The following is a 57,671-nucleotide window of genomic DNA, read 5'->3' as shown; positions in this document are numbered from 1 at the left end:
AGCCTTATCCTTAAGCTCGATCAGAGCTGCAGCTTTTGCGGTTTCAATCGCCGTCTTCTGGGCATTATCAATGTCTGACTGCGAGACAACCGTAACCTTCTTACTGACGCCACCAGATGTTGTACCGGTGGCTGTGAATTTGCCACTTAAAGCCGTGATAGCGAATGATGCTGCTGAGAAATTATAACCATCTCCGTTTTCGGCCGCCGTCACACCCACAGTTGTAGTATCTGAGTTACATACGGTACCACCGCCCGAAAAGCTTCCTTCGGAAATCGTCACAGCAGTATTGGTAACAAATGTCTTTCCACTTGTGGTGAGCTTGCTCCCTGCGGGCAATGAATGTGGGTCGCTATCTTCGCAATTCTTGAGCGTCAGTGTGCCTGTTGCCTTGGTACCCTTATCAATCTGCCCGGTCGCTGAATAGCTTTGAGACAAATCTTTCGGCAGCTCCAACACTTTAGCCTGCACAGTTGTCGCACCAGAGGCAGTGGCCGAGAGTGTGAACTTGGTATCCACAGACTGCTTATCGGCATTCGCCTGCACCTTGACAGTCGCAGTCTGCAAGAAAGCAGTCGATAACCAGCCAAGTAATATAAGCGCAACTACCGCACAGCCGATCCAGATAGCGAGCTGAAAACGATTGTAGTCCGGGATCTTTCCGCCACGCTGCTTCTTGGCAGACTTTTTCTTACTTGTTTCATTATCAAAATGATGCACTGGCGGGCCGTCATCGCCGTCGGATTCCTTAGGAGAATTATCATCAGCAAGTGGCGAGCGAGTTGGCTCTGGCTCACCGGTAATCACATGTGCTGCAGAATGTACATTCTTAGCGATCGCGATTTCGAGCTTCCCGGCTAGTGCCATTGCCGCACGATCGGTAGTCACTAAAACGAGTTCTTTTTTCTTCGATTGGGCAGCCTTCTTGAGAAGTCTGAGATTGACGACCGACTGCAGGAGCGCTGAGCGTCCAGGCACCACAATGCGTACCGTATCGCCCTCGGCCGCCTTGAGCTTCTCGACGGCTTCCGTGACCTCGGCATCATGTTCGAGATAAATAATGTCTTTTTCGTGTTCTGCCATACGTATGAAAAATTCTACTTCGAATCTTCTTATGGCATTATAGCGTGATTGATATGCGAGATGCTAGTGATTGGTAGCTTGGGCTTCGAGTGAAGCTATTTGTTGCGCAAGTCGTTGGCGTGCAAAATTCACAGCCGGCGTTTGATCAGCCGCAACCTCCGATAATGCTTCTAGTTGACTCAACACCGCACGCAAGACTGGAATATCTTCCATCACAAAGCGTGATTCACCATAGCCATCTATCTCCTGGACTCGCAAATCGAAGCCCTCAGAATTAGGATCAAAGCCTCGTGGCCGCTCACCTGCCTTCAATTGAATAACATCGATGTCGCGTTGCACGCCCTCTTCTGGGAGCCTAATCTTCCACAATCGATTACCATCATTGGCTGGTAGCTGTTCAACGGTCGGAGGGCCTGCATGTAACTCTTCAGGGCGTGTACGAATTTCAACCACCGGAAGACCGTACTGCTGCGCAAAGGCCCTGAGCTCACTATTAGCTTCAGCTCGTCCAAGGTCTTCACCAGTCTCTCGCTGCCGAATAAAAACACCCAAAAGTTTGCCACTGGCGACGTTTATATGGTTGTAAGCTAGAGGGTCTGTAGCAACCAACAATTCATCGCCCGTATACTCTATCGACTGACGCGTCAGATCATTCGAGCCAAAGTCATGTGGCTGTGCCGCGACAACATCATGCGGATCCTCTGGTGGTTCGAGAATAAAACCATTTCTTCCTTCAAACGTTACTGTATGATCTTGGTCAATTAAACTTGTGTTCACGGGTCGATCACTACCTCGGAATTCCGTACCACCATTGTACAAAAAGGTACCAAGTTCAGTTGGGTTCGCCTGCACTGCAGCAGTAATAAGAAATCGAAACTTTTCGCCCGGCTTTAATACGCCGGCTTCTGGCTTCGTAGTACCTTCGACTACCCGCAACCGATCTCCTGCCTGCTCAGACTCAGTCACCTCACCCTGTTGTTGCGCATCCCTAATAGCTCTTAGCTCCTCACGTAATTGTTGAGCATGAGCATCTTCTGTGGGCGCTTCAGATTCATTTGCGCTATCTCGTTTAACTGGCTCTCGAGAGTCATTCATGCCAAAAGAACTACTTCCGCTTGGGTTTGTATGCTTTGAGTGCATCGGTTGCAGCAGCCTGCTGAGCCGACTGCTTACTATTGCCTTGCCCCTCACCACACAACCGCTCGCCAACATACACGCCGATCGTGAAGATCTTCTCGTGATCAGGGCCCTCTTCACGAATCATCTCATAGTGTGGCGTGATGCCTTCCTTCTCTTGAGTCAATTCCTGGAAACGACTCTTCGCATCGATCCAGCTGCCTTCTTTCAGGATCCCGTCTAATGCCGAAATGATGTGATCACTAATAAATTTGGTAGCCGCATCGTACCCTTTATCAAGATACAGAGCACCAATAATCGCCTCTACCATGTTTGCCAGGAGTGCTTCGCGCGTGCGGCCACCCGATTTGGCTTCACCACGACTCATCATGAGGAACTGACCTAGCTGTAGGCGCTCGGCGACATCAGCTAGCGATTCAGTCTTTACGAGTGCACTTCGCCAAGCAGTCATTTCACCTTCTGGGTTGGGAAAATTGCGATACAGATAGTCCGTCACCACCAGCTCGAGTACGGCGTCACCCAGAAACTCGAGTCGCTCGTTGTGCGCAATGTCGTGCTTCTTATGCTCATTCAGATAGCTGCGGTGTGTAAACGCTTCACGATAGAGATCAACATTATCAAATTCTACCTGCAGTATTTTTTGGATTTCGTCTTGCCCGCGCAAGGTAATACTCATACGATCGCCATCTCCTTCAAGATATTCATAGAGCGTTCGAGTAGCTCCTTCAAGCTCTTATACTCTAACACTTGCGCAGCATTTTCGGTAGAAAACCACCGCGCATCGACAATCCCTTCACTCTCCTCGACGACAATCGGCTCATCGGGATCAACGGCTTCAATCAAGAAATGAAACGCCGTCATAAAGATCAAACGACCCTCGAAGCGATAGAAGAAATGTACTTTATCAAGCTTGTCGATAATGCGAGTATTTTTCAGCCCAGTCTCTTCTCCAATCTCACGTAAGGCTGTCTGCTCCAGAGTCTCTCCAGATTCGACGTGCCCCTTTGGCACACTCCAGCGCCCCTTGAGGTCTTCGATGAGCAAGAATTCGAGACCAGTTGGCATCATGCGGTACACCAAACCGCCAGCCGAGTATTCTCGGACAGCCTTGTTATTACGACGACGATTATTGTTGCGTCGCTGCGGATTATGATTAGTCTTGGTCGACTGGTGCGGATGGCTGGTCTGACGTACCTGCTGATTCGAGCTGGTCTTCGCCGGTGCCTGCACTGTCTGACTGGCCATCGTCGGTTGATTCCGGCGACGAGTCTGGTGACTTCTCGCTGCCGGTCGCCCGTTGTGCTTGCGACGTCGGCGTGGCGCTGTGCGATTTGGCCCGGTCTGTGCCGCTACTGCGCTCTCGCTGGACTTTGTGGTCTTCGCTTGGGTCATAGAATTCACTCTGCCTATAGATTGTCCCCAGGACTCCGTTGATGAACTTCGACGAATTTTCACCACCAAAACTCTTGGCCAGCTCCACCGCTTCGTTAATTACAACCTTTGGTGGAACCTCTCGCTTGATCATGAGCTCGTAGATCGCGAGACGGAGAATCGTGAGATCCATCTTAGCTATCTGATCGATTGGCCACTCAGGAGCAGCGGGTTCGATCATCTTGTCAGCTTCATCGATGTTTGCCATCGTGCCTTCGACAAGGTCGCGTACGAAGTCAGTCTCCTGCATCGTGTCTTGGTAGACAGTCAGATTGCGTTCGAGAATCTCCTTGATGTCGGTCGTAAGACCTTCAACATCAGCATGGGTACGAAATTCGTACTCATACAGACTCTGGAGGGCAATGATGCGGGCGAGGTGACGGTTTGAGGACATTGATTTTTAATGTGAACTTACTTTATATTCTAACGCTTTGAACCGATTCTGGCGAGTCCTTCTTTGGCCGCGCGCCACAAACGACGTGGTACGACGAGACCTGACTCTGGTTCGGTCATCAGTTGAGCTGGAGTCGCTGCGTGGTGGCTACGACGCTGCCCCTTGGTTGCTTTGCTGGTGCGTTTCTTTGGTACAGCCATTGGTCTGGCTCCTTATTTTGCTTAATGGTATTTACCACGTGTCCCGCTTCAAATGTGTGTCGCTACAGAGTGCGATAAAGACTGCGGCGCATAGAGTATGGTGTTGCCGCGAGCTAATGCGAGACGCATGTTCGAGGGCTAGTATAGCAGGTATTTGCCCATTAAACAAGCCCATAGATATTGACTTTGCATGTATTTTTCAGTAGAATCACGAGCGCAATATCCGCACCTACTTCAGGAAGGAGTCTCCGTGCAAATGACTGCAGCACTTTCGTGCATCCTGACAATCCTGAGGCGTAATCGCCTCGCTGGTGTTGCGGATCTGATCGAACAGCGCTCCAAGATCAAGAGCCCCTCCGCGATCAGCCCAGTCTATCTGGCCGTCCTCGATGAGCACATGAAGCTCCTCGGTTATGAGTTCGATTTCAGCTAGCGATCCTGCATCGGCTCATCCCGCCCACCCTTCATAGGATGGGTATTTTTATTTAGCAAATGAATGAAGCCCCCACGATTGCTCGTGGGGGCTTGTTCGTTACTGCGTGGCGGTGGGTTTGGCGCCCTGCGTCCCGCACTTGGCGGGGATCTGCAAGACGTCACCCTTCTTGAAGGGGGCGGTACGGCCCGTCCTCTTCTCGATAAGACGTCCCCACTCGGCCTGCGATCCCTTGGACCAGTAACTGGACCGGACCTCGGCGGGCAGGGTGTCATCGACGACGAAGCGCACGATACGAGCATCGTGCGTTAGCTTCAGCTCATATGAGCACGCGTAGGTGCTCTCGAGCTTCTCGGCCGGAATCGTGCCGGAAGTACAGCCCGCGACAAAGAGCCCGGCGGCGATGATGGACAGGAGCAACTTGTTACGCATTTTTCCTCCAAGGAGAAGTCAGGTGTGCGTCAACCTGTTGGGGCATTTCCCCACCACAATCCACAAAAATAATTATGAACTCTGGTGGGGCCACCACGATCTATAGACCGTGGTGGCGAGTGTGGAGCCGGGGGGAATCGAACCCCCGTCCGCGAAAGCAGCATAACGCTTGCTACGACCATTCCTATATTTCAGCTTTCGGCTGCTGGGGCGATAGGTCGCCAGACCGAATCGTCTTTCCGAATCGTCAACCAGTCTTTGCTAGTAGTCAGCAGTCTTTCCTACTGTCACTTCCACTTCTGTTGCCAGGCTTGTGGTAGTTTGACCCCGTCCTTCTCACTTGCGTGAGTGACAATAAACGTGCTTATCAGGCGGCGTTTATTTTGGTGCCCTGTTTTACGTCTCTGAGCAAGACGGGTCGCAAACATTATCTGTTCATCCGTGTCGAAACCAATCGGCCCCTGGGGTTTGTCCCGAAGGACGTTTTCGGGTTCGTTCTCAACAACGGGAGCTGGTGGCTCCTTTCTGCTGAGACTGCCCTCTCGTCGGGAAAAGGTGTTGATAGCACCTCCACCCGAGTCCCTTCCGCCAAGCATGGAAGATGACACGCATATACTACGACGGACGTCACTCCGCTTTCGCATATGACTTACAGCCACCTCCCCTCCTCGCCTTCGCGGGAGGGGGAAGTCTTGACGATCCGCCTCACGACGAATCTTTACTCCCAGGGCAGGAGTATCGAGCTCAGCTGCGGCTGCCCCCGACAGGGGGTGCCCACAGTTGACGAGTAGTTGGTTGATGGTTATCCTCCCTTCTCAACCAACGTTCCCTCCATCAAACTGGGCTTACGGGATTGCAAGCGTATCAGTTCAACTTCACAGGGGTTCGCATGAGTACCACCTCATGCTGTCTGGGTATTCGCCCAGCTTACCAAGATACTGTTTTTGTATACCTACAATACTCTGATAAGCTGAGTGAATTACCGAGTGGTTTCGCAATGAATTGATTAACAAGGTTCAGGATTTTATGCAAAATCCCAGCCACAAGGCTTGAAACCAATTCAAGCGCTCTGGTTGGGACCTCACGAGCCCCAAAGGAGCCCGTGAGGGTATTCGGCTGCACGACATCTCCGTAGCAAAGAAGTGTCGGCTTCGAGGAGCTCTGGAGGCCTCGGCCTCTCCTCAGGGTGCCTTAAACCCATGCCATTTTCCGACCTTTCGGTAGCTACGCGGTGGCCATGCCCCTGGGATGGGGTTTAGGCAGGGGTGATTTTGGTTGACGCACGAGTTCGCCACCCTGGGATTCACCTTTCCCTCTGCCTTATCCGCGACTCAGTCACGGCTCGTGGGCGAACTTACTGGTCAGCGTGAAAGAACCTGTGGGCTTCCGGCCCACAGACCCGAGGGCACTGATCAGCATTTAAGGATGAACTTTCCCTCGATGCCTTTTTTATTCCGACGTCTCTCGACGTTACCCGAAGTGACGTGAACTCTTCGGTGGCTGCTGGCTTCCTCGCGGAAGGCAGCCCGGCGCATCTCTCACTAACAGCCAAGGCAATTAACTCGCATGCACGTCATTTCGCATGCGACACCTCAACTGCTAGATTTTACCCATCCAGTGGTCTTGTGGAGCTTTTGATACTCCCAGCGCGGGGCCATATTCCTCGAATGAAGACCGCGCGCTGGAAGCACAAGGCTCCCATACTTCAAGATACAAATCTTTTCATCGATCACGCATCACAAGCACTCACTCATACGCTCTAAGATGTATTAAATTACCAGCGTGGGAGCGCTTGTGATGATCTGGATCGATAATCAAAGTGACAGTTTCGTCCTTTTGGACTCATCAGCGAGGACACACATCCTCGGACTGCTCCCCTGGAGCAGCTTATAGCTGCCCCAATGGGGGTTGTGAGCTGCGCCAAGCGCTTAGAGCCACCTCTCACTGGCTCGATTTTTTCGACTTTCTTGTCGGAGTTTGGTGACGACCGGTTCTCTCCAGCCCCCAGGTACTTCCCCTGGGAATTACGGGCTTTTGTACGAGCGCCATACTCGAGTGGTGTGATTTGGCTTCTTTTTTATCGCCGCCTCACTTCTGTTGCCACGCTCCACTAGAGCGCCGCGGGTCGCTACTCGCGATCCCACAGATCCCAGTCCCCCGGATGGGTCTGGTTGAGCTCGGTACTCATCTCGATGTAGGTCCGATCGGTCACGATCAGCACTTCACCGGTCGAGCAAATCTCAACCAACCAATCCGAACGCTCAAGAACCGGAGTCCGCGGCGTAGAAGGACGGGGTGCGCCGCAACGGCGCGTGAATCCCTTGGCCATTTTCACCCCCTTTCGGGTTAATCGGGGGCCTGGCCGGCCCGGAATGCGTACTACAGATAACCGGGTGTTGGCCCTACTGGCTCCGGGTCAGCACTCAAATCGGCACAGGCGTGCCCATCTTCGTGGCCGGCGAGGAAGCCAAGCTTGATGCCAAGCTCGAACATCGCGCGGGCGATGCGATTGGTATCCGCTTCGCCGTCGAGCATTTCGATCAGCGCGAGGAAGCCAACCGGGCTCATTTCGTCGATGATGACCTCGATCCGCTCTTCGAGCGGCAGGTCAATGAAATTGATGGTGGAGTTGAATTCAGTGTAGGTGCTCATGAGAGAAGCTTGGGTATTTGCGGTGAGATAACGTGAGACGAGGTTTATTCTGTGATTGAGGTCTCGTTATCGGGTCGAAATCACTCAAGGCTCTCTGCTGAGCACCATAAAGGATCTAGTGAATAATAGGTACTTTTTGTTACAAAGTATCAACATATTTTGTAACTTCATGCACTATATCAAAGAATGTATTTATTGTCAATGCTTTTTATCGTTTTTTGTGATTTTATTAAGATATTATGCATTTTTACTGATATGTATGTGAAATATTTTGACATTTTTAAGTGACTTGTGCCTGATGTAAGCTTAGAGCATAGAGTATTTTTTGTCAGAAAAAGAAAACGCCCGCACAAGGGGCGGGTGATGAGCTCGAGCTCATCTTGAGAAAGAATGAGTGAGTGAGCGAGGAGAGTTTTGTTGGGCGACCTGGTCACGTTCTGTTGGGCCAGGTCGCCCAACGGTGTTGGTTTCAGATCTTTAGCTCAGCGACCAAGTCGTCGAGCTAAAGATCTAATCTGACAACCGCGTGGTCGTCAGCTGGACGCCGGCGCCTTCTTGGCGATGTCGGCGTTCCGCGGGCCATCAGACTACATGCCCCATTTTTGCCCCTTTCGGGATTGCCCTGCTTCAAGCAAGCTCGCGGAGGACTTCTCCTCAAGCTTCACGGCCCCGCAGGAAGGTGCCGTAGTGATCGATCGGATCTCATGCTTGCCTCCCTGGGTTGGTGATGACGAACAGATTATACTTGACATTATATATTTTGTCAAGTTTTAGTAATAATTACTTCTCTTTTGTAGTGCTAGACTGCTTTGACCATGCGAGTTCAAATAGCTGTCGAATAACCGCCACTATCTCTTTGCTCTCAATAATTACACCAACCGAATCTGTACCCTTATAGCTCAGGATAGTCATTCGATCATCATATATATTCACATCACCAAGCGCCTTATTTTCCAGACGACGAGTCTTGCGCCCTGATGTAGGGTCCGAGAGCAACTCTACAGAGCCTGAATAAAATGCCTTACTCGTAATTCCCTTTTTCGCACGTCGCTTCGGACTAGCCGTTAATATATCTGGAAATACCTTCATGACTTCATCTATGTCCATAATGCCATAGACTACCTCATGCTTCTTTGACTTGCGACTTAGGTATGCGCTAACAGCCTGCATTGCCTCAGGTCCTCTGAAAAACCGCACAACTGGGGCATCGTCCGCCTCTACGCGGCTTATATCATTAAGATCCGTCATCGTCCTCTTCAAGCTCTCTTTGCGCCCAGCTATTTCCTTCTCGATCGAATTCAGATAGCGCTCGATTGCCTCCGGTGACTCAGCGACAAAGACAGTTTTCTTACCTTCTACAGAAGTAGAAACCAGTCCCATAGCAGCCAGCTCGTCGAGTATGACGTAGGTCGTCGCACGGTTTACTTCTGCCTGCTCAGCGATACGCTGAACGGAAGCCGGCCCCAAAAAGAGGGCTGCCACGTACACCTTGGCCTGTTTTTCAGTTAGGCCGACGGCTTCGAGTTTTTTCGCGAGATTGGCGATTTGCATAATCGAAATATACCACTGTTGTCAATATTTGTCAACTTTTTTACTACTTCCCATCAGCCTATGCTCAGCTCAGCAGTTCATGCTAGGATATATCTAATGCATTTCGAGCTCGCCCCCCTCGTCCAAAGCGTCGGCTACATCGGTATTTTCTTGATCGTCTTCGCCGAATCCGGCCTACTGATTGGCTTCATGCTCCCTGGCGACAGTATGCTCTTCACGGCAGGTATCTTTGCCTCGCAGGGATATTTCAATGTATGGCTTCTATGTGCACTGACCTTCATCGCCGCAGTACTCGGTGATAATGTCGGTTATGCCTTCGGTAAGCGTGTCGGGCCACGGATTTTTAAGAAAAAAGACTCACTCTTCTTTCACCAAAAATACATCGACAAATCTCAAGCCTTCTTCGAGAAGCATGGCGGCAAGACTCTCATCCTGGCTCGCTTTACCCCTGTCGTGCGTACCTTCGCGCCCATTCTCGCCGGCGTCGGGCGAATGGAATACCGACGATTCTTCTTCTACAACGTCATCGGTGCGGTCTTATGGGCGATTGGGCTCACGCTAATGGGATATTTCCTAGGCTCACTTATGCCAGACCCCGAGAGGTACATCATCCCTGGCATTATCGTCATAGTAGCCATATCGGTACTCCCATCACTCTGGCATATCATCCGCGATCGCAAGAATATGGCTCTAGAAAAAGCAGATACTCCATCGCAAGCCGAAATCCAAGAAGAAACTCGAGAGCTCAAAGAAGCCCTCAAGAAATAATCTTTTAGCTCTTCACTACGAAGTTTACTAGCCGATCAGGCACGACTATCACCTTGATGATTTGAGCATCCTTAGTCCAGCCTTGCTTCGCATTCTCTTCGCGTGCAGTTTCTTCGATAGCTCCTGGTACGCGTCCCGGAGTAGTCATAAATTCACCGCGTAATTTGCCATTTACTTGCACTGCGATTGTGACAACATCTTCAATCAGTAATGCTGGGTCATATACTGGCCAGACTTCAAGATGCACACTCTCTTCCTGATCATTGTCATGCCAGAGCTCTTCCGCCAAATGTGGTGCAAGCGGCGCAAGCAAGCGAATAGTTGTTAGGACAACGGTCTGCCAGGTAGTAGCACTCACCGATCCGTCGCGCTTGATGGTGATGAGCGCATTCATATGCTCCATCAATGCTGCGATGGCTGTATTAAATCGCGTAGCCGCAATATCGTCACCAACTTTCTTGACGAACCTATGGAGTTGCACTGTGAGTGCCGTGTCGACCACGTCATCAACTGTCTGCTCGAGGTAGCCAGGAGACAGCGCGTCATAGGTCTTCTGCATGAAGCGATAGGTTCCTTCGAAGCGACGTGCATCCCATGGACCACCATCCTGCCACGGCCCCATAAACATGAGATACAAACGTAGCGCATCGGAGCCATACTGCTCGAGATAGACCAGCGGGTCGATCACATTTCCTTTGGACTTACTCATCTTGTTGCCATCCGGACCTAGGATCATGCCCTGATTAATAAGCTGCTTAAACGGCTCTTTGAAATCAATCAGCTTCTGCTCGTGCAAGAACTTCGTAATAAAACGCGCATACAGGAGATGAAGAATGGCGTGTTCTACCCCGCCCGTATACAGATCGACCGGTAGCCATTGCTTGACTGCCGCCGGGTCAAACGGGCCATCGACGTACTGTGTATTTGGGTAGCGTAAGAAGTACCATGACGAATCCACGAATGTATCCATGGTATCGGTCTCGCGGCGAGCCTCAGTATGATGACACTGCGGACAAGAAGTCTTCACAAAATCTGGATGCGTCTGCAATGGTGAGCGACCGGTGTTATCAAACTTCACTCCCAGCGGCAGCTCGACCGGCAGCTCCTCTTCTGGAACCGGCACCGCTCCACAGGTTGGACAGTGTATGATCGGGATCGGCGCGCCCCAATAGCGTTGACGCGAAATCAACCAATCGCGTAGACGGTAGTTCATCGTCTCATGGCCATCCCCACGCTGCTGCAACCACGCCGTAATCTCTTGTTTAGCCTTCGCAGTCTCCAGACCATCAAACTGACCCGAATTGCACACCACTCCATCGTCAGTAAAGACTTTATCGCGCAAGAATGCATCAAATACATACTTATGCAGCTCGTCCTGCAGAACTGATTCTGCCTCAACTGCCTTCACCCACTCGACCGAGAATTTACCTTTTTCGTCAGCCTCGAGCTGCGGCTCGATCCGTTCATCGCTCAGAAGTTCAAAGTGCACACCCACACATTCGATCTGACGTGCGACATTCTTAGAATGCGCGAAATAATGGTGATGAATGCGCTCGGTCTGCCGAATGTATTTAATATCCGAGTAGCCGGTTTCTTCGATGACTTCACGAGTCGCCGTTGCCACCACATCCTCATCCGCTTCTCGCCCGCCACCGATTAGCAATCGCCCACCTTGCGCGCCCCAATTGATCATAAGTACTTCATCCGACCGAGGATTGTGTACCAGAGCTACAATACTCATGCGATGCTCCGGGTCGACCTGCGGCTCACCGGTCACTGGCTCAATGACCTTTTTGATCGGTAGATTGTACTTCTTCGCGAAAGCATAGTCACGATCATCATGAGCTGGGACCGCCATGATGGCTCCCGTGCCATACCCCATCAATACATAATCCGCGATCCAAACCGGGATCTCCTCACCATTGGCTGGATTTATGACGTGGCTGCCGGTAAACACGCCGGTTTTTTCTTTTGCTTCCATGCGATCAACGTCCGTGCGTGAGCCAGTCCACTCGATATATTGATCGACTTCAGCTTTGTGCTTGTCAGTGGTCAGTGTCGATACCAGCGGATGCTCTGGAGCAATCACCATGAAGGTCGCGCCAAAGATCGTATCGGGTCGCGTCGTAAAGACTTCGATCTCAATCGGAACTTGTTTAGCATAAAATTCATTTTCAGCAAGCATCTTCCATGGGTCACCAAAGCTGGTTTTTGCATATTTCTCTGCTAAAGAATTAATTTCTGAAGCCGTCTCCGCCGTGAGAACGATACGATCTACTTTTCCATCGATATTTTTAAACAAAAATACAGTCTCGTGATCGATATATTCATTCCAAAAGCCTGGGGTGAGCTTATCTGAAATAAGCTTTTCATAAGCTTTTAGTGAAGCCTGAGGAATAAGTATTTTTCGTGCAGTATCGGTTTTTTCTTTTATGACAATATCGAGATTTGAAAGATCAGCGTCAGAGATATTATTTGCACCCATCAAATAGCTATGTGCCTTACCCGCATAAACTGGCTTATCTTCATACACCTTAAACCGTACCTTCGCACCCTTACTGCGACCGATCCAGTTACGTTGCTGCTGCACGACGCGATCTGGCCAATCGAGGGTATCGAGATCATCAAGTAGCGCATCGGCATAATCAGTAATCGTAAAATACCACTGCTTGAGATTCTTGCGCTCAATTGTTGTCCCACAACGCTCACACTCTCCGTGCACCACTTGTTCGTTCGCGAGCACCGTCTTATCCTTCGGGCACCAGTTCACAATCCCATCACGCTGGACAGCCTTACCAGCCTTGAAGAGTTGCAAGAAGAGCCACTGCGTCCACTTGTAATACTCTGGCTTCGACGTATCGACCACGCGAGACAGGTCATACATCCCGCCCATACGCTGGTATTGCTTATAAAAATTGGCTGTGTTTTGGTCGGTCCACTCATCAGCCGGGATGTCGTTTTTAATTGCAGCGTTCTCGGCTGGCAAGCCAAAGGCATCATAACCAAGCGGCTGCAAGACATCCTTACCCTGCATGCGCGCCAAGCGCCCAAGGGTGTCGGCGGGAGCGAAGTTGTACCAGTGCCCAACATGCAGATTACCTGATGGGTAAGGAAACATCACGAGGTTATAAAACTTATTCTTTGGCTGTGCCGGCGTCTTGTAGAGCTCGGCCTCGTGCCAAATCTCCTGCCACTTCGACTCTACCTCTGTCGGCTTGTATATGCGTCGCTTGTCGGGTGTACTCATAGCGCGAATTATACCTGATTATCAGGAGTGATGCGAGTGCCCTATCAAGACACTGCTTCATTGTAAAATGGCTTTCGAGCGATCACATCCCTACTGGTGAATAGTTTGGGTTTCTGCAAATATGAAATGCCGAATAATTTGTACCTGGGTATTCGTGAATATAATGCAATTTGCCCTGCTCTTGGAATCTATCTAATGTACTTTGGAGAATTTCGTGAACCAAGGGGTTAAAGTATTTATCATCCGATAGAAATTCAGGAGCATGCAAAATATGACCCGTATTTGCAAATGCTTTTTCATATTTATCTTTATCCGCAGGTCTGTGGTTGACGGGGGTTTCTCCTAAATAATACCCTGTAGCGTCAATATCAAACGCCACTCCACGACTATGTGGATTACCCATAATCGCCAGTTTTCCTGTCTGCACGAGGGTTTTCTGGTAAGCAACGGTTGTGACTAAATTCGTGACTGCTAGTCGAGAATCGCTGTTAACACCCGCATCAAATGACTGACGACGCCACGAATTAGCTATTTCATTGAGTAAATTCAGAGTATGTGTCTCAAGAAAAGGTGGGTACGAATGACGCAATGTCGGGTTCCTAAATCGCAATATGGGTAAGTAAGCTTCATGTGGCCCAACATATAAAAGCTTTCCTTTGACCACCGCATCATCAACTGCATCGGCATCATTAAAAGGCTCTACATGCTGCCACCAATCACGCTCTATCGCAGTCTGATTCTTTATTATTGCTAAATAATCTACGTCTGCTTTATGACCCAATGAGGCGATGTCTGCTTGGATATCTTGATCTGAATAATCCGTCATTATATTCCAAAGCTCTTTTTCTTGCGAACCTTCCAGCTTTTGCCTTGACGCACCAACTCTTTAGCTGGATGTAACTCTGGAGACAAGAGAATACGGCTCGTCTCTTCGGTGAACACTCCGTTCTGACTCCCTTTCACTAGCACGATATCTCCCGCCTTTACATGATTCTTTAGATAATGACCGGCCTCATAGGGTGTGCGAAATTGCTTGACTTGGGTCTTCGCCAAGCCAGCTTCGATAGCAGCTGGTGCGAGGAGATTCATGGCGTCCTTACCGACAGTTATCAGCATGTCGACGCGCTTCTCAGCCGCGTACACGCCAACTTCACGATGTAGCTCAGAGGCAAACTCGCCAAGCTCATTCATGCTTCCAAGCACCGCTATGCGGCGACCATCACGAGGCGTCGTAAGCTCTATCAGTGTATCGAGCGCCGCCTTCACTGCTACCGGGCTCGAATTATAACTATCATCCAGTACTCGTGAATCATTTACGCCCGCCAGTAAGCGCATGCGCCCAACCACAGGCTGGACCTTAGTAAGCCCCTTACAGATCTGGTCAAATGCTACCCCGAGCTCATGCGCCACCGCTGCAGCAGCCAAGATATATGACAAGCTATGTCGAGCCACAAACTGTGTCTTGATCACCTGGCGATCCTTACCTATCCGCAACTCAGCTTGCAGCAGTCCAGTGCGACCCCGCTTCACATCGTGCAGTCGAATCGTACCGTGATCCACACCATACCCAACTGCACCCTTCTTGCGCTCCATCACTTCGCGTACCAGCTCTATGTCGGCATTGTAATAACAGCGCTCAGCCCGGGAAGCAAGCCAGGCCGCATCGTCACGAAGGTGCTCAATTGAGTCAAATCGCTCCATGTGGGCGGCTGAGGCGCCCGTGAAGATTGATATCTGTGGCTTGAGGCGCGCCAACCACGGGGTCATCATCGCGCGTTCGTCTTCAGCCACTTCAACGATCACCGTGTCATACGGATAGACGCGGTTCATTTCAGTAATGCGTTGGATAATTCGTCGCCAAGCTAATGGATCAGTCAGTCGTGACGGGGTCTTGAGCCCATACAGCGCAAGCGGCATCCCGATCTCGGTATTATAGCTGTCTTCTGAGTAGCACACCTTACGACCAGCTGCCTCGAGGACCTGGCCAATCGCAACCTTTGAGCCGGTTTTGCCAACCGTACCAGTCACCGTGATGACCGTCAGGTCATGCTGATTGATGAGTTGATCGACTTTTCGCTCGAGCTGTCGAACCAGGAATCTCTGAGCAATTCTTTTGATATGACGAGACATTAATGTAATTCTATCACTTCCGGACGGTTTCGTGCGCGCTCGATGAGATGATGTACGAGCTCAGAAAAGCCCATGCCATACGCTGCTGCGGCCTGCGGCACGAGCGATGTCTCTGTCATGCCTGGCAGTGTATTGAGCTCCAGGAGCCACAATTTATTTCGAGTGAGTATGAAGTCACTGCGGCTATAATCTCGACACTTGAGCGCTCGATGCACCGCCAAGGCTACGCGCTGGATGACAGCAATAAGCGAGGGGTGCAGCGGTGCTGGGGTAATCTCCTCGCTGGCACCAACAGTGTATTTCGCTGTGTAGTCAAAGAAGTGGCTCGAGCGCGGTCGAATCAGCGTTGGCGGCAGCGCTACTAATCCTTCGTCCGTCTCCAATACCCCACACGTCACTTCCTCACCACGCACAAATTTCTGAATAATGAACCGGTCGAACTCGACACTCACCTGCTCAAGTGCGTCAGCCAGCTGAGCCGGAGTGTGAACGAGGTATACACCAACAGAGCTTCCAGCCGCAACCGGCTTCACGACCACATCGGCACCGAGTGCTGTCACAATCTGTCGCATGCGCTTGAATCTGTTTGCCACCCACTCTGCCCGACTCATCACCACGTAGTCAGGGATCGAGAATCCTTGCCGACGCAGCGTCGCGTACGATGCCGCCTTATCAAAGGCCAGTGCACTACTGCGTGGACCACTCCCCTGATACGGTATCGTCGCCCGATCAAGTAAGCGTTGGATTGTCCCATCCTCGCCAAACTCACCATGCATCGCGATGAAAGCCGCGTCCACCTCGTACGGCAGCAGTACCTGAATCTGTGTCTGCCCCCATACCTGCTGCGGTGTGTCGGCTTCGAGCCCAAGTTCCGAGCTATATACCCGCCATTCACCTTGATGAGTAATGAGTATCGGTCGCACATCATAGCGATGTTCGTCGATGGCGGCAAGGATGTTGCGAGCGCTGGAGCGGGACACATCGTGTTCTCGTGACGGACCCCCTATCAGCACGGCGATGCGCGGCTTAGTCATAGAGTTATTATACGGCACAAGTGTAGGGTCATAAAAAAGCAATCGCGCCCAAGACTAATCTCGGGCGCGTAGGCTGGCACCAAGAACTCTTGTTAAGGCCCAGTTTGCCAGCCAAGTTTACCACGGCTTCACTCTTTGTAGCTTCCCCCTTGGTAAACGATTTAGATCGACCAACTTCACTGTTAAATAAGCCAACGATTGGTCGACCGGGGTGCAATGTTGATCTTGGTGATTCTGGACCTTGCACCACGATTCTGGGCCCCACTTCACGCATTTGTAACATGATCGCTCGAGACCCAAGGTAGTGCTAGCGCTTCATTTGAAGATGCGACCGGTTGCACTACCGGCGATTTTAGCTCGCAACTCCCCTCTTTGGAACACTACAACTTACGAGTCAAGTTCGAGCGACCACAAGATCCCGACGCGATTTAGGTCTGCACTGTGGATTGTATACAAGCCTACTATTGCAGACCAAGGAGCACAAGCCCAGCTAAGTAGTCGCACATTTACTCCCTAAGATTTCGACCGTTCACAAATGCGGCTTGCAATACCATTTCTTGAGAAGTCGGCGCGACATCGACCGTGATTAATGGCTTCCTATTTGTCGCGCTAGATTTTGGTCGGTCATGTGTGGGATTAGAGACCAGCGTGATTGACCGACCGGTGACTCATAGACGGACCTGAAAATCTGGATCTTTGAGTCACAAGAACATATATAGGTGCGAATGGTGCGACCGACAGCAGTATGGATCCTAGAGAGCATATCGATTGCTGCCGATCGCGAGAGCTACATAGTACAACATTTCAGTTATTTAGTAAATATTTAGCGCCCCGAGAAGATTTTCTCAGGGCGCAGGCGATCCATCGACACAGGGCATTTTGTAACCGCTGCTTCTGTCAACTGGATCGCATCCGTCTCCTGCTAAGCGTGACTGTTTGTAAGAACGCTCCTTCGCAGAGACATGATTTTGGCCGGCCACCGGAAGTATTTGTAACCATGGCTGTAGACCGACCAGCGGGACAATGCCTCTCTCAGAGAGTACTTCTTGTCGCGCGATTTTGACCCACAGTTGCCCTCTTGGAGACTCCTTGTGCTGTGGGCCAGGGTTCGAAGGGCAATCATGCTACTGACAACGCGTAGAATTGCCATCCTCAAACCCAAGAAGATATGGAGCATATACCAGATTTGAGATTCTTCTCCTTGCCCCACAGTGCCGAGCACTTGCGATGCTGATGAGATCTCGTTTTGCTCGGCAGACGCCAACTGAACTCGCTTTTGACCTCAGATCATCTGGCGCGAGGGTGGCTACAGCCACTACAGCCAATTGTCGCAGGGGCCAATTGGCTGTAGTCGATCAAGGTACGAAAATGTGGTGAGGCAACCTCTCGCTTTGCGACGCTTACTTATGCCCCACCAATGCGATATATTTAAGCATTATCTTCATAAAAAGTAAACACCCCCGAGACCGAAGCCTCGGGGGTGTGGTGCTGCAGTCCGTCGTTTGATGACATCACTCCTTGCAGCACGAAGGTGTAGCAGGGTTAAGATCCAGATTTGTAATATTCCCGTTTAACCCTGCCACAGATCTATCAGATGCCCGAGTCGTCTCCAGACTCATCCTCGAGCTCGTCGTCCGGCGTCTCGCCCTTGCGAGCGGCCACCAATGCATTGAGCTGCTCAAGCCCACCTTCGTCGTTGATGCGACTGGTGTGCTGCGCGAAGAAGGCCGGCCACTCACTTGCCTGATACCACGCGACGGGGTCATCCCCACGAGCCACAGCCCACCAGAGGGCATGCACGTACTCGAGTAGAGCCGAGCCGACACGTCTCTGGGCGCGACGGTTCAGATGGCCTGCCGTGAAGCGGCGCACCTTTTTGTCGCGACCCTGCGCATCCTGTCGGACGACGACCTCAATCTCGGGATGAGTCAAGAATTCGTCGAGCTTGAAGGAACGGTAGACATCGCGCCAGACATGATCGTAGCGCGTGACCTGATCGGTCGACCACAGCCACACCGGTCGATGCAGCTTGTCGGACCAATTCGCCACCTCTCCCCTGCGACGACGCGGGATGCCGCCTTCACGTCCCTGCGTGTAACGAGCGTAGGCTCGCAGCTGCTGGGGAGTAGAGAAGCGACGGATGTCGAGGATCTCACCGATGATGCCGCCGCCAAGCGCCGGGCCGAGACCCTTGACCTGGGGCAACACTGGATGGTTGCGCAAGAGGTCGTAGATCACGATGCGACCCAGACACTTGACGATCTGGGCTTCCAGGGCCTTCTCGTCGGCCTTGGCGCCCGAGATCATGCCGGGATTCGACAGGATCTTACGCGCCTTGCTGGCCTGATACGCGATACCAAGAGCCAGCTCGAGGTCACGCTCGGCTGCCATGTACTGAAGCTGGGCGCGCTTGCGATGGTCCTGAACGGCCAGGCGTGCGCGCGCGAACTCACGCGCGTAGAAGATGTCGAAGTCCAACTCGCCCATCTCGTAGAAAACCTCGGGAGCCTGCATGAAGCAGTCAACCAGCATCTCGGTACGGGTCTGAACATCGGCACCGACCGCTGCATCCCCCATGTGCTCGTTGAGCGCGTGGAAGGGCACTCGATAGGTGGGGTGGGCACACTCCTGCCGCAAGCGGATCAGGAAGTACTGCCCCGGGCCACCGAGGTAGCCGAGGATGGTCGGCGATTCAAGGCTGTTGATGAAATCGATAGCCTCAGTGAGTTGCTTGGCTTTGAACTCATGGAGTTCGACGCCGCGTGGGCGCTGAACTCCAATCGTGACAGATCGTTTGATGGAAGGTTCGACCGCTACCAGCATAGGAGTCCTTTCGTTTGCTGGGACAGGTTCGAGCTATTCTACAACTATTTTATTATTTCGTCAATACTTATGAAGCGTAGAGATAGGTAACGTATATTCTGCACAAACCTACCCACCCCGAGTAACTATCAGGGGATCCTACAAATAAGCTACATGCCCCATGCGGCGATGTTGCAGAAATTCTAATGGAGCCGCCGCGATACGAAGGATGAACTATCGGGCGATCTTGGAATACCTACAGACATAATTAAGGCCCGGCCTGGATTTCTCCAGACCGGGCCATCGCATGCAGGGCCAGCTCTTCCGCAGTTGAGCGACGATTGCCCGGGGCAATGTGTGGGTCGCGATACCCTGGTACTTGAGCTGGATCTCCCTACATACTAGAAGGTTACGTACTTCCTTCGCCTGTGGATCACCCTGGTTGCTGGTGATGAACGACGATTACGACAGTATTAGATAACCGACATAACTGTATAACGGGAAGGCCATATCGTTCGCCTGGCTCCAGGCTCAGAGTGCGATCTTGACGCCATCACACTCGGAAACGCCACACTCGCTTCAACGTCCAGTTGCGCACTGGAAGGGTAACCAACCCCGCGGGAAGTGTCGCGTAACTTCCTCCAATTGGCCTCAGGCTTGGTACCAACCTCTAGCCCTGACGCCACCGATTTCTTTGACCCTCGGTGGAAAAGTCTGCAATCAATTATATAGTATCCAGCGTCTTGGACAAGCGTAAGTACATACAAGAGCTTGCGTCCGTGAGCAGAATCTGTGAAGACGAAAACAGACCTTCAGCAATGAAGGCCTGTTTGTGATTCATGATTTCAGATACTGGTGGAGCATATCGGATTCGAACCGATGACCTCTTCCATGCCATGGAAGCGCGCTACCAACTGCGCCAATGCCCCACAAGAACCAGATAATTCTGCCTGATTATCGAGAATTTTTCAAGTTATCGCACTGCCGACAGTACGACATGCTTCTGGGAGTGCTTGAGCGTCTTGCACGAGCCAAACAGCTGCTCGAGCGAACGCTTGACCCACGGCTTGAGGCGGGCTTCGACGACTATCACGAGCTCCCCACTCTCTCGAAGATGGTCGTAGCTCTCACGAATCATCGCTTCGACCACTTCACGCCCGCGGTGCGTCGGTGGATGTGAGACGATCAGATCAAACGCCTTTTGCTCCTCGAGGTCTTCGAAGCCAGTACTCGTGATCAAGCGTATGTTCGTGAGTCTATTTGACTCAATATTTGCTTGAGTGGCCTTAATTGCACTCATATCACTGTCCAGCATAGTTATCTCCGCACGTGCATCGCGGGCAGCCAGCCAGAGACCCATCGCACCCCAGCCACAACCCCAATCGAGTACCCGTTGATACTTTTTGTCAACAATTGACTCAAGAAGAAGTTGCGTACCCTTATCCAAGCCTTTTGGCGAGAATAAGTCCGGACGAGTCGAGAAAGCAACTCGAGTTCCACCTACATCAAAGTGCTGATCTACCATTCGAGCTCCTTCCCACCAATCATGAGGTGGGTTTTCTCGGATTCAATACCATGCTGCGCCAACTTCTTGTAGACTCCAGCGCGATGTAAGATGCGATGCAAGCGATCGACGGCTGCTTGATTATCGAAATTTGTACGAGCCGCCCAACGCTCAGCCGCCTTACCCTTGATAACAACGGTATCCTCGCCGTCACGATCCAAGTACCAGTCTGCGACGTCGTCCATTGTGATCTCAGCGACTTCAGTCTCATCATCTGCCTCAAGCCCTGGCGCAGCCACAACGACCTGCACTAAGCGCGCCATGAGGATATCAAGCCCGTCATGCTCGCGAGATGACATCACGATAATCTCTTCCGACTTCACACCAGCGGCATTCGCGAGCTTCTTGGTTTGCGAAGTAATTTTTGCTACATCTACGAGTGCCGCCTTGGTCAACGCCACAACCTGCGGACGCGCAGCCAATGCCTCACTATACGTACGTAGCTCGTTGAGGATCACCTCGTACGTCTGAGCTGGGTCTTCGCTAGCTGCGTCGATCATGATAAGCAACACACGCGTACGCTCGATGTGTTTCAAAAACGTATCGCCTAGCCCCTTACCGTCACTCGCGCCTTCGATCAGACCTGGGATGTCGGCTACGACAAATTCATGCTCATGGTAGCGTGCCGCGCCGAGCTGAGGTGCAAGAGTCGTAAATGGATAGTCTGCAATTTTTGGTTTCGCACTCGATATGACAGAAAGTAGCGTTGATTTACCAGCATTTGGCAGTCCAACCAAGCCGACATCTGCAAGCAGCTTCAGCTCGAGAGTCAAATCATATGCTTCGCCCAGCTCACCAAGCTCTGCAAATCGAGGCGCCTGATGCACGCTAGTCGCGAAGTGGGTATTTCCGAGTCCACCACGACCACCGCGAGCGATAATAGCCTCCTGGCCGTCTATAGCGAGATCAGCCACGATGCGGTCATCGATACGCACCAGCGTGCCAGGCGGCACAATAAGTATAAGATCGGCGCCGTTCTTGCCATGACGCTTATTGCCACCGCCAGCACCACCATCTTCGGCCATCCACTGATTGGTCGTGCGATATTTTGCCAAGGTACTCGAATTATGCTCCGCGCGCACCACAACATTGCCTCCGCGACCTCCGTCACCACCATCAGGTCCGCCCTTCGGTTGGTGCCGGCTACGCAGGAAGCTGGCTCGCCCATCGCCACCCTTACCGGCCGCGATGTGAATTGTCACTTCATCGACAAACATATTTTGACATTTTACCCGAAAAATGGTATTTTGGCAATTAATTCTTGCACCTGTGACGTAAGGAAGTTATGAAACTCCCCCTACAAATTTGCTTATTCCTGGTAGCTACCCTGTTTGCCTACGGCACAACAAGAGATCGTCTGTGAACTATCCTATGCCACCCGAACCAGAAAAACCAACCCAAGAATCGGTTGCCGTATGGAGGAAAGAACTGCACGCCATGCGGTGGAAGATGCTGCGCAATGCGCTTATCTGGATACTACCCACTACGGCGGGTCTCTGGCTCATTGCGTGCGGTGTACTTGGCATGATCTGCCGCTCATCGCAGACTTGCACTTCTCGACGTAACATGTACCGCCCCATGTAGCACTCGCTATATGGAGCTTTTTTATTCAGATTCTTCGGTGGCGTCTACGCTATCGGCTGCTTTATCGTGCACTTTACGTGAGCGACGAGCCTTGTTTGCCTGTACCAGAGCCGAGATGGCGAGAATGATCCCCAGACTAATAGTCGTCGCCACAATCACTTCGATAGCTGTGAGGCCGATCTTGGCCGGCACGTACGGGTTGCACGTTACCGAATTACCGGCAGTACCATCTGGCATACAACCCATAAAATAGATGTCCTGCGCTGGTCGTAGCCAGGCAAACCACAGTACGAAGTAGATAACAAGCTCAAAGCCAACCAAAAACACTGTTACGAAGAGGCGATAGATGAATTTCTTCATTTGCCGTAATCATAGCAGCGTTTTAGTATTTTGCAAGCTTAAGGCTTACTGTCTTCAGGACTAGTAGATGTATTTGAAGTGACTTGCGTCGGTCGTGCGATAACTCACACGCCCCCAGCCGCCACCATTCCCCCAGAAGTTCATCTCTGAGACGGTGACTGTGCCATTACCGACACTCTCGACGAAAGCAACGTGATTGCCTCGCTCCCAAGCAACTGCTCCTGGGCGTGGAGTCGTACCCACTGAATACCCTGCGGCAATCGCGTTGTAATACCAGGAGCTAGCATTACCCCAGTTTGACGGTACTGCCCGACGACCGGCAACGTACCATGTGCAATATCCGTATGAGTACCCGTTAGCACCGCCCTTAAAGCTTGCTAGTGTACGCGTCGGGGTCTTAGCAGCAATGCGACTAACAACGCTTGGTTGCGGCGCGGGCTTGACTCCATCTGGAATAATCACTTTTTGACCAGCGGCCAGTGGCTTACCCTCGAGTTGATTGTATACATCGATCAGATTGGCGCTTGCCCGATATGTCTGCGCGAGAGTATCGAGTGATTCATCTCCCTTAGCGGTGTAAAGGATCCCATTGACCGGGAGGATGATGATTTCCTGACCTGGCTTGAGGGTCGCATCTTCGGTCAGATTGTTTGCCCAGAGAATTGTATCTGAAGCCACGCCAAATTGGCTGGCAATCGAGCTAATAGTATCGCCTGACTTGATCGCGTAATTTGTAAGGCCACGCTTGGTTGCGGCTGAGGCTGCGATTGGCGCGATCTTGGTTAGGAAGCCGTCACCAGTCGTTACCAACTGAATCTTACTCGCAGCATCATCAGCGGCAGCCTTAATATCCGGTGCAATCACGAGCTGCATCTGGTCAGCCAAGATAGCACCTGAAGCCAACACGGTCTGCCGATCTGTATCCTGATTACCAAGCTTCGAACTCGAAATCTTCAAGCTATCTGCCTGGATCTTACCTGCCGTCGCGATAATCATGATGACCGCAAGCAGCAGCACGTGAGACGCATAACGCCACACTCCGCCATCTTGTATTGATTGTGTAACCGTCGCTGGCAAGCGTTTCACTGCTGCGAGCGTAGAGTCGCCATTCCCCTTTTGGCTGTTCGGTTGCGTTTTTGTATGAGAAGAAGTCGGTGCTACCCCCGAAGCAGTCGCGAGACGCTTTGCTCCAAGTGGGAGGCTCTGGCTTATTCTACTAATACGCTTTCCCTTTTGCGCCAGCTATTGATTGAAACGGGATGAAGTGGTGTTACCCACCTCGCGCCAATCCGCTGTATGTTGCGCATGAGTTACTGTGCGTTCTTTCGTCTTCTCGAAGCTTATGTGGCATCGAGAACATAAGACACATCGACCTTTATTACTTATATGAAAATTGAGCGAAAAAGTTGTGTCCTTTATCTGAAAGTGCAACAGGAGTTTTCTTGAAGAGACTGGTGATAGATAGAGAATTCGCTAGCTGTAAAAGGCTATTTACTGAGTCGTAAAGACGCCCTCCTCACAAGTTTTCAAAAAAGCTACGGGGGCTATACTAACAAACCACCCATAGTGTGTCAAACCTTGACATGAGCACTATCCGTAGGGCTCGCTCAGGGGGAGTGGATAACTTTTGTATTCGCTTCTCGAAGCAACACATAAAGTTGTGGACAAATAAAAAGCGCCCTCCCACTTCTGGAAGGACGAGCTCACTGATTACTAGTGCCTAGAAATAGATGTTTACGTTCTCGATATCAGTCTTGCTTGGCGGCCAAATGACCACCATCACCAGGCTCACCCTTGCAAAAGCCAAGAACATTAGTAGGGTCGAAGCTCCAAATACTGCGAGTAGATCCCATGCCTGCACTATATACGTGGAGATACACCCAATACAACCGACGAGGAATAGTGCCAGCGTGATCCTACTCATCGCACGAGCTGATTTTGCCGTACTGCCAAAATTCAGCACTGAGAAACTGTGTATCAAGACCGCCGTCACGCTTGGCCCCATCAACATCAGTAAAAACAAAGTGAGCGGATGCAGCATCTTTCCTCCGAGGTACGAGAGATACGATAACTATAAACTAAAATATATAAAACTTCAATGATATCTAGATCGAGAGCGTGCGACTAAGGCGCTGCAGCAATTGCTCTCCCTTGGGCTCGGCACCTACAATGTCGAGGGCGAGATTGGCTAGCCCCATCGAAGTAATATCTTGCGGGCTTTTAAGTTTTCCCGTGTGGTCGATCACACGATTCACATCAGCCGGTGCAACAAAATCAATCTTTGGCTTGCGCGCAAATGGCAGCTCTTTGTACCAATCAGACAGCAGAGCTTCTTTGATCTCTGGCAGAGCTGAGCCGCCGCCGCAGAGCAGAATGCGATTGGGCAAATGATCGAGCTCATCAAACTCCGACAGTCCAAGCTCAACCCCAGATATCCAGACCTCGACGTCTTTTGCCAGCGCCTCACTAATCTCCTTCTCTTGTTCTTTCTCGAGCTCACCGGCTGAGTGGGTGAGTTTGAGCGCTTCGGCCTTCTCGAAGCCTACACCGAGTGTCGTCGCAATCCGCTTTGTGAAGCTCCGACCGCCTATCGCAAACATACGTGTGCCGACGACACCACCATTATTTACGACCGCGATGTCACTTGTGCCACCGCCGATATCGATAAATATTGCGCTAAACTCAGTAGAATCATCTGCACCAACACTCTTGGCAACCGCAAATGGCTCAGCTGCAATATTAATGAGATTCAGATCCAGATCGCGCGCCACAGTTTGCAAGGCTCCGAGGTGCACCATTGGCGCGAAGGCCGTGAAGACCGAGATCGTCACGTCTTTGCCTTGGAAGCCGATCGGATTCGTGATACGATACCCATCGATCATTACATCCACAACAGCAGCGTTAACTAATTTGACCTGCACGTCTTTAGCACCTGTCTCCCACTCCAGCTGCGAACGAGCCTTCTCAAAAGCTGCACGCTGCACGCGCTCGATGATATCCCGAAGCTCCACCATATCGATCTGGATTTCGGGCTTCGAGCGTCGATAGCTTACGCTGGTCGTCATGCCCTTCACGAGCTCGCCAGCGATCCCAATAACAGTATTGCGCGCCACGACGCCCGATGCGCGCTCAGCGATGCGCAGCGCAGCGTCACAGTTCTCCACCACGCCCGCGATATCAGTCACCGCGCCAGATGCCATGTCGGTTAGGCGCTGACGTTGTCGAGCAGCGCCAATAATCTCGACTTGATCACCCTTCACTTCACCAATCAGCACCTTTACATACTCGGTCCCAATATCGAGACTGACGATGTATGGGTCATCGCTGCGGTTCTTGAGCTTCTTGAGCTTCGAGCTACCACGCTTCAGGTTGAGTTTGTTAAATTTTGGAAGTTTGAGTGCCATATATATGCCCATTCTAGCAGATTCGAGCTAGCTTCGCTTATGCTTGCTTCAGATAGCAAATTATTATATTGTTTCGGGTAAGAGTTTGCTTAGAATACGCACAAACTCCCGTTCACCCGCACCTACTACTTCCCCCTGGAGGGACAATTGACTGAACGACCCGGCCTCATCGGCGTCCCTACGCCCGCCCCTTCTGCCCACAACGCTGATTGGAGTCCCTGGAAGCCCCAGGACAAGCTCTACGTCAAGCCGTTCAAGCTGGCCTTCTGGCTGCTGGCACTGCCGTTCGGCCTCCTGCTCGTCCCGACGCGCAACTTCGCCGAGAAGCGCCCACGCCTCAATTGGCTCGCTTGGCTGTGCAACAACACGCCCAACGGCATGTGCATCTTACGCGGTGCGGTTTCAGCCCCCGTCGTCGTCATCACGGCAATGCATCTGTGGAATCAAGATCCGCAGGCCACGACATGGTTCGTGATCATCATGGCGCTCTTCGCGCTGGATGGCATCGATGGGCCTCTGGCACGCACGCTCGATCACGTGACGGAGTTTGGTAAGAAAGCTGACCCGGTGGTAGACAAGGTACTGATGGCAGCGCTCGCGCTGGTAGCCCCGTTCATCATCTGGCATCTGCTGAACCCCGCCATGGCCATCGCCAGCGGCGCCATGATCATCTTCTTGCTCACTACCGAGGTGCGTGTCGCCCAGGCGAGCATCGAGAACGAGAGCATCGCCAAGACAATCGGCCGAGAGATCAACGGAGCCTTCATGTCTGGCAAGATCAAGTTCAATCTGGAAGCCGTCGGCTTCCTGGTGATCTACGGCTACTTCCGCTGGGCACCGAGTGATCCGACCGGTCTCGTAATTGGCCTGGTAGCTCTCGCCATGGCCCACTCGTTTGCGAAGAGCAGCCTGGCTGACCACCGGCAAGAGCTCGCCGAGACCAAGCGTGCCCGCGACAAGCGCCTTCATGCGCCTGTATCTGCAATCAAGTCCGCCCAAGGAGGAATCAACCCATGAATCGAACCATCAAACGACTCATCATCACCGACGCCATCTAGGGTGTCGGCACACTTGCTGCACTCGTCGTCGGCGCCGCTATCGTCGGTGCTGCCGAAGAAGAGGCAATGCGCACCAAGCTTTACATCTGACGATCAGATGACTTCACTCGCCCCTCACACCAGAGAGGGGCGAGATTTTTATTGAATATTGAGTCAAATTATAGTAAAGTTTCAGCTATGCACATGTCCACTCAACCAAAAGAGAGAGTCATGAAGCACCTACCATTGCCCTACCCACCTGCCCCTGTCTTCGCCATCGTCGGCCCATCCGGCAGTGGCAAGTCAACCACGATTCAGAACCTCCTACTCCTGAAGCTCTACCTAGCGTACGGACAGAGCCTCACCTCGCGTAGTGAACGCCCTACCGACATCCAGGGGAAGTACATCTATGACCAGACCCTGTCACAGATCTGTGATGCTGTGGCCTCCGGTGAAGTGCTCGAATGGGCATCGTTTGCCGGCAAGGCATATGCGACCTGCAAGCCTGATCCGGCCAAGCCGACCATCATCGATCTCGAGATCCAGGGTGCAGCTCAGCTCATGGCCTTCCACCCCGAGTACCCGATCACGTTCATCGGCATCTTGCCCTGGCCAGACTTCCCGGGCACCGACCGCATGAGCTCGTCGACTAGGGTTGATCTATTCGAGCGCAATGCTGCGCTTCGCTCCATGCGCTTCCGAGAGATCCTCCAATCTCGACTCGAACACCGTGGCGACCTGACATCCGCCGAGATCGAAGCACGCATCGCCGCGGGTATGCTCGAGATCGCAACTATCTCAAACCTCTGGCCGAACCTCCCAAATGCGCACATTGTGCGTAGTGTACAGGGCAGGCAAGAGGATACGGTGGCTGCGATCGCAAAGATCATCGACGCCGAGCATGCACGCTGGCTCGAGGCATGCCAGGCAATAGTCTCCAGCCCACAAGCCAAGCGGCCGAAGAAGAAGTCAAAGCGACCCGCAACACTCAAGCTAGCTCCGCACACCTAGCGACCCATCCCCATCCCCTCAATAAGAGCTGATGGGGATTTTTCTTATCCTTGAAACTCTCCCAATGATATGTAACACTAAGCCCATCACCGCACCTACCAAGGAGTCCCGATGAGCCTGTTGGATGAGTCAGGAGCATATGATAACCTCTATCAGCGCTTCCCAGAAGCCAAGCGTCAACTCTTCGAAGCTCTCGAGATTTGGCGCGATCAGACAGGTCACCCTGTCAAGATCTACAAGCACAACCTCGACCATAATACCTTTAACCAGTCGATCATCGAGATCGATGGCATCCTCCTGCGCTATAGATGGAGTTCGCAGGGCAACCTACATGCCTGGTACGTCCTTTATGTCGATAGTGCACCTGGAGAAAGAGGTGCAACAGTCCGACCGTACCAGGTTAGTTGCGGACATGATCAATACGGGATTGATGCCGAGAGTCTCAAGATGCGGCTCAAACAAGTCACAAAGAAGTATGGGATTACCGCCCTCGACCCCATGGTAATCAAAGTGCTACTCAAGCTTTGATGCATCTATCTAAAAGCGTTATAAGCCCTACTGCCGGTAGGGCTTTTTACTAAGATTATTCCTGAACGGCGTACACTAAAGTACGCTCAGCAAATGTAAAATCTCGCTGGTTGAAATCACCACTGCATGTGATCAGATTTAACCCCTGTCGCTTCGGGTCAACCGAGAGCAGCAAGGATACCATATCCACTTGCGCATTCGGTAGCTTTTCGACCTTCACCACGTTATAGCTCACGACCTTGCCGTCCCCACGAATGACTTGAATCTTATGCCCTGGCGCTAGCACGCCGATTTTTGTAAATACCCCTTCCTTCGTAAGCCCAGTCGAATGACCGTCGATCAATACCGCGCCAGCTCCGACACCAGGCTTTGCGCTAGCAGAATACCAGCCAGTATCAAAGATATTTTTTGGCGCATCGAGTGCCCCAGAACCATTCAGGCCTACTTGTAATACGCGCGCCTTCACGCCAAGCGTAGGAATCTGCAGATAACGTGGCCCATCAGGAGCGGTTATATGGGCAGTGTACATGGCTTCGGACGGGGGTGTTTCCTCAGGCAAATAAGCCGAGGCTGCACTCGGCTGCACCTTATCCTGATCGGCACGAGCCACTGTTTCACTTAATACCGACTTATTCCATAACATTCCCTCCACTACGAAGCCAAGACCGACGAGATTAACAATGATTGCTAGAGCAAAGAATACAACAGCCCCACGACGCCTAGATGCGCGCATAGGTTTTTGGCGCGTGGCTTTCTGGGAGCCTTTTCGCTCCTGACGCTGTGGCATAAAAGCCAGGCTTGGCGGCAAAGTATCAGTCGGATCGCGCAGCTCATCGATTAGCCCTCGAATGTCTGCCGCCACCGACTTCTCGACGCGCACCGGAACAATCGCCTCGGTCGCCTCTTGTCCAACGTTTTGGGTGTCGGCCCTATTGGAAGGAGAAACTACAAAACGTTCATAATATGCGTTGATTCCATTCAGACGCGAATACACATAACTACGCTCTTCGATCGTCCAGAACTCTTCAGGTCGCTGAGTACTATGTCGCCCCATGCATAGTCCAAGCGTCTATGTTCGACGACTAAATCTAACTGCGCCGATAATCACCAAGACAATCGTAGCCAATCCCATAGCTAACTTCAGCGCAAAAATATTTATTAGTTTTGCGAACCCTGCCTGCGGCAATGCCGGAACTGTAATGGCTGTGATCGTCACGTCATTCCCATCACCACCCACATAGCTAATACGAAAGACTACGTTTCCAACCTGAAATGTTGCACCTTCGGCAAGATTAGAGAATGTGCCTTCGACTGCATTTGCAGTCTTATTATCGATGATAGTAAAGGTATCGCCTTGCTTAGGCACGTAGTTATCTAACAAAGTCACAGTCAATGTACCGCCATCCACATTGACAACCCCCGTGCCAGATAAGGATAGCTGATCGTATCCCGTACAAGGTGTAGTACCCGCTAACTCCGCCTGATATTCACCATTAATGTCAAGGTTCCCGCCCGTAGAGATACACCCTGGAGAGGTGCCTGGTGCGATCACGCCGCCCGCCCCAATGTAAATTGAACCTACAGCCGAACCCGAGCCCTTAAGTATGCCATTGGCGCCGACCGATATTCCGCCATAGTTTCCATTCACTAAGATCCCGGTTTGATAATTTCGTATACTAATGAATGTCGACGGTAAATCTTGATCATACGTGGTGGAAGTTGGCGATGCGGTATAAGTTCCGTTTGGAGTAAGGGATCCATTCGCTGACGAACTGATGATTAGCGTGATGTAATCTCCGGGTAACACATCGATATTATGACTCCCGGTGATGGCACCGGTCACTCGCACGATGCCATCAGAATTAATTGCCGTATCTGCACCAAGCGTGATGGTGCCTGATAGAGCTATATCACTATCAGTACAATATTCGTAGCCACAAACCGCAACGATTGACAATTGAGCAAGATCATTACTACTCAAGCCGTTAAGCGTAAATGGTTCAGTTATAGTGACGTTTTTGTCTTCTTCTGCCAAAACAATAGACAGTGCTGCTCCATCTTCGACAATTGTACCGCCTGCATCAGTACCAAGCCCACTCTTGTCACGCACATACACTACTCCAGCGCCAATGGTTAGGTTACCGGTAAATATGTTCACCCCTTCCAATTCAAGATAGCCAGTACCAGCTTTTGTAAGATTCCCGCCACCACTAACGATTGAAGATAAGTTCAAGTCACTCCAGACCCCCACAGTAATTGTCTGGTCACCCGTAAACACTATTGGTGCAGTGATCTTATTAACGGCGCTGCCATTTGAGGTGATGCCCCCGGTCAATGTGAAGCTATTACCTGAAAGAACGTAATTCGTGCCAGTAGTGTCGCCAGAGAACGTGACCGATACAAATGATTTATCTGTCAGATCATTATTGGGTGAATGTGAACCAGTTGCAGAAGTTGGAAAAACCAACTCATCACTACCGTCTAGAGCAGGGGCGATATCCCAATTTTCTGCAGTTGAAAAATTAGTGTTTGAGCCCACACCAGTCCAGGTGCTGGTCGCTGCACGCGCCGACCGCACCCCAAGCACCGCCCCAATTATTAGTGCTATGGCAACCATACTCGCAAACCGGGCGACAAATCTCATGTCTTACGCGCCTCATTATTGTTATGCTTAGTATATAGTACTCAATACATAAATAACAATGATTTTACACACTGTCCTGTTGCTCAATGCACGACCCCCAAGAGAGGGCGTGATACTCATCGGTCGAGTACACGCTGATTCCTCCTTCGTGCCATAGACCGAAAGAGGCTATGCCGAGTTCTAGTGCAAGCTTAGAACACTGCGTACAGTATGGCTGACCCGAGAAAAGCATCTTGCCTTCTTCGTCTACACTCACGAAGTATAAACTTGCTCCCTCAAGCTCGGCTGGATGATGGCGCAATGCATCAAACATCGCTCGCTGCTCAGCATGAACACAGCAGGTTTTATCAGTCGGATACTTAGCGTACTTATCAACCGGCTCGTCGCACCGACGATGCGTTTCAATATCGAGAGGCGGCGAATTGTACCCTCGACCAATCACCTTATTATTCTTCACGATCACTGACCCACATCTGCGCCGCCTGCAGCTGGCTTGCCTGGCATCCTTTATCGCTTCACGAAACCAGTGCTCATGATCGGTCATGTACGTTATTCGAGAACAGCTTTAATGCGACGCACGCCCGCCGAGGAGCTTTCTTCTTTCACGATTCGAAAGGCGCCGAGCTCGCCCGTCCGTGGCACATGTGGTCCACCGCAGATTTCGCGAGAGTACCAATCCCCGTCATTATCGCCAACCGTATACACCTTTACGACATCTGGATATTTCTCACCAAACGCGCCAAGGGCACCAGCTTCAAAAGCCGCATCCTTCTGCATCTCTACGAAGCTCACTGGCAAATCTCGAGCAATCACGTCATTGACAATCTTCTCGACTTCGGCGATTTGCTCGGGCGTCATTTTATCCTGGTGCGAGAAGTCGAAGCGCAAGCGCTCAGGCGTGATATTACTCCCCCGCTGCATCACATGATCCCCAAGTACATTGCGCAAAGCACGATACATCAGGTGAGTCGCTGTGTGATACTGGATAACCTTAACCGAATGATCTGCAAGCCCACCCTTGAATTGACCCGCTGTAGCGGTACGCGAACGCTCTTTTTGCTCATCAAGCAAGCGGTCATATTCTTCGCGCCAATTTTCATCCACTGACACACCTTCTTGTTCGGCTTCCTCGAGACTCATCTCGGCCGGGAAACCATAGGTGTCAGACAGCTGGAAGATGAGCTTACCAGTCAGTGAGGTACGCTTGCCGGTAGGTCGAGGTGGGCGTTGAGAGAAATCAAGCTCGCTCGTGCGCTTCCCAAACTCACGCAGTCCTCGATCAAGCGTTTTGCGAAATTGTTCTTCTTCAGCGCACAATACCTCGAGGACTTCACTGGCTTGCTCGACAATCTCAGGATAAGCTTCCTTATATATATCTACGACTGTAGGCACGATTGCCGCCATGAGACCAGACTCAACTCCAAGCTCTAGGCCACGTCGAATCGCACGACGAGTCAACCTGCGCAGTACATAGCCCTGCGCAGTATTACTGGGTCGAATGCCATCCACTGCCATAAATGTCGCTCCGCGTACGTGGTCGGCAATCACGCGCATCGCCGTTTCATTACCATCATACGGGAGGCTTGAAATAGCCATGAGCCGCTCGACAATCGGCCACAGCAAACTTGTGCGATAGACGTCGGGGCAATCATTGACCGCTGCCGCGAGGCGCTCAAGCCCACCACCAAAGTCGATATTCTGATGACGGAGCGGCTCAAACCCATCCTCGGTCTTGATGTACTGCATGAAGACATTATTGCCGATCTCCAAGAAGCGCGGAGAATCACTCGCCGGATGCGGTTGACCGAAGCTCACATCGTGATATTCTTCGCCAAAATCATAGAATACTTCACTGTCAGGACCACCCGGCTCACCGATGGGCATGTTTGCTGGTACACCAGCTCGACTCCACCAATTTTCCTTCGCGTCATAGTAGAATATGCGCCCGCCCTGCATACCGTCTCGATTTCCATCCTCGCACGAGCCAATCGACACAATCTTAGCTTCGACGCCAGCTGCTTCAAATAGCTCTTGCCAGATCTTCGCTGCATCCTCATCTCGCGGAATGCCCAACCTCTCGTCACCAATGAAAGCGGTTACGTATAGCCTATTCGGATCAAGTCCCAGCTCGCCAGTCAAGAATTCCCAAAACCAACGAATTTGCTCTTTTTTGAAATAATCACCGAGTGACCAATTGCCAAGCATCTCAAAGAATGTCGTATGACTCGTATCGCCCACTTCGTCTATGTCTTGTACGCGGATACAGGTCTGCGAATCAACCAAGCGGGTCCCTTCAGGATGTGGTTCGCCGAGTAAGTACGGCACCATTGGCTGCATGCCCGAACCAGTGAAGAGCGTCGTCGGGTCGCCATCTGGCACTATGCTGGCACGCGGAATCACTACGTGCCTTTGAGCACGCATAAAGTCTAGATATTTATTACGGATATCATCTGCATTCATATCTGGAGATTATACAATTATATCGACAATTTGGCGAGAGCAGATATTGTAGCGACTATTGTACTTCCAGTTTCAGAGTAGTCAGGATGTCCTGAAGCTTCTTGTACATAGCAGTCGCCTCATCACCATATTTGCCGTCTTTTTCGATCGCTGCTGTGGCAGTCTCTATCTCTTTAGCCACGCTTGCTTGATCATTCGCAGCCTTCAAGGCAAGTGAATCCTGCAAAGCGATATCGGCAAAAACTAAGACCTTACGATCAGCGCCAGTAACATCCTTCACTTTTGTCAGCATCACGGCATACATATGCGGTCGATAGCCGGTATTCTGGAGTATCTGGCCAATTGCTGTATAGCCAGTCCAGCCATCGCGAGAAATCAGATCAGGCTTCACCCAATTACCTGTACCAGCATTGGTCGTAAACGGGAACAACACCTTATTTGTATTGCTCGGCAGGTATTTATTGATATCAGTATCTTTTGCCGCCAATAAGACTTCAAGATTCGTGAGTAGCGTTTGTTTCTGGTTAGCTTTATGCGGGCCGCCAAAGATACTATAAGTAATCTTGCCGCTACTGTCTGCAATATCATCAGCCTTTAGCCAGTCATGCAGCTCCATTGCAGTAATCGAACCGACCTTAACCCCTGTTGGTTTCTCCTGATAGCCATCGGCGATATGAAGCGACCATAGTGCCCGCCCGCCAGTTCCGGCATCAATTTGCCGCGGACTAATCTCTGACTGGACTCGATACGAGGTGGGCACCGAGATAGTTGAGATAAGGTTCTTTTTTTGTTTCGCGTCTTGAGACTGCGAGAATACTTGCGTGATTTGCATGTTATCAGACACTGTTTGTGGAGAACTAGTGGGAGTGGGGCTAGGTGAGGCAGGCGTTGATGCAATTTGTCGCTGCTTATACCAGAGATACCCAAACGTCCCGGTTGAAGCCAGGAGCAAAAGGATGAGAAGGACCACAAAAATGCGCCCTCTCCGTCGCGGCGGCGTGTTCGAAGGCGGCATCGGCGATGGAGTCGGTTGTCGATCCGTAACGTATTTCTTATTCTTTGGACTCATAGTATGTGGCGCAGTATGTGAACTCGGCATATAAACTTGCGGGGCTGGCGTGCTAAGAGTTGGTCGTTCGTCGGGCTGCATATAAAGTTCCCTATTGTGTCGCGAGACTCGTTAATAGCTCACTGACAATCGCTTTATCGGATGTCTCAACAGATTGAACTGTCTTGTCGCTCGAGCATGTCGCCTGAGGAGCGCTATACACATAGTACGTCTCCCCGAGCTTAAACGAAGTCTTATCGTCTACCTTGAAGTCACTAAACTTACCGCTCCCCATGCCCGATGGCACAGTGTCAGTCGATTTATATGAAGTAATCGAGCCAAGCGCCTTATCACTCGCGAGACAAGCCGGAGCTGCGCCATTCTTGAGCACCTTTCGCTCCGCTGCTATCAAAGTAGTGGTAGAAAACGACAGTACGCTGCGCACTGTGCCGCCCGACTCCTGCACCTCGCTATACGCATACGTGACTTTATTCGTGTTGCTCGTCAGCTTATATGTGAGGCCGACCTCTGGAATTGATCGCTTTCCAACGCTGTCACCAACGATTGCGGGCGTCATGGGTGACTCATCGGTAGTCGTATCCTTAGTCTGTAGAGCCTCTTTGTCTGCATTGGCTTGCTTGAGATCAGCATTCAATTTCGTCACTCGAACGTTGCTCGCGTAAGCTATGTATCCCAGGCCAAGGCTTGCGAGTAGCAATAGCACGATGACAATAATCAAACCCTTATTGCTACCACCGCGAGCTTTTGCGCTATGATTTGGTATATCTTCTGGATGGGCCATACTACCTCCAGCATGAAGACTATCAGTTACTGGCGCAACATGCGAGGCGCGTACTGCGAGCGACCCATCGTCATGCTTGGGCTGAGGCTTTGGTGATGGGGTTTGCTTCGGCTTACCATTGACCATCACCTTGATACCCTCCTGCTTTTCGGCCTCAGCAGCTCCAAGCTTGTCGGGCAAATCGGCGACCGTCTTTTTTTCAGACTTCTTATCTATGGCGAAATCATTGTCTTCGGCTGGCGCACCCTTTGACTTAGGCATGTACGTCATCGAACTTGAGGACAGATCAGGAGTAGACCCGGACGGTCTTTTTTGTAGCTCATCCATTTTAAGGGGTATCGATCCTATTTACCTCCCTATTTTAGCATAAACAGGATGAAGGGTGAGCCTTGATAGGAATACTTTTTGCTATATTATGACGCCACCACCCAGTACTCGCTCGCCGTCATACAGCACTGCGTGCTGACCAGGTGCCACGCCGCGATGCGCCCCACCTTTGAGATGGATCCGCCAATTCACACCCTTAGTCTCAACGCGACACGGCAGTAATTCTCCCAGATGCCGACTGCGCACTTGATATGCTCGATCTTCACGCACCTCATCCCACCACACGGCATCCGAGATATCATAATGATCACGCCGCAGCTTCGTCGGGTCGGTCGTCACGACGACACGGCGAGAAGACAAATCCTTCGACAACACATAATAAGGCTTACCGCCGCCAATGCCGAGGCCGTGGCGCTGACCAATTGTGTAGAGTTCCACCCCATCATGCTGCCCAAGCACGACTCCCGACTCATCGACCACTTCACCGCCATGTAATTCGCCAAATTCTGAGAGAAAGTCCTTCAATGGAATCTTCCCTACAAAACAAAGTCCCATGCTATCTGGACGCGCGGCAGTCGGAAGACCGGTGTGCTGCGCCAACTCACGAACAGCTAGCTTGCGTAATTCACCTATAGGAAAGAGGGTGTGCTTGGCTGTATCGTGCGGCATGCGATACAAAAAATACGTCTGGTCCTTGCGCGCATCGACAGCCTGTACAAGCCGCCCCGCAGCTAAGCGTGCGTAGTGACCCGTCGCTACTAGGTCAGCTCCATCGGCTCGGCACAGATCATAGAATATACGAAACTTAATATCTTGATTGCATAACACATCTGGATTTGGAGTTTGTCCAGCCCGGTATGCAGCTACCATTTCATCAACAACCAGCTGTTTGTACTCCGACTGTAGATCAAATATCATCAGCTCGATATCGAGATGGGCAGCAACGCTTTTAGCACTTCGCAGATCAGCTTCCCAAGGGCACTCATTGCCTGCAATATCTTGTGTCCAATTCTTCATATAGACACCCACAACATGGTAACCAGCGCGCTGCAAGAGCAGCGCTGCCACACTCGAATCAACGCCACCGGAAAGACCGACGTACACTGTTGCTTGACTAACGATGCTGGTATCTGTATGCATATAGATTGATAATATAAAAAATCCGTTGCCCCATACTTGGAACAACGGCGTGCTGGTCCCGGGACTCTCGCCCCGGGACCAGCCATCTCAGTCCGCACCTACAGCTGAGATTGTGGCTGACACGAAGTCAGCGCGATCGCCGGATGACCCAGAACAGGCCGATGAAGGTCTGTGCACCTGTTTCTAGGCCACCCGAAGCGAGACAGCTCATTGAAGTCCACCCCGGCGTGTGGGCGAGCGTTGTCAAGCTTTGCACTCCGACATGCGGAATGCGCGATGTGGCGGGACGGCTCGGGCACTCCCCGAACTCCGAACCGTCCCGCAGGGTTTGAGCCCTAGGTCAATCACCTTCTCCCTGACAGGCGACCCCCCTCATGACTCAAACGACCAATTACATAGGTGCAATGTGTATGCTGACTAATGATAGAGATTTATCACGTATATGTCAAGGCCCTACTGGTACTGGTTTGTGGTAGATATGTAGAGCACTTTAGCCAACTCACTGGCAGTAATATACACCCCAAATGGCGTTGCCCACCAGGCCGCCTTACTCCAACGATTGTCGAAGGAAGATTGATTGATAATCTTAAACTCATCACCATATAAATAACGAAATGTCATGTTAGCCCGTCGCTGATGATATGGTGAGGTAACTAATATTATTGAACGTGCGTCACTCGCCTCTAGCATGCGTTTTGTATTTACCGCATTTTCGTATGTAGTACGAGCATCTTCATCACTGAGAATTGCCTCATCCGGCACGCCAGCTCGGAGTGCCTGCAAGCGCATTTCGTGCGCATTGCTTGGACCGCTATCAAGTGCCGCCCCCGAAAACACAAGCGTTGGTGCCCAGCCTTGCTTGTAGAGTTCAATGCCGCGTTCTGCTCGAGTACGCGTCTGTCCGCCCGATATTACGACAATTGCATCCGCCTTTGTAAGCTGATCCTGAGGTGATAGATAAAATGCCGATCCGAAGATCGCAAGCAATGACACGCCTACAAGTAAAGCTAGGCCAAAGATAAGACGTCGCAGACGATAGCGCCAGGAATACTTACGATGATTACGCTCGGAGCTCACACCAGCCCTTTCGTGGATGTAATACGGCCGGGGCTACCACACCGACCAAGAATAGTGCAAAGATAACGGCAAACCCACACAAGATCGACGGGATTGCTCGCAGTGTTGTCGGATCCAAGAGATTTACAACCAGGGTCGGGATAATAAACGCCGACATGCCAACACCGATCCCCATCAACCCTCGGGCTTTTGCTGCTGATAACCTTGTATGCATGCGGCGGTTAATCTGCACGAGTATGAGTGCCAGTGCACCGAAGTAGAAAATAGCATAGAGCGTACCAAGCACTGGTGCGAGGTGGTAGATGGAATAATTCCCGCCACACCATACAAACTGCACGCTTGACGGATCTATAAGAAACCAAGCTATGAACCCTGCCGCCAACCCCCACAGTACTTGTTCAAGCCGCAGGCCAAGTTGATCGTGAGAAATTGCATTCACGAGACTTGCGCCTAGCGGAATGAGAAGAGCCGTAGCTACGAACCCTATACGAGCCCACGCCTGATCTCCAGCTTGTGCGCAAACCCGATATTCGGCTATTTGAAAAATAGCCAAAAAAACGAGCAGCGCGACCATAACCGCAGAGCGACGATCAAACTTGTAGCGCAGTATTACCCAAACTGCCGCCACCAATTCAAAGCTGAAGGTCAAGAACATAACCAGCGGCGAGAAGCACGCCAGCGCAGTTCGACTACGATGTTGCATATGCTTATTGTACGACTTTTTTGATAGCTTTGGCGAGCGCCGAAACAGCTGCCTCGGTTGTATCTCGCCCTAGTGTGATGCGTAGCGAACTCTGAGCTCGAGCTTCATCATAACCGAGACCGAGCAAAACCTGACTAGGCTCGCGAGATGACTCTGCACAAGCTGCGCCTGTTGCGACCGCAAAGCCGAGTGCGTCGAGGCGCAATACAAGATCTTCGCCATCTTGATCTGCAATGCTTACATTCAGCGTATTCGCCAGCTGGTTGCGATCACCGTTGCGACGAATGCCATTCATGACACGTAGTTTACTCCACAACTCATCACGTAAGGGTTCAAGCCGTTTGAGCTCGTCCTTGCGCATACGTTCGGCCTTCGTTAGCGCCGCCGCGAACCCTACAATAGCAGGTACATTTTCTGTCCCAGCTCGCAGGCCCCGCTCCTGCCCCCCACCGATAGTGTGGGGAGTAAGTGGTGTGCCGCTACGTACATACAGCGCAGCCGCGCCGTGTGGGCCATAGACCTTTGGCGAGCTCAATGTCATGAGGTCAACACCCAGCCGATCAACCCCGAGTGTCAGTAATCCAGCTGCTGCAGAGGCATCGGTATGCAAGATCAGCGGGGTCGTGATTCCGCGCGCAACACGTGTCTCGCGCAGCTTACGCACAAGCTTGGCGATCTCGCCGACTGGCTGAATTATCCCAACTTCACTGGTCACATACCCGATCGTGATCAATATTGTTTTGTCGGTTATCATCTTTTCTAGAGCGGCCACATCACACAAACCATGTTCGGTCAGCGGCAAGTCCTTACAGGCAAAGCCACTAGCGCGAACCACATCGGTCACTCGACGCACAGCCGCATGTTCGGTTGGCGCTACGAGCACTTCGGCTTGCTCTTCTCCACTGGCCGTAACCACACCAAAAATCGCCAGATTATCAGCTTCTGTAGCGGTACTCGTAAACACAATCTCGGTTTCGCGAGCGTTCAAAACCCGCGCGATATCCTTGCGTGCTCGGTCGAGCAATGACCGCGCGGCGCGCCCAACGGCGTGCAAACTAGCTGGGTTCCCAACCAATACTTCTGCCTCATGCATGGCACGTGCCGCATCAGGGTCGAGCGGGGTTGCTGCAGCATAATCAAAATAATAGCGAGCCATGTTATTAGTCGCCTATACCAAATAGTTCATGCGCATTTGCGGTTGTGAGACGCGCAATCTCAGCGACGTCGACCCCATGTAATGAACTAAGGAACTCGGCCACCGCCGGAAGATAAGCCGGTTCATTACGTTTACCACGATATGGAGCAGGCGCAAGAAACGGACAGTCCGTCTCGAGCAAGAGTCGCTCCATCGGTATGGCACGAGCTGCTATCAATTGAGCCTCATCTCTGGTAAATGTCATGATACCGTTAAGCCCAAAGTACATCTCCCCAGGATGAGCTAATGCACGTTGCACTTCTTCAGAATGGCCAGTAAAACTATGTATCACGCCACGCAACTTGGGATAATCATCCAGTACCCGAAAGAAATCATCCCACGCGTCACGCACATGGAAGACAACTGGCAGATTATGCTCCAGCGCTATTTCGACCTGCGAGCGCAACATATGCTCTTGCGGATCAATGGCCACTGAATTCTTAAAATAGTCCAGACCACACTCTCCGATCGCAATTACATCTTCGGCCATATCATGGATAAGGTCGAGCGCTTGATCACCGAGTCCAGCATCATGCGGGTGAATGCCGGCTGTGGCGTGCAAACGCACACCCGTACGTACGGCTGCCCATTGCTTGTCATTCGCTAATCGCAGAGCTGCGCGACTATCCTCAGGGGTCACACCGACGTTTATAATGTCTGTTACGCCTGATTCCTGCGCCCGCTCCAAGACATCTGCCATGTCTTCAAAGCCAACAGCGACACCTGTCGTGCCTTTGCGCGTCCGAAACTGTAAGTGGGCATGCGTATCGATAATCATTGCCATTTGACCTCATGAATACTTTCTCCATCCCGATAATCGGTCAATCGCGCCCACTTCGGGCGGACCACCACGTAGCGCTGATCTGGATTATGAGCAAACTTTGCTGAGAAAGGGTTACGCGCAATGTGCGTGGCTTTGATACGCTCTATTTCATCCACGCTAGCAATGCTGGCCTGTCCCTCGATCTGCACGCCTAGCTTAGGAGTCGCAAAAACCAGTGCTATACTTGGGTTTTTCTGCAGGTTTTGCATCTTTCGCGTATCTACTCCACTGCCAAAGTAAATCTCATTGCGGCTCAAATCAAAAGAGAACCCAACAGTTGCCGCCTGCGGTCGATCTCCCGCAATAGTTGCGACCGTCATGTGACTAAACTGATCGAGCAATCCAAAAATATCGTCGGTATTCACTACTTATTCCTCGATGCGCGGGAAGAGAATACCGATATCAGTATGCACTTCGCCATCTGCGAATATCTGGGCGACTTTTTCGGCCGTCTGCGGCAGTATTGGCGCGATTGCCTGGCCGAGATCAACTATTTGCGCCACCAGAGGGGCCAAGAATTGTACTGCGCTATCTTTATCAGTCTTAACCAATTCCCACGGCTTGTTTTGCTCGATCTGCGCATTCAATGTATCTAGTCGTTTCTGAAGGTCGGCACAAACGTTAGTAAAATCAGCCTCCGCGATAGATGAAGTATCGAAATGCTCGTCTATCTTCATATGATCGTATTTCCTATCATTGTAGTTCTTCAGCATACTCGCAACTCGTTGTACAAGGTTACCGAGACCATTTGCTAACTCACTCGCATAGACTGACTTAAAGCGCTCGGTCGAAAAATTCCCATCCGCCCCAAACGGAATCTCGCTCAAGAGATAGTAGCGCAGAGCATCATTGCCATATTGTTCTGCAAGCCCCACCGGGTCGATCGAATTCCCGAGGCTCTTCGAGATCTTCTCACCATCGATAGTCCAAAACCCGGATGCGATCACTCGCTTCGGCAGACCAACGCCCGCCGAGATCAACAATGCCGGCCAAATGATGCAGTGAAACTTGATAATATCCTTACCAACGATATGGGTGACATTGCTCCACCAATCTTCATAACCAGCCCCCGGGTACCCTGCTACCGTGAGGTAATTGATGAGTGCCTCCACCCAGACATAGATGCGCTGTGACTCATCGAATGGCAGGGTCAAGCCGATCTCTTGATTGGCGCGCGAGATAGAGATCGGCTCTAACCCACGCTCAATGAAGGCCAGCACTTCGTTGCGTCGTGATTCTGGCTGAATCTCAAATTCACCAGATCGAATCAGCTCCGTGAGCTTGTCAGCATACTTCGGCAAGTCGAAGAAGTAATTATCTTCCTTGACATTTTCGACTTCTTTTTTATGGATCGGACACTTGTCATCAACGAGCTCTTCGGACCTATAGAATGCCTCACAACGGAAGCAATATGGCCCCTCATAGATATCCTTCGTCACATCCCCTGCGGCATGTATTTTGTTGACCAAATCATCAACTGCCTGCTTGTGGCGAGGCTCACTGGTACGAATAAAATCATCATAGCTAATCTTGAGTGAATCCCATGTCTGCCTCCACTCAGCTGCGAGCTTATCAGTGTAGGTCGGTATATCGAGCCCGGCCTCTCGTGCAGCCTCGATAGTCTTCTTGGAATTTTCATCAGTCCCGGTAGAAAAACGCACATTTTCGGGCCCGATCTTGTTGCGCCAATAGCGCGCCAGTGTATCTGCAGCGATCGTCGAATAAGCATGCCCAATATGTGGCCGATCATTGATGTAGTAGATCGGCGTCGTGATAAGTATTTTCTTAGGATTTGTTTGCCTGGTCATGATTTTCTCTCGGTATACTGCTTCTCGGCCTCAAGGGTTTCGGGATTATGTTGAGCAGCTAGTGCTCGCTCCATTGTCTCACGTGCGAGTAGGTTAGCTCCGTTAGACAATTGTGTCCATCCATTCTCACGGAATTTCTTACGTCGATGGATGCTCAATTGTACCAAAATCAGGAGTATTATGCCAGCAATTACACACCATGCAAGTATTGCTGGCCACCACACGACAGTGCTTGTGGCCGCTCCATAGACGATGTCGCCGGTCTCGGTGTTTTGCACAAAGACGACTTGGATTGGACTCGAGAAACCCCTGCCAAATACAAACAATTCTGTATCTTGTTTCTGTAAAGGTGCCATCTTGCCGATCGCTACTCGTCTCGACCGACCGTCAGATTGTTTCAGCAGTACAGCGTAATTGTCACCGACAATATTTCCGGGTGCCGTAGTCGAGTATTTCACAAAGCTTATACCAGGCAAAACGACATATGTCGTCGCTGTCACCGAACCCTTCTCCTGCGCAACATTAATTGATGAGTCATAGGTAATAGTGGTCTGCTCATACTGATAATTCATATCGTTGCCATCTTGCATAACGGCCGCCGGCAGTGCATCCTGGCGACCCCAAATAGCAAACGTAAAGTGATCAAGATCGCTCTTACCGAAAATGTCGTACTTCTCCGCCCAAGTTGGATCGAGATTGATCCACCCAATCCCCGGTATATACGCCTCAACCCAACTGTGCAAGGAGTCTGCAACCGACTTTGATTGCTTCAGTGCGCCGGCATAGGCATAGCCGACCGGCATGCGTGCTGGAATCCCCTGACTACGCAGAAGCGCGATCATCAGGTCTGAGTACTCGAGGCACACCGCATTTCCCGGATTGCGAAGTGCGCGATAACTGCCCTGGCGGATATTGTATTTGATCTTTTCGTTATTATACGTCAAGGTATCGGCTGTAAGCTTGTGCAGTGCTCGCACGATCTCGACAACATTCGTCTTGCCAGCTACCGCCGTCTGGGCTCTAGTCTGTAAATCAATATCGTCGATCTGCCAAAACTTCGTCGAGCCAGTATAATCACGCAATAATTCGGCTGGGATGTCGGCCTTCACACCCCCTTTAGTCAAATCATAGGCTCGATACGTAACTTGCGCCGATATATCCGTGTGCACGGTGACTGTACCGCGAGCTGACACTTTGTAGTCTGCAAGGATATTCCCATCGGCATCAACACGTGTTGCGCTTGGCTGCGGATCAAGTCTATTGACGACTATCTTTTGCGTAGATGTATTCGGCGGGAGAGTGACGGTATAGGTTTGCTCGCGGTTCGTATTATTCTTAAGCGGGTAGGCAAAGTCCGCCTTATAGACGGTCATATCACCAAATATTAAGGTAAACGATCGATTCAATAGCTCGTTGGCATTCACAAAACGATACCGCACTTTGTCGCCATCACTTCCATCGATCTGCGGGGTTGGACCGGTCGAAATAAGCGTACCGAAGCTAGCTGGCACAGAAACCGTGACATTATAGTTTTCATTCTTGCCGATCTCAGCCAAGCTCGGCACATAGAAGGTCCGACTCGCCCCCTTGATATCCACCAGGCTAGAAGTCGTGTAAGACACCGAGAATGACTGAGTGGAGCCGCGCCCACTCGGCCAATCGGCAAATCGCAGATTGATTTCTTTGTATGGATAGCTATATCCGAGTGAGGTATTGGTCTTGTCGGTACTCGAAAATGGCAGCGCCGTACCGTCAGCATATCGCACCCCGAGTGCAGCCACGTCATTGGTTGGGGTATTTATCTGAAGTGACGCGAGCACGCGATTATCGGTGTTATTGGTGATGTTGTAGGTGGAAGTAACTCGTGTAGTACCGTCATCGTTTACTGAGTAGTTCATATCGATGGTATAGCTAAATTCACCTTCAGCCTGGGCTGGCTTGAGCTGCTGCCAAGCAAAACCTGCGAGCGCAACCCACAGAAAGATTGCGGTCAAGACCCGAAAGGAACGTGGTGAAAAGCGCATATGTTTCCATGATAGCATAAGCTGTATCTGGAAATTCGATTATAAAAACGACCAAGGCATGTTGTTTTGGTCGATATATTGGTTGCACCTATGAATGCGGGATGGCTGAGGTGGTACTATGTCAAGATTGCTCCCCTGCAAATGCGCCCGAACGTAGGCCTCCTGCTGCTTGGTCGACAACCCCCTAAAATGCTGCCTTCCTCCCACAATACTCGCTCAAGTTGCAAGACGTAACCCTGATGCGGGTCTGATCATTCGCCGCAACGGTTGCAGATCTGCACCCGCGTAAACCAAGCTGAATCCGATAACCACTGACGAAAATGTAGTCGACACAAAAGCGGCTTCTGTCGCTTATCGGGTTCTTGATTCATGATCCCCCTTGGGAGTGGCTCTGAGGCGAATATGTACTAGCTCGCTACTTGCAAAAGGCGCTGCCAATCATCAAGTGCGAGCTCTTGAGCACGTACTGTATCAGCTAGACCGGCTTTCTTCAAGAGTTCGAGCGCCTCAGTAGGCGATATATGCAACCCTGCCGCGAGTGTATTTTTAAGCTGTTTACGCTTCTGCGAGAAGCCGATTTTTACCAAGCGCATGTAAGACTTCTCGTCCACATCGAGTGTTAAGCCACCTTTTCGATCGGAGACATCGACGTGCACGACTGCCGAATCGACTTTTGGCGCTGGATAAAATGCGTCAGCCGGCACGATGCGCACGATCCGTGCCTTACCGTGTAACTGTGTCGCGACCGAGAGAATGCTCATATTTCCTGGTCGTGCGCACATCCGCTCAGCCACCTCACGCTGCACCAAGAGTGTCACAGATTTTGGCGCGGGTAGGGAAGTGAGCAATTTCCGAATCAAGATACCTGAAATCGAGTAGGGGATATTAGCAACAACTTTGTAGGGGAGTGCGGTCCCCCGCCGGGGGAGAGGACTAGCCATGACATCCCCTCGTATTATTTCTACATTTGGAACGCACTGAGATTCGATGAGGTTGGCCAGCTGATCATCAAGCTCGTATGCTTGCACCTGCCCTGCTCGCTGCGCCAAGGCACTCGTCAGTACTCCTGGCCCCGGCCCTACTTCAATGATGGTGTCACCCCTGCCCACATCAGCCGCCTCAAGCATGTCTTCGACGACCGTCTCATCGAGAAGAAAATGCTGACCTTTCGACTTGTCCGGTCGAATATTATACGTTGTCAGTAACTGTTTGAGATGTTGCGCCAACATAATTATGAAGAATTAGCGAATAAACCTACCGCATACCGGCCATGGCTGTGCGCCGCGCTTCATGTAGCCCCGTAACGCAACTGCATCTTGTTCTTCCGGGCTTGCCTGGCTTGGCTTGATCGCAGGGTTCCCCCCATATGCTTTCCAAAAATCAAGATTCATTTGATAGGCCCCATAGTATCCATTTCCGGTGTCAGTATTATATCGCCCACCAGCCTCACAAAAGCGCAACTGAGCCCATTGTTCAGCAGTCGGCATCCCAGAACGAGGACGCGACCCACGAACTTCAACGCGGTCAATTGCAGCCGTAATGACGATCGAGTCTAGAACCGTGCGCTTGGTCTCCACGCCATTATTCTTTTCGATCAAATACGTGACCTGCTTGCGCCCAGCTACACCTTCACGCTGCACACTGACCTGTCCGGCATCCTTATTTGCATCATAGATCACCTGTGTTGTCGGGCTAACATCTTCGATAGTGGTCAGGGTCTCTTGGCTGATTTTTGCAAGTACAATACGCATACCGCGCACGATCGGAGCTTGCGGGTCTATTCCCTGCAAGTCACCTGGCTCATATTCAATCCCCTTGTCGGCCAGTAAGTCGCTAACTGTCTTGCTATTCGTTCGAACATTTACCACCTGCCCATTGACGATCAACTGTACCGGCAATGCGCGATCGATTGTCACTTTGTAACCCAGTGAGCGTGAGTCCTTAAAGTCCTGCACCTGTGAAAGCTCAGCCTTATCCTCCGGGTATAATGTAACGCCTGCCGCTGCAGCAATCTTGCGTGCTGAGCGATAGCCAGTCACGATCTGGATCATACGCCCGCCATCTTCGACCACTGCCGGCAATGCACGATAGACATTGATGTTGTAGTTCGGTTGATCAACCACCGTCTCGGCACCTGGCTCGACGATATCACCAGCCTTGAGATCTACGCCATTTTCCTGCAGAATATCTTTGACTGTCGCAGCACTCGACACCACAGCACGTCGTTTGCCATCGACATAGAGCTGCACGACGCGCTTTTCATCTGCAAATACACGAAAGCTGTGGCGTGTCTGAGATGTCAACGCAAACGCCAGGGCAATAATCGTAATCGTCGCTGCAATACCAGCCATCCCACGCTCCACACCAGCTTCATCGAGTATATGTGGAGTCCGTTTCAGGAGATGAGTCAAGGTGTGTTTCACCCGATCATACACGTGCTGATGTGGAGAAATTTGCGATACAGTAAAACTATGACCAGCAGTCAACGCCTGGCCTTCCAGTTCCCCCTCCCTGAATGCGTGTTTCCGTCGCCCAATCAACCTATTGATCGTACGCCAGACGGATCGGACGCGTTCGGAATTACGAATAATCACCTCGTTCATTAATGGAATTACTGGACTTGGTAGGTATTATTTTGGCACCACCGTAGACAGGCTTGCCAAAAACTTTTGTCTTACCTACTAGTATACTCGAATTATTGCCACAACAAACGCCTTTAAAATCGAGTCGGGCAATATTCTACGCTTTCAAACCGCTCACGTCAAGATTGCCACAAGTACAAAGTAGACATTCATTTTGCTTTATGGTATTGTATATTTCGAATAAAAGTAAGCCCGTCGGGCTATGAAACACGCCCCGGGCTTTTATTGTGCTCAAAAAACAGTAACATGCCTGACCCATAATCTCATTATCAAAAACAAGGAAATATATGAAACACGACGCCCCTCACATTCGCAACATCGCCATCGTCGCTCACGTCGACCACGGCAAAACAACCCTCGTCGACGGACTCTTGAAGCAATCACGCGTTTTTCGTGATAACCAAGCCGAAATGAGCCAGACGACCATCCTTGACTCGGGCGATCTCGAGCGCGAACGAGGCATCACGATTACCGCCAAGGCAACCGCTGTCGAGTACACCAAAGCTGGCGAAGATTATAAAATCAACATCATCGACACGCCAGGTCACGCTGACTTCTCTGGCGAAGTCGAACGTACACTCTCGATGGCTGACGGCATCATTCTTGTCGTCGATGCTCAAGAAGGCCCTATGCCACAGACTAAGTTTGTATTGACGCGCGCACTCAAACTCGGTCTCAAGCCAGTAGTTGTAATTAATAAGGTCGACAAAGATGGCTCACGCGTACAAGAAGTCGAAGACGAAGTCGGTCATCTTTTCCTAGACCTTGCGATTAGCGACGATCAGCTCGAATACCGGACATATTACGCCATTGGCCGTGAAGGGAAGGCTTGGGATGCGATTCCGGCAAACCCTGCCAGCGCCGAAGGTGACTTCACGCCGATCTTTGAAGCTATCATCGATCATATACCAGCCCCACGGGTCGAGGCAGACAGGCCATTTCAAATGCTCGTTACCTCACTCGCTTGGGATTCATACCAAGGTAAGTACGCTATCGGCCGCATCCGGCGTGGCCACATAAACGTTGGTGATGCCATCACGCGCATCACGACCCAAGGCAAAGAGCTCAAGGCAAAAGTTGATAAAATTTTCGTTTCCGAAGGTCTCGGCAAGGCTGAAATCACAGAAGCCGACGCCGGCGAAATCGTTCATATCACCGGAGTAACTGACGCACAGATCGGTGAGACCCTGGCTGACGCCGACTCTCCTGAAGCCCTACCTGTGATGGAGATCGAGGCTCCTACCCTACAAATCACAATCGGCCCAAATTCTTCCCCATTCGCCGGACAAGAGGGTAAGTACACTACGTCTCGTCAAATCGCTGCCCGGCTCGAGAAAGAACTCGAGACTAATGTCAGCCTGCGCGTAGAAGCAAAAGACACCACCTTCCTCGTCTCCGGTCGTGGTGAGCTCCACCTTTCAGTCCTCATCGAAACGTTGCGTCGTGAAGGTTTCGAACTCGAAGTCGGCCGCCCGACCGTCGTCTACAAAGAAGAAGACGACCAGAAGCTAGAACCAGTCGAAGAGCTCATGATCGAGGTCTCCGATGAGTTTACCGGCGCGATTACCGGCGAGCTCGGTCAGCGCCGCGCCACACTCATAAGTATGGAGCCAACTAGCAAAGGCGTCACCGAGTTAGTCTTTAACCTCCCAACCCGCGCCCTACTGGGCTTACGTAACATTTTGCTCACCGCCACCAAGGGCACCGTCATTATGAATAGCCTCTTGATCGGCTACGAACCAGTAGGCGCACCACTTCAAAAGCTCCGTAATGGCGTCCTTATTTCTGCCGAAACCGGCACTGCGATCACCTACTCACTCAAGACTGTTGAGGAGCGTGGTACTGCGTTTATTGGACCAGGCACCAAAGTCTACGAGGGCATGGTCATCGGCCTGAATCGTCGCAGTGACGACATGGAGATCAATGTTTGTAAGGAAAAGAAGCTGACAAATGTCCGCGCTTCCAGTACCGACATGACCACCCAGCTCACCCCATTCACTGAGCTTTCGCTTGAAGAAGCGCTAGACTTTATCGAAAATGACGAGCTGCTAGAAGTTACGCCAGAATCAATCCGCATTCGCAAGCGTGGCCTCAAGGCACACGAACGCAAAAAGCTCGCGAAGCAATAAAAAGCCCACCCCCAAGACGGGGATGAGTATATATCAGTCGTCGCTAGTCGACAACCACAAGCCGTGAGCAGAGATTTGTATATTATATCACCATATTGGATATTTTGCAATATTCATATTTTATCTGATAGGTTTGCCTCTATCACTACTCGCCCATCTGCAGACCCGCCAAGTGAGCAAGTATACAGGGTCAATTTTGCCTCCTCAGACGGTGCTTCAATCCCAATGGCATTCGGCAGCACGGTATAGGTCTTGCTAATCTTATATGTATACCATTCGTCATCCCAAAAGACGCGTATTGTATCGCCAATTCGTAGTTTATCAACGTTATAAAACGGGGAGTTGATTATTGTCTGAACTGGCGTCACTCCGATCTTGAATCGATGCGCAGAGAGAATAAAGTTGCCGCCCTTTTCGGGGTTGCCACGTTCTGGCCACCGATGCCATACTCCTTTATCAAGCGAGTCTTCTCCCCCCTCATACAACGGCACTTCCAAGCCGATTCTTTCGATTTGTATTCTATCTCGATTATCAGACTGGTCATCTGATTTATCCAGATCGATAGACGTATTCGTTATTATATCGAGCAACGGGTTCGCTGGAGCGGTCGTCAAGAGCAGCATATATCCACCAATCATAGCAAAGAGAAGCGCGGAGAATGGCAAAAAAACGGTCACAGCCGATGCATGACTCCTCGGCTTCCGGCTATGTAATCTCGGCTCCATCATTGTCTATGTTTTATCCTAGCTCAGAGCGGAACACAGATCAAATGGGGCTTTGAGTACTATTATCATCAGGGTTCTATACATTCAGCCAGCTTGAAAATATCTACCGTTTCTGGCGCCGAAGAGCAAATATGCTTCCCACAAGACCTAAAGTAATACTCAATATCGATACAATAAGTATCCACCGTGTATTTTCCCCCGTGTCAGCCAAAGATTCGGCCTGGCTGCTACCCTGTGAACCCTCTCCACCGCCTTGCTGATTTCCACCGCCTTGCTGTGAAACTTCATCATACTCATATGCTCCTATGTCGTAGCCACTGTGCTGTGGGCGAGCCACACCTCTCTGATCATCCGTCAGGCCAGCGATCGTTGCGCCAGCATCAATCGCTGGTGAACCAAATAGCAATGCCCTAGTTGGTGTGAAGCCTCCATTGTCTTGGAGCGGGCCGAGTGTGGTCAGAAGATTACTGACATTCTCTTGATCGCCACTACCTACGAGATTGCAGCTACTATCATCAGACAAGTTATTACCCTGGGAAGCAAACGTAATCGTCTCACTGCCTCCGCTCGCCGCATTCTGCCCTGCACAATTGACAATGCCAGATCCTGTATTATTACCTGCTATAAGCACGTTTTGGAAGTTTACGGTCGTGGCCGCGCTCAGGCCAACATTGGCAGAAGATGAGGCGAAGACTCCTGATGCCGGCAATACACCTATGCCATTACCTGCAATAGTTGTGTTAATGAGGCTAATGGTCGCATTTGCATTCGTCACACTTTCTGCGTTAGACATAATATACACGCCTATGCCGGTTGAAACGCTTGGTAGGAGTGTGCTATTTCTCACAGTAGTATTCACATTACCAGTCCTTGTCATTGTGACTATACCTCCGGACATACCTATCTGCCCTGCCGTCATATCTGAAGCAGTATAACCCTCGACTGTGCTGGTAAGTGTACTGATCGAGCCTTCTGCTTCAAAAAAGTACAACCCTGGACCAACTGAATCATGTACGTACAGCCCATTAATGATGACCGACATATCCGTATCATCCGATGTTACAAAGCTAGTAGCAGTCTCGGAAGCTACGCCAAAAATCTCAATTGCTATCATGTTGACGTTACAGTTTTGCGCCGCTACCGCTGCTCGCCCCAAATAACCTGGGTCAGTCGTGTCGCGGATGACCAGTTGACTCAGAGACATATTAAACTGCGTACCAGCACCGCCATCGCAAAACAGTCCGCTGTACGTACCTAGTCCATCTAATATCGATGTGCCTGGTCCAGCACCAATAAAACTAATATTACTTGAAACAACATTATTCGTACCAAAGCTCCAAGTGCCCGCGGGGATATTTATGATATCATCTCCCGCGCCAGCTGTGCAGTTGACAGATCCAGACTGGTCATCATTATTCGCATTAGTAATCGCATCATCGATCGAACAGCTTCCATTAAGCGTGATAGTGGCTGCGCTGGCTCTTGCTGGGTATAAGCAGCAGGCTACCACCGTAATAAATATCATGCATAGTATTTGCTTTATGATTTTATTATTTTTCAAGACTATGTCCTTCTCATTGATTTTTTTGCATCTTTCTGCGAACAGCCGGGGTCGCCCCCATAGATACCGCTGCACCGAACAAACACAAGACCGCAATAGCGAGCATCAGTGAAAGATTATCGCCCGTATCTGCGAGTGTCCCGCCCAATGCCGTGAGAGTCACGGCAGTCGATGTATAGTTAACCCGAAAATCTAGCCCCTCTGTACTTACCTTTGAGCCATCTGGAAGACCAGCGAAAGTACCGCTTACAGCTACGCCCTGAATGATCGTAAATACGGTTCCAACTTCTGGCGTATAACCAGGGTCAACCTGCAAAGTCGCATTATTGATATTGACAGTCCCACTGGCATTTAATCTATCATAATCCGTACATGCTGTGGGGCCGTTTAATTCTGCACTAAATGCGAGATTACTTGAGAGGGTTACATCCCCATCTGGATCTATGCATCCTGGGCTATTCCCCGGAGCGACTACTCCATTCGTGCCGATGAGATTTCCTATGACGCCACTACCACCCAGTGTACCGCCTGTCACTGTGTAGTCAGAAAACTGACCAGAGGAATCAGAAAAATTCAGCAACAGCTTGCCCTCCGAAACACGATATATTGAAAAGTCATCATCAAGGGTTTCGTTCGTGCCAGTGAGAGTCCAGGCACCGGTCCCTACCTTGTCAATCTCTCCCTCGTCAGAGGTGATCGTACCGCTAAATGTGCCGTTTTCGTTATCTGCACCAACAGATATTATTGGTGTATTGAGTCCAAGGCTAAAAGTACCATCTCCAACTATCGTCCCAACTGTATCCGAAATAGACGCTGGTATGTAGAAGGTAGCTGTGCCAGTTTCGTTGTTGAGAGTGATTGTAGCATCGTCAGCCACGTTATTATCCTCGGTTAACTCTAGAAATCCATATGTAGAACCACCATTAATCGTAACGTCACCAGGAATAGTAATTGCATTACTTGTCTTTGAGGCGATAACTAGAGACGCATCAATTGTAGTTGAACCTGAATAATCATTACTCGAAGTACCAAAATGCTCAAAGCCTGTGGCATTACCCAACGAATAGTTACTAATATAGCTTAGGTCTCCTGTACCTGTAATGTTGCCGCTCAGCAGCAAGGTATCACCATCGCCGCCCCAGTTAGCCAAAGTCGCATCGCCGCCAAGTGTAATCTCGGCGGTAAGTTCTGGGCTACCTGACTCAACATAGATTGCCCCATCGCCATCAGCCGCTCCTGGGCCCGTTATGGTTATTAACTCATTGATCGTGAGACTCCCGTCAATTGCTAAACTGCTGCCGTCTTCGATAATGGTTTCGCCAATATCAGAGCCAAGCGCATCAGGATCAGTGACAAGAATAACCGCACCATTTATTGCATCGATTGAACCATCATAGCTGGCATTGGACGAATTGAGTTCTAGATACACATTGTCTACCGTTATTTCTCCAGCTGGGCTATCGAATATAGTGCCAGAGCTGTGCGTTATAGATTGCGTACCCAACAAGCCAGTACCCTCAAATAGTAAAGAACCGCCGGTAAAGCTTATGTCACCCGTAAGATCAAGGTCAATCTCGTTCTGTACCTTAATTTCTCCACTGCCACCAACTATAATGCTACCGCTGATGCTAGAACCAACTGCAGCTCCAACAGTTCCTGGTGAACCTGTTCCATCTATAAAGCCAATGTTATCAGCCAAGGTACCAGCTGCGTTAAGGGCTAACCAGCCACTTCCATAAATTGAAATCGTGTCTCCCCCCGAATAAGCACCGGTGCATTCATCTGCACCACAATCGAGAATCGCTCCGGTATTTATAGTAATACCTGTTTTACTGAAAGTGTTAGTGTTCGTTAATATTAAATCGCTATCAGGACCGACCACAAAATTACCGGTAGTACCACTGATTATTCCCGACACTTCTAATTCTACTACTGCACCTGCGCTGAAGTTCATATCCCCATCACTAAATGCCAAAATAAGTCCACCACCTATTTCATTTTCACTACCAGAGTACGCAATCGCCTTGGATTCGCTAGCTGTAATAGTGGTATCAATGTTGTGGTTATTGAGATTACCTGAAAAGATGATTACATTTGGGGCTCCGCCTGTTAGATTAATGGCATTGCCACTAGTAGTATAGTTATCACCAGAGTAGATGATTGAGTCTAGATTCAAGACGCCAATATCATTAGAGTTTATTTTGTTGCCAGCGCCATTCGGGAAGATTAACGTATCACCGCTATCTGGCACCCCACCATTATCACAGCCAGTCCAGTTATCACCGTTACTCCAACTCCCACTTTCACTCCCGTCCCAGGTACAGGTGTCTGCCGCGGCTAGGGCGGTAGGTGTGGTGATCAGTACCCCCCAGACCGAAACAATTATTGAAAGGACCAGTCTTGCTAACTTATCGGAATCTAACACGTTCAGGTTTCTTTGCTCGATTAATAGTTACGTTTATTATCTCCGGATGATACCAATTATGCAAATAATAACCTTATGTGAGCTTACGCAAAGGTGCAAAGCCGATATTGAGCCGCTTGATGCCGGCTTTTTCAAACAGTATCTGCACATCATCTTCTTCAATATCCAATACAGTTCCGATCCCGAAGGTCGAGTGCTCAACCTTGTCGCCCTTATTCAATTCTGGAGTCGATGGAATATCGTCCGGAAACGGATCGTCAAGTCGCTGCCCGGCCGGGACTACCGGCGCCATGCCAGATTGACGCCAGGACTGATTGCCGAATACTCCTGCACCGAGGCGAACCGACGTATTGATAAGCCCGGCTTCCGAATACTCGGCGGGAATCTCCATCACAAAGCGTGAGATTGGATTGTGCTGTGTCGACCCATAGAGCAGGCGCATCGTCGCATGCACGAGATAGAGTCGCTCACGCGCTCGTGTCATACCCACATAACACAGTCGGCGTTCTTCCTCGAGCTCCGTCGGCTCAAACATAGTGCGCGAATGCGGAAAAATTCCCTCCTCCATACCGATCATGAAGACTGCCTTAAACTCCAAGCCTTTCGCTGCATGCAAGGTCATCAGTGTCACTGCATCATTGGTGTTCTCCCACGTATCGAGATCTGTGACTAAGGAAATATCTGAGAGAAACTCCTCAAGAGCAGTCGTACCGAAACCTTTTGCTACACCCAAAAATTCCTGCACGTTTTCGAGCCGATCGGCACCGGTTAGTGCGCCTTTGTTTTCTTTCTCGATCGCGTCGAGATACCCTGATTTTTTCACAATTAGCTCCGCCAGCTCGGCAACTGGTAGGCGCTCGGCCGACTCGCGAAAGTCTGCAATGAGGACTGCAAAGTCCGCAAAAGCCACTTTCGCCTTGGGAGTGAGGCCCGCAACATCGTCTGTCCGCCTGCAAGCTTCGAGCAAATCGAGTCCATGCGCCATCGCATAATCGCTCATGACAGCCAAACTCCTATCACCGAGTCCGCGCGCTGGCACATTGACGATTCGTCGCCAGCTCACGCTGTCCTGCGGATTTGCGACGAAGCGCAAATAGGCTAGCGTATCCTTGATCTCTTTACGCTCATAGAAACGTACGCCACCGACGATTTGATACGGCGTATTGTAGCGAAGAAACGACTCTTCGAGCGAACGAGATTGGGCATTCGTCCGATACAGCACGGCACAATCTGAATATTTATATCCCTGGTCACTCACCAGCCGATCAATGGTCTGAATCACGAATTGACCCTCAGCAAGCTCATCACTCACCTGCTGGATCACGATCTTCTCGCCATCCCCCTTCTCGGTGAAGAGCTGTTTATCCGTCCGAATGGTATTCTTTGTAATCACTGAGTGAGCGGCGTCGAGGATATGCTGGGTACTACGATAGTTTTGCTCAAGCTTGATGACTTTGGCATCCGGATAATCGGACTCGAAGTTGAGGATATTCTCATAATTTGCTCCGCGCCATGAGTAGATCGACTGCCAGTCATCCCCCACTACGCAGATATTTCGTCGCCCTTCAGCCAAGAGTTGCACGAGCTGATACTGGGCGTGATTCGTGTCCTGATACTCATCGACGAGAATGTACTGAAACTGCTCTTGGTAGCGCTTCAAGACTTCAGGATTTTCCTCGAAGAGTCGCACTACGAGCATGATGATATCATCGAAGTCCACCGCGCCGCTGGCTTTGAGTCGCTTCTGGTATTCAGGATAAATCATAGCTGCAGTTTCTTGAGCTCGTCCTTGCGCCAGCTTGGCATATTGGCCAGGCAACAAGAGTTCATTCTTGGCGCTCGAAATTAAATTGCGCATTGATTGCGGTGAAAAGACTTTTTCCTCGATCCCGAGATCTTTACAAACCAGCTTCACCACCGCCTGAGTATCGGCTTCATCGTAGATCGCAAAGCTCGTCGGGTAGCCTAGATGCATCGCCTCGCGCCGCAAGATTCGGACTGCGATCGAGTGAAATGTCCCAAGAAACGGCAAAAACATCCGATCTTCGGCGTCTCGCCCCAACAGTCCGTTGATACGCACTCGCATCTCAGTAGCAGCTTTGTTCGTAAAAGTCACCGCCAAGATTGCGCTCGGATGCACTTTCTTGACGTCCACGAGGTAGGCAATACGATGCGTCAGTGTCTTGGTTTTACCAGAACCAGCTCCCGCCAGCATCAAAACTGGCCCGTCGGTAGTCAAGACACCCTCACGCTGCCCGTCATTAAGATCTTGAAGTAATGGATGGTTGGCGTCTTTGGTCATGTCATATCATTTTAACCTACTCAAGCATAAGCCGAAAGTACCACGAAAATAGTTATGCTTTAAATACACGCGGGATGACTCACGCACGGGCTTTTACCTAAGAATCATTAGCGGTATACTGAAAGGTAATTATGCCTCCAGCTAGCCCACAGTCAAATGATGCTCAGAAGCCAGTCAATCCAGCTGCGCCTACGACTCCGGCAAACCCATCTGGCACTGCGAAGCCCGGCGAACAACCAGCCACCATTCCGAATCCAAAGCTTCAAAAGATCTATGGTACACCCTCGCTTGACCCCGGCGCGAGCGGTCCAAAGCCGTTTACCAAGAAGCTCATTCTAGTCGGCTTAGTTGGTGCAATCATTATCGTGCTATTCGTTGCGGTGCCAGCCATCCTATTGTCTACAAATAAGAAAAAAGTGCTCCCCACAGAGAGTGTAAGCCCAAGCATCACAACACGCCCCAGTGTCGATGCAAGCGCAAGAACTGACATCAGTCAGCGCTTCTTCCTCCGTCCGCCTGGCGCCAAAGCCATTGCCTACGATATTGGCTTGACCGTACCCGTATCATGGGAGGCACGCTTCTCTACGCAGCCAACCGGTGCCTATGCCTGGACAGACACCTACCTACTCGTCGCACTGCTGTCAAAGTTTTCCGCCCTATCTTCGACCAATCTCAATACGCCATCCAATAACTATCTTGCCCTGATTGATTCAACCGAATGGATGGGTACGAATCGTGGCCCCATAAGCCTCTCGCCAGAACAAAAACGCGCCTCAGTCAATGCGCTCAATAGCGTAAATGATGGCAACCCCGGTAGTGCTGCGGGCGCACAAAGTCTACTGCTGTCAAACGATCCTGGTGGTAGACAATTTGTACAGCCGATTATTACTCAAGATCAAAAACTACGCGGCATCACTTACCTCACACTTACCAAGGACGGTGAGTACCAACCTCGCCAAATCGTGATGCTCAGCGGTAGCATATCTGGTCGTCAGGTACTGCTTTTTGGTAACTATGAGGTGCGCGACCATTATTGGGCCGAGCTTTCAAATCT

At 50.9% G+C, this 57,671-nt stretch carries 48 protein-coding genes, 1 tRNA gene and 1 other RNA gene (1 of these 50 running past the window's edge); 7 read left to right on the top strand and 43 right to left on the bottom strand.

From position 1 onward, the window contains the following. From IT415_02305 to rpmF, 6 genes are all read right to left on the bottom strand, one after another. On the bottom strand, positions 1–1,083 hold the 5' portion of the coding sequence (locus IT415_02305; GenBank protein ID MCC7543517.1) for a hypothetical protein. Its footprint begins 474 nt before the window's first position; the window shows 1,083 of its 1,557 coding nt (coding positions 1–1,083); the start codon lies at positions 1,081–1,083; its stop codon lies off the left edge, out of view. A 63-nt stretch (positions 1,084–1,146) separates the two neighbouring features. Beyond that, positions 1,147–2,178, bottom strand: coding sequence for a hypothetical protein (locus IT415_02300; protein ID MCC7543516.1), 1,032 nt, complete (start codon positions 2,176–2,178; stop codon positions 1,147–1,149). Between the two features lie 10 nt (positions 2,179–2,188). Then, entirely contained in the window at positions 2,189–2,896 is a 708-nt protein-coding gene (gene rnc / locus IT415_02295; protein MCC7543515.1) for a ribonuclease III, read from the bottom strand. Continuing rightward, positions 2,893–3,288, bottom strand: a complete 396-nt coding sequence (locus tag IT415_02290; GenBank protein ID MCC7543514.1) for an NUDIX domain-containing protein — start codon at positions 3,286–3,288, stop codon at positions 2,893–2,895. The genes rnc and IT415_02290 overlap by 4 nt, the downstream gene beginning before the upstream one ends. A gap of 85 nt (positions 3,289–3,373) precedes the next feature. Next, positions 3,374–4,045, bottom strand: a complete 672-nt coding sequence (gene nusB, locus IT415_02285) for a transcription antitermination factor NusB (GenBank protein ID MCC7543513.1) — start codon at positions 4,043–4,045, stop codon at positions 3,374–3,376. A 29-nt stretch (positions 4,046–4,074) separates the two neighbouring features. After that, a complete protein-coding gene (gene rpmF, locus IT415_02280; GenBank protein MCC7543512.1) occupies positions 4,075–4,245 on the bottom strand; it encodes a 50S ribosomal protein L32 in 171 nt (56 codons plus the stop codon). Positions 4,246–4,501: 256 nt separating this feature from the next. Between rpmF and IT415_02275 the strand changes: the two genes are divergently transcribed. Then, positions 4,502–4,678 carry a hypothetical protein gene (locus IT415_02275; protein ID MCC7543511.1) on the top strand — a complete coding sequence of 59 codons (177 nt, stop codon included), beginning with the start codon at positions 4,502–4,504 and terminating at the stop codon, positions 4,676–4,678. Between the two features lie 99 nt (positions 4,679–4,777). On the opposite strand, the gene IT415_02270 is transcribed toward IT415_02275, so the two are convergent. The 5 genes from IT415_02270 to IT415_02250 form a co-directional block, all read right to left on the bottom strand. Beyond that, the gene (locus IT415_02270) at positions 4,778–5,110 is read right to left on the bottom strand and encodes a hypothetical protein (protein MCC7543510.1); all 333 of its coding nucleotides are present in this window, start codon (positions 5,108–5,110) and stop codon (positions 4,778–4,780) included. 119 nt (positions 5,111–5,229) lie between these two features. Next, positions 5,230–5,572, bottom strand: a transfer-messenger RNA (tmRNA) gene (gene ssrA, locus IT415_02265). Positions 5,573–7,238: 1,666 nt separating this feature from the next. Continuing rightward, positions 7,239–7,439: a hypothetical protein gene (locus tag IT415_02260; GenBank protein ID MCC7543509.1), complete on the bottom strand. Its 201-nt coding sequence runs from the start codon at positions 7,437–7,439 to the stop codon at positions 7,239–7,241. A 50-nt stretch (positions 7,440–7,489) separates the two neighbouring features. Further along, positions 7,490–7,762, bottom strand: coding sequence for a hypothetical protein (locus tag IT415_02255; protein ID MCC7543508.1), 273 nt, complete (start codon positions 7,760–7,762; stop codon positions 7,490–7,492). 780 nt (positions 7,763–8,542) lie between these two features. Beyond that, on the bottom strand, positions 8,543–9,313 hold the full coding sequence (locus tag IT415_02250; protein MCC7543507.1) for a hypothetical protein: 771 nt from the start codon (positions 9,311–9,313) through the stop codon (positions 8,543–8,545). A 96-nt stretch (positions 9,314–9,409) separates the two neighbouring features. On the opposite strand from IT415_02250, the gene IT415_02245 reads away from it, so the two are divergent. Further along, on the top strand, positions 9,410–10,081 hold the full coding sequence (locus IT415_02245) for a VTT domain-containing protein (GenBank protein ID MCC7543506.1): 672 nt from the start codon (positions 9,410–9,412) through the stop codon (positions 10,079–10,081). Between the two features lie 4 nt (positions 10,082–10,085). Here IT415_02245 and IT415_02240 read toward each other — a convergent pair whose 3' ends face one another. From IT415_02240 to IT415_02185, 12 genes are all read right to left on the bottom strand, one after another. Next, a complete protein-coding gene (locus IT415_02240; GenBank protein MCC7543505.1) occupies positions 10,086–13,328 on the bottom strand; it encodes a class I tRNA ligase family protein in 3,243 nt (1,080 codons plus the stop codon). Between the two features lie 82 nt (positions 13,329–13,410). Beyond that, on the bottom strand, positions 13,411–14,154 hold the full coding sequence (locus IT415_02235) for a hypothetical protein (GenBank protein ID MCC7543504.1): 744 nt from the start codon (positions 14,152–14,154) through the stop codon (positions 13,411–13,413). Continuing rightward, the gene (locus tag IT415_02230; protein MCC7543503.1) at positions 14,154–15,458 is read right to left on the bottom strand and encodes a hypothetical protein; all 1,305 of its coding nucleotides are present in this window, start codon (positions 15,456–15,458) and stop codon (positions 14,154–14,156) included. The genes IT415_02235 and IT415_02230 overlap by 1 nt, the downstream gene beginning before the upstream one ends. Continuing rightward, the gene (locus IT415_02225) at positions 15,458–16,492 is read right to left on the bottom strand and encodes a D-alanine--D-alanine ligase (GenBank protein MCC7543502.1); all 1,035 of its coding nucleotides are present in this window, start codon (positions 16,490–16,492) and stop codon (positions 15,458–15,460) included. The genes IT415_02230 and IT415_02225 overlap by 1 nt, the downstream gene beginning before the upstream one ends. A gap of 1,590 nt (positions 16,493–18,082) precedes the next feature. Beyond that, positions 18,083–19,315, bottom strand: a complete 1,233-nt coding sequence (locus tag IT415_02220; protein MCC7543501.1) for a hypothetical protein — start codon at positions 19,313–19,315, stop codon at positions 18,083–18,085. 832 nt (positions 19,316–20,147) lie between these two features. Beyond that, a tRNA-Ala gene (locus IT415_02215) sits at positions 20,148–20,223 on the bottom strand. 44 nt (positions 20,224–20,267) lie between these two features. Continuing rightward, entirely contained in the window at positions 20,268–20,819 is a 552-nt protein-coding gene (locus tag IT415_02210) for a methyltransferase (protein ID MCC7543500.1), read from the bottom strand. Beyond that, entirely contained in the window at positions 20,813–22,075 is a 1,263-nt protein-coding gene (gene obgE, locus IT415_02205; protein ID MCC7543499.1) for a GTPase ObgE, read from the bottom strand. The genes IT415_02210 and obgE overlap by 7 nt, the downstream gene beginning before the upstream one ends. Positions 22,076–22,463: 388 nt before the next feature. Next, the gene (locus tag IT415_02200) at positions 22,464–22,802 is read right to left on the bottom strand and encodes a hypothetical protein (GenBank protein MCC7543498.1); all 339 of its coding nucleotides are present in this window, start codon (positions 22,800–22,802) and stop codon (positions 22,464–22,466) included. A 60-nt stretch (positions 22,803–22,862) separates the two neighbouring features. Then, on the bottom strand, positions 22,863–23,888 hold the full coding sequence (locus IT415_02195; GenBank protein ID MCC7543497.1) for a LysM peptidoglycan-binding domain-containing protein: 1,026 nt from the start codon (positions 23,886–23,888) through the stop codon (positions 22,863–22,865). 634 nt (positions 23,889–24,522) lie between these two features. After that, complete coding sequence (locus tag IT415_02190; protein MCC7543496.1) at positions 24,523–24,843, bottom strand: hypothetical protein; 321 nt, start codon at positions 24,841–24,843, stop codon at positions 24,523–24,525. Between the two features lie 64 nt (positions 24,844–24,907). Then, positions 24,908–26,206 (bottom strand): rod shape-determining protein, encoded by a 1,299-nt coding sequence (locus IT415_02185; protein MCC7543495.1) that lies wholly within the window; start codon positions 26,204–26,206, stop codon positions 24,908–24,910. Positions 26,207–26,353: 147 nt separating this feature from the next. Between IT415_02185 and IT415_02180 the strand changes: the two genes are divergently transcribed. From IT415_02180 to IT415_02170, 3 genes are all read left to right on the top strand, one after another. Next, entirely contained in the window at positions 26,354–27,223 is an 870-nt protein-coding gene (locus IT415_02180; GenBank protein ID MCC7543494.1) for a CDP-alcohol phosphatidyltransferase family protein, read from the top strand. Positions 27,224–27,474: 251 nt separating this feature from the next. After that, complete coding sequence (locus IT415_02175; GenBank protein MCC7543493.1) at positions 27,475–28,254, top strand: hypothetical protein; 780 nt, start codon at positions 27,475–27,477, stop codon at positions 28,252–28,254. A 111-nt stretch (positions 28,255–28,365) separates the two neighbouring features. Next, entirely contained in the window at positions 28,366–28,782 is a 417-nt protein-coding gene (locus IT415_02170; GenBank protein ID MCC7543492.1) for a hypothetical protein, read from the top strand. A 55-nt stretch (positions 28,783–28,837) separates the two neighbouring features. On the opposite strand, the gene IT415_02165 is transcribed toward IT415_02170, so the two are convergent. The 16 genes from IT415_02165 to IT415_02090 all read right to left on the bottom strand — a co-directional run bounded on the left by IT415_02165 (position 28,838) and on the right by IT415_02090 (position 47,436). Next, positions 28,838–29,836: a class F sortase gene (locus IT415_02165; protein ID MCC7543491.1), complete on the bottom strand. Its 999-nt coding sequence runs from the start codon at positions 29,834–29,836 to the stop codon at positions 28,838–28,840. Positions 29,837–29,851: 15 nt separating this feature from the next. After that, positions 29,852–31,426: a hypothetical protein gene (locus IT415_02160; GenBank protein MCC7543490.1), complete on the bottom strand. Its 1,575-nt coding sequence runs from the start codon at positions 31,424–31,426 to the stop codon at positions 29,852–29,854. A 64-nt stretch (positions 31,427–31,490) separates the two neighbouring features. After that, positions 31,491–31,970 (bottom strand): hypothetical protein, encoded by a 480-nt coding sequence (locus tag IT415_02155; GenBank protein ID MCC7543489.1) that lies wholly within the window; start codon positions 31,968–31,970, stop codon positions 31,491–31,493. 5 nt (positions 31,971–31,975) lie between these two features. Further along, the gene (locus tag IT415_02150; protein MCC7543488.1) at positions 31,976–33,886 is read right to left on the bottom strand and encodes an alanine--tRNA ligase; all 1,911 of its coding nucleotides are present in this window, start codon (positions 33,884–33,886) and stop codon (positions 31,976–31,978) included. A 55-nt stretch (positions 33,887–33,941) separates the two neighbouring features. Then, positions 33,942–34,718, bottom strand: a complete 777-nt coding sequence (locus IT415_02145) for a hypothetical protein (protein MCC7543487.1) — start codon at positions 34,716–34,718, stop codon at positions 33,942–33,944. 328 nt (positions 34,719–35,046) lie between these two features. After that, positions 35,047–35,997: a hypothetical protein gene (locus IT415_02140; protein MCC7543486.1), complete on the bottom strand. Its 951-nt coding sequence runs from the start codon at positions 35,995–35,997 to the stop codon at positions 35,047–35,049. A 147-nt stretch (positions 35,998–36,144) separates the two neighbouring features. Further along, entirely contained in the window at positions 36,145–37,203 is a 1,059-nt protein-coding gene (gene mnmA / locus IT415_02135) for a tRNA 2-thiouridine(34) synthase MnmA (GenBank protein ID MCC7543485.1), read from the bottom strand. Positions 37,204–37,656: 453 nt separating this feature from the next. Further along, complete coding sequence (locus IT415_02130) at positions 37,657–38,280, bottom strand: YdcF family protein (protein ID MCC7543484.1); 624 nt, start codon at positions 38,278–38,280, stop codon at positions 37,657–37,659. Beyond that, entirely contained in the window at positions 38,264–38,983 is a 720-nt protein-coding gene (locus tag IT415_02125) for a hypothetical protein (protein MCC7543483.1), read from the bottom strand. Before IT415_02125 ends, IT415_02130 begins: the two co-directional genes overlap by 17 nt. Before the next feature lie 4 nt (positions 38,984–38,987). Continuing rightward, positions 38,988–40,139 (bottom strand): cysteine desulfurase, encoded by a 1,152-nt coding sequence (locus tag IT415_02120; GenBank protein ID MCC7543482.1) that lies wholly within the window; start codon positions 40,137–40,139, stop codon positions 38,988–38,990. Positions 40,140–40,143: 4 nt separating this feature from the next. After that, a complete protein-coding gene (locus tag IT415_02115; GenBank protein ID MCC7543481.1) occupies positions 40,144–40,962 on the bottom strand; it encodes a TatD family hydrolase in 819 nt (272 codons plus the stop codon). Continuing rightward, positions 40,953–41,366 (bottom strand): pyridoxamine 5'-phosphate oxidase family protein, encoded by a 414-nt coding sequence (locus IT415_02110; protein ID MCC7543480.1) that lies wholly within the window; start codon positions 41,364–41,366, stop codon positions 40,953–40,955. The genes IT415_02115 and IT415_02110 overlap by 10 nt, the downstream gene beginning before the upstream one ends. Before the next feature lie 3 nt (positions 41,367–41,369). After that, positions 41,370–42,809, bottom strand: coding sequence for a methionine--tRNA ligase (locus IT415_02105; protein ID MCC7543479.1), 1,440 nt, complete (start codon positions 42,807–42,809; stop codon positions 41,370–41,372). After that, a complete protein-coding gene (locus IT415_02100; GenBank protein ID MCC7543478.1) occupies positions 42,806–44,833 on the bottom strand; it encodes a transglutaminase family protein in 2,028 nt (675 codons plus the stop codon). The genes IT415_02105 and IT415_02100 overlap by 4 nt, the downstream gene beginning before the upstream one ends. Before the next feature lie 407 nt (positions 44,834–45,240). After that, a complete protein-coding gene (gene rsmA / locus IT415_02095) occupies positions 45,241–46,062 on the bottom strand; it encodes a ribosomal RNA small subunit methyltransferase A (GenBank protein MCC7543477.1) in 822 nt (273 codons plus the stop codon). 12 nt (positions 46,063–46,074) lie between these two features. Next, on the bottom strand, positions 46,075–47,436 hold the full coding sequence (locus tag IT415_02090; GenBank protein MCC7543476.1) for a DUF348 domain-containing protein: 1,362 nt from the start codon (positions 47,434–47,436) through the stop codon (positions 46,075–46,077). A gap of 326 nt (positions 47,437–47,762) precedes the next feature. Here IT415_02090 and typA point away from each other — a divergent pair, with 326 nt between their 5' ends. Then, entirely contained in the window at positions 47,763–49,604 is a 1,842-nt protein-coding gene (typA, locus tag IT415_02085) for a translational GTPase TypA (GenBank protein MCC7543475.1), read from the top strand. Between the two features lie 113 nt (positions 49,605–49,717). Here typA and IT415_02080 read toward each other — a convergent pair whose 3' ends face one another. The 4 genes from IT415_02080 to IT415_02065 all read right to left on the bottom strand — a co-directional run bounded on the left by IT415_02080 (position 49,718) and on the right by IT415_02065 (position 56,617). After that, on the bottom strand, positions 49,718–50,227 hold the full coding sequence (locus IT415_02080; protein MCC7543474.1) for a class E sortase: 510 nt from the start codon (positions 50,225–50,227) through the stop codon (positions 49,718–49,720). 205 nt (positions 50,228–50,432) lie between these two features. Beyond that, positions 50,433–51,854: a hypothetical protein gene (locus IT415_02075; GenBank protein MCC7543473.1), complete on the bottom strand. Its 1,422-nt coding sequence runs from the start codon at positions 51,852–51,854 to the stop codon at positions 50,433–50,435. A gap of 49 nt (positions 51,855–51,903) precedes the next feature. Next, entirely contained in the window at positions 51,904–54,315 is a 2,412-nt protein-coding gene (locus IT415_02070) for a hypothetical protein (GenBank protein ID MCC7543472.1), read from the bottom strand. A 73-nt stretch (positions 54,316–54,388) separates the two neighbouring features. Further along, positions 54,389–56,617, bottom strand: a complete 2,229-nt coding sequence (locus tag IT415_02065) for a UvrD-helicase domain-containing protein (protein MCC7543471.1) — start codon at positions 56,615–56,617, stop codon at positions 54,389–54,391. Between the two features lie 131 nt (positions 56,618–56,748). On the opposite strand from IT415_02065, the gene IT415_02060 reads away from it, so the two are divergent. Next, on the top strand, positions 56,749–57,671 hold a 923-nt coding region (locus IT415_02060; GenBank protein MCC7543470.1), incomplete at its 3' end, for a hypothetical protein.

This window comes from bacterium (assembly GCA_020854115.1).
Lineage (GTDB): Bacteria > Patescibacteriota > Saccharimonadia > CAILAD01.
The sequence above is the reverse complement of the archived record's forward strand: the minus strand, read 5'-3'. Positions and strand labels throughout refer to the sequence as shown.

Excerpts from the sequence above, each read along its gene's own strand:
- IT415_02125 (MCC7543483.1), bottom strand. The coding sequence starts at position 38,983 with ATGCAACATCGTAGTCGAACTGCGCTGGCGTGCTTCTCGCCGCTGGTT.
- IT415_02245 (MCC7543506.1), top strand. The coding sequence starts at position 9,410 with ATGCATTTCGAGCTCGCCCCCCTCGTCCAAAGCGTCGGCTACATCGGT.
- IT415_02210 (MCC7543500.1), bottom strand. The coding sequence starts at position 20,819 with ATGGTAGATCAGCACTTTGATGTAGGTGGAACTCGAGTTGCTTTCTCG.
- IT415_02260 (MCC7543509.1), bottom strand. The coding sequence starts at position 7,439 with ATGGCCAAGGGATTCACGCGCCGTTGCGGCGCACCCCGTCCTTCTACG.
- rnc (MCC7543515.1), bottom strand. The coding sequence starts at position 2,896 with ATGAGTATTACCTTGCGCGGGCAAGACGAAATCCAAAAAATACTGCAG.
- IT415_02300 (MCC7543516.1), bottom strand. The coding sequence starts at position 2,178 with ATGAATGACTCTCGAGAGCCAGTTAAACGAGATAGCGCAAATGAATCT.
- IT415_02160 (MCC7543490.1), bottom strand. The coding sequence starts at position 31,426 with ATGAGATTTGTCGCCCGGTTTGCGAGTATGGTTGCCATAGCACTAATA.
- IT415_02100 (MCC7543478.1), bottom strand. The coding sequence starts at position 44,833 with ATGCGCTTTTCACCACGTTCCTTTCGGGTCTTGACCGCAATCTTTCTG.
- rpmF (MCC7543512.1), bottom strand. The coding sequence starts at position 4,245 with ATGGCTGTACCAAAGAAACGCACCAGCAAAGCAACCAAGGGGCAGCGT.
- IT415_02250 (MCC7543507.1), bottom strand. The coding sequence starts at position 9,313 with ATGCAAATCGCCAATCTCGCGAAAAAACTCGAAGCCGTCGGCCTAACT.
- obgE (MCC7543499.1), bottom strand. The coding sequence starts at position 22,075 with ATGTTTGTCGATGAAGTGACAATTCACATCGCGGCCGGTAAGGGTGGC.
- IT415_02190 (MCC7543496.1), bottom strand. The coding sequence starts at position 24,843 with ATGCTGCATCCGCTCACTTTGTTTTTACTGATGTTGATGGGGCCAAGC.
- IT415_02170 (MCC7543492.1), top strand. The coding sequence starts at position 28,366 with ATGAGCCTGTTGGATGAGTCAGGAGCATATGATAACCTCTATCAGCGC.
- IT415_02290 (MCC7543514.1), bottom strand. The coding sequence starts at position 3,288 with ATGATGCCAACTGGTCTCGAATTCTTGCTCATCGAAGACCTCAAGGGG.
- IT415_02175 (MCC7543493.1), top strand. The coding sequence starts at position 27,475 with ATGAAGCACCTACCATTGCCCTACCCACCTGCCCCTGTCTTCGCCATC.
- IT415_02165 (MCC7543491.1), bottom strand. The coding sequence starts at position 29,836 with ATGGGGCGACATAGTACTCAGCGACCTGAAGAGTTCTGGACGATCGAA.
- IT415_02145 (MCC7543487.1), bottom strand. The coding sequence starts at position 34,718 with ATGCAAATCACGCAAGTATTCTCGCAGTCTCAAGACGCGAAACAAAAA.
- IT415_02155 (MCC7543489.1), bottom strand. The coding sequence starts at position 31,970 with ATGACCGATCATGAGCACTGGTTTCGTGAAGCGATAAAGGATGCCAGG.
- nusB (MCC7543513.1), bottom strand. The coding sequence starts at position 4,045 with ATGTCCTCAAACCGTCACCTCGCCCGCATCATTGCCCTCCAGAGTCTG.
- IT415_02275 (MCC7543511.1), top strand. The coding sequence starts at position 4,502 with ATGACTGCAGCACTTTCGTGCATCCTGACAATCCTGAGGCGTAATCGC.
- typA (MCC7543475.1), top strand. The coding sequence starts at position 47,763 with ATGAAACACGACGCCCCTCACATTCGCAACATCGCCATCGTCGCTCAC.
- IT415_02240 (MCC7543505.1), bottom strand. The coding sequence starts at position 13,328 with ATGAGTACACCCGACAAGCGACGCATATACAAGCCGACAGAGGTAGAG.
- IT415_02075 (MCC7543473.1), bottom strand. The coding sequence starts at position 51,854 with ATGATATTTATTACGGTGGTAGCCTGCTGCTTATACCCAGCAAGAGCC.
- IT415_02115 (MCC7543481.1), bottom strand. The coding sequence starts at position 40,962 with ATGGCAATGATTATCGATACGCATGCCCACTTACAGTTTCGGACGCGC.
- IT415_02230 (MCC7543503.1), bottom strand. The coding sequence starts at position 15,458 with ATGTCTCGTCATATCAAAAGAATTGCTCAGAGATTCCTGGTTCGACAG.
- IT415_02120 (MCC7543482.1), bottom strand. The coding sequence starts at position 40,139 with ATGGCTCGCTATTATTTTGATTATGCTGCAGCAACCCCGCTCGACCCT.
- IT415_02200 (MCC7543498.1), bottom strand. The coding sequence starts at position 22,802 with ATGAAGAAATTCATCTATCGCCTCTTCGTAACAGTGTTTTTGGTTGGC.
- IT415_02255 (MCC7543508.1), bottom strand. The coding sequence starts at position 7,762 with ATGAGCACCTACACTGAATTCAACTCCACCATCAATTTCATTGACCTG.
- IT415_02105 (MCC7543479.1), bottom strand. The coding sequence starts at position 42,809 with ATGACCAGGCAAACAAATCCTAAGAAAATACTTATCACGACGCCGATC.
- IT415_02090 (MCC7543476.1), bottom strand. The coding sequence starts at position 47,436 with ATGAACGAGGTGATTATTCGTAATTCCGAACGCGTCCGATCCGTCTGG.
- IT415_02225 (MCC7543502.1), bottom strand. The coding sequence starts at position 16,492 with ATGACTAAGCCGCGCATCGCCGTGCTGATAGGGGGTCCGTCACGAGAA.
- IT415_02220 (MCC7543501.1), bottom strand. The coding sequence starts at position 19,315 with ATGCTGGTAGCGGTCGAACCTTCCATCAAACGATCTGTCACGATTGGA.
- IT415_02270 (MCC7543510.1), bottom strand. The coding sequence starts at position 5,110 with ATGCGTAACAAGTTGCTCCTGTCCATCATCGCCGCCGGGCTCTTTGTC.
- rsmA (MCC7543477.1), bottom strand. The coding sequence starts at position 46,062 with ATGTTGGCGCAACATCTCAAACAGTTACTGACAACGTATAATATTCGA.
- mnmA (MCC7543485.1), bottom strand. The coding sequence starts at position 37,203 with ATGCATACAGATACCAGCATCGTTAGTCAAGCAACAGTGTACGTCGGT.
- IT415_02185 (MCC7543495.1), bottom strand. The coding sequence starts at position 26,206 with ATGGCACTCAAACTTCCAAAATTTAACAAACTCAACCTGAAGCGTGGT.
- IT415_02080 (MCC7543474.1), bottom strand. The coding sequence starts at position 50,227 with ATGCTGCTCTTGACGACCGCTCCAGCGAACCCGTTGCTCGATATAATA.
- IT415_02150 (MCC7543488.1), bottom strand. The coding sequence starts at position 33,886 with ATGAATGCAGATGATATCCGTAATAAATATCTAGACTTTATGCGTGCT.
- IT415_02140 (MCC7543486.1), bottom strand. The coding sequence starts at position 35,997 with ATGCCTAAGTCAAAGGGTGCGCCAGCCGAAGACAATGATTTCGCCATA.
- IT415_02065 (MCC7543471.1), bottom strand. The coding sequence starts at position 56,617 with ATGACCAAAGACGCCAACCATCCATTACTTCAAGATCTTAATGACGGG.
- IT415_02235 (MCC7543504.1), bottom strand. The coding sequence starts at position 14,154 with ATGACGGATTATTCAGATCAAGATATCCAAGCAGACATCGCCTCATTG.